This is a genomic window from Pseudomonas sp. X10 (assembly GCF_054889225.1).
Genome location: NZ_CM142677.1, coordinates 3865541 through 3922198, shown reverse-complemented (window position 1 = coordinate 3922198; position 56658 = coordinate 3865541). Strand labels below are relative to the sequence as shown.

At 62.8% G+C, this 56658-nt stretch carries 51 protein-coding genes and 1 other RNA gene (2 of these 52 only partly in view); 16 read left to right on the top strand and 36 right to left on the bottom strand.

The window, feature by feature from the left end; all coding sequences use genetic code 11:
• From ACYU03_RS17720 to gcl, 3 genes are all read right to left on the bottom strand, one after another.
• Positions 1-584 carry the 5' portion of a 2-hydroxy-3-oxopropionate reductase gene (locus tag ACYU03_RS17720; RefSeq protein ID WP_461885938.1) on the bottom strand. The gene continues 310 nt to the left of window position 1, outside the view, so 584 of the gene's 894 nt are visible here — the first part of the coding sequence; its start codon is at positions 582-584; the stop codon falls past the left edge of the window.
• 147 nt (positions 585-731) lie between these two features.
• A complete protein-coding gene (hyi, locus tag ACYU03_RS17715; protein ID WP_461885937.1) occupies positions 732-1514 on the bottom strand; it encodes a hydroxypyruvate isomerase in 783 nt (260 codons plus the stop codon).
• 58 nt (positions 1515-1572) lie between these two features.
• Entirely contained in the window at positions 1573-3348 is a 1776-nt protein-coding gene (gene gcl, locus ACYU03_RS17710) for a glyoxylate carboligase (protein WP_461885936.1), read from the bottom strand.
• A 257-nt stretch (positions 3349-3605) separates the two neighbouring features.
• Here gcl and ACYU03_RS17705 point away from each other — a divergent pair, with 257 nt between their 5' ends.
• On the top strand, positions 3606-4046 hold the full coding sequence (locus ACYU03_RS17705; RefSeq protein ID WP_461885935.1) for a GlcG/HbpS family heme-binding protein: 441 nt from the start codon (positions 3606-3608) through the stop codon (positions 4044-4046).
• Positions 4047-4098: 52 nt separating this feature from the next.
• Here ACYU03_RS17705 and ACYU03_RS17700 read toward each other — a convergent pair whose 3' ends face one another.
• From ACYU03_RS17700 to puuE, 8 genes are all read right to left on the bottom strand, one after another.
• Entirely contained in the window at positions 4099-4713 is a 615-nt protein-coding gene (locus ACYU03_RS17700) for a TetR/AcrR family transcriptional regulator (protein WP_461885934.1), read from the bottom strand.
• Between the two features lie 366 nt (positions 4714-5079).
• Positions 5080-5862, bottom strand: a complete 783-nt coding sequence (locus ACYU03_RS17695; protein WP_461885933.1) for an outer membrane protein OmpK — start codon at positions 5860-5862, stop codon at positions 5080-5082.
• A gap of 369 nt (positions 5863-6231) precedes the next feature.
• Positions 6232-7017, bottom strand: coding sequence for an outer membrane protein OmpK (locus ACYU03_RS17690; protein ID WP_461885932.1), 786 nt, complete (start codon positions 7015-7017; stop codon positions 6232-6234).
• Positions 7018-7149: 132 nt separating this feature from the next.
• Positions 7150-8505: a nucleobase:cation symporter-2 family protein gene (locus tag ACYU03_RS17685; RefSeq protein ID WP_461885931.1), complete on the bottom strand. Its 1356-nt coding sequence runs from the start codon at positions 8503-8505 to the stop codon at positions 7150-7152.
• A 146-nt stretch (positions 8506-8651) separates the two neighbouring features.
• A complete protein-coding gene (locus ACYU03_RS17680) occupies positions 8652-9968 on the bottom strand; it encodes a urate hydroxylase PuuD (protein WP_461885930.1) in 1317 nt (438 codons plus the stop codon).
• 48 nt (positions 9969-10016) lie between these two features.
• Positions 10017-10520 carry an ureidoglycolate lyase gene (locus tag ACYU03_RS17675; protein ID WP_461885929.1) on the bottom strand — a complete coding sequence of 168 codons (504 nt, stop codon included), beginning with the start codon at positions 10518-10520 and terminating at the stop codon, positions 10017-10019.
• A 100-nt stretch (positions 10521-10620) separates the two neighbouring features.
• Positions 10621-11136, bottom strand: a complete 516-nt coding sequence (gene uraD, locus ACYU03_RS17670) for a 2-oxo-4-hydroxy-4-carboxy-5-ureidoimidazoline decarboxylase (protein ID WP_461885928.1) — start codon at positions 11134-11136, stop codon at positions 10621-10623.
• On the bottom strand, positions 11136-12062 hold the full coding sequence (gene puuE / locus ACYU03_RS17665) for an allantoinase PuuE (protein ID WP_461885927.1): 927 nt from the start codon (positions 12060-12062) through the stop codon (positions 11136-11138). The genes uraD and puuE overlap by 1 nt, the downstream gene beginning before the upstream one ends.
• Positions 12063-12449: 387 nt before the next feature.
• Between puuE and uraH the strand changes: the two genes are divergently transcribed.
• Complete coding sequence (gene uraH, locus ACYU03_RS17660; RefSeq protein WP_461885926.1) at positions 12450-12803, top strand: hydroxyisourate hydrolase; 354 nt, start codon at positions 12450-12452, stop codon at positions 12801-12803.
• Between the two features lie 384 nt (positions 12804-13187).
• Here uraH and ACYU03_RS17655 read toward each other — a convergent pair whose 3' ends face one another.
• The gene (locus tag ACYU03_RS17655) at positions 13188-14537 is read right to left on the bottom strand and encodes an NCS2 family permease (protein WP_461885925.1); all 1350 of its coding nucleotides are present in this window, start codon (positions 14535-14537) and stop codon (positions 13188-13190) included.
• 350 nt (positions 14538-14887) lie between these two features.
• On the opposite strand from ACYU03_RS17655, the gene ACYU03_RS17650 reads away from it, so the two are divergent.
• Entirely contained in the window at positions 14888-15646 is a 759-nt protein-coding gene (locus ACYU03_RS17650; RefSeq protein WP_461885924.1) for a GntR family transcriptional regulator, read from the top strand.
• Positions 15647-15876: 230 nt separating this feature from the next.
• The gene (gene aqpZ, locus ACYU03_RS17645; RefSeq protein ID WP_461885923.1) at positions 15877-16578 is read left to right on the top strand and encodes an aquaporin Z; all 702 of its coding nucleotides are present in this window, start codon (positions 15877-15879) and stop codon (positions 16576-16578) included.
• On the opposite strand, the gene guaD is transcribed toward aqpZ, so the two are convergent.
• From guaD to xdhA, 4 genes are all read right to left on the bottom strand, one after another.
• Positions 16575-17885: a guanine deaminase gene (gene guaD / locus ACYU03_RS17640; protein WP_461885922.1), complete on the bottom strand. Its 1311-nt coding sequence runs from the start codon at positions 17883-17885 to the stop codon at positions 16575-16577. The genes aqpZ and guaD overlap by 4 nt on opposite strands.
• A gap of 10 nt (positions 17886-17895) precedes the next feature.
• Positions 17896-18741: a xanthine dehydrogenase accessory protein XdhC gene (gene xdhC / locus ACYU03_RS17635; protein WP_461885921.1), complete on the bottom strand. Its 846-nt coding sequence runs from the start codon at positions 18739-18741 to the stop codon at positions 17896-17898.
• A 61-nt stretch (positions 18742-18802) separates the two neighbouring features.
• Positions 18803-21202 (bottom strand): xanthine dehydrogenase molybdopterin binding subunit, encoded by a 2400-nt coding sequence (gene xdhB / locus ACYU03_RS17630; RefSeq protein WP_461885920.1) that lies wholly within the window; start codon positions 21200-21202, stop codon positions 18803-18805.
• Positions 21195-22649 carry a xanthine dehydrogenase small subunit gene (xdhA, locus tag ACYU03_RS17625; protein WP_461885919.1) on the bottom strand — a complete coding sequence of 485 codons (1455 nt, stop codon included), beginning with the start codon at positions 22647-22649 and terminating at the stop codon, positions 21195-21197. The genes xdhB and xdhA overlap by 8 nt, the downstream gene beginning before the upstream one ends.
• A 101-nt stretch (positions 22650-22750) precedes the next feature.
• Here xdhA and ACYU03_RS17620 point away from each other — a divergent pair, with 101 nt between their 5' ends.
• The 6 genes from ACYU03_RS17620 (at position 22751) to ffs (ending at position 30865) form a co-directional block, all read left to right on the top strand.
• Positions 22751-22930, top strand: a complete 180-nt coding sequence (locus tag ACYU03_RS17620) for a hypothetical protein (protein ID WP_461885918.1) — start codon at positions 22751-22753, stop codon at positions 22928-22930.
• Complete coding sequence (locus ACYU03_RS17615; protein ID WP_461885917.1) at positions 22927-23586, top strand: GntR family transcriptional regulator; 660 nt, start codon at positions 22927-22929, stop codon at positions 23584-23586. Before ACYU03_RS17620 ends, ACYU03_RS17615 begins: the two co-directional genes overlap by 4 nt.
• A gap of 2 nt (positions 23587-23588) precedes the next feature.
• Complete coding sequence (smc, locus tag ACYU03_RS17610; protein ID WP_461885916.1) at positions 23589-27077, top strand: chromosome segregation protein SMC; 3489 nt, start codon at positions 23589-23591, stop codon at positions 27075-27077.
• A 203-nt stretch (positions 27078-27280) separates the two neighbouring features.
• A complete protein-coding gene (gene zipA, locus ACYU03_RS17605) occupies positions 27281-28153 on the top strand; it encodes a cell division protein ZipA (protein WP_461885915.1) in 873 nt (290 codons plus the stop codon).
• Positions 28154-28299: 146 nt separating this feature from the next.
• Entirely contained in the window at positions 28300-30648 is a 2349-nt protein-coding gene (ligA, locus tag ACYU03_RS17600; RefSeq protein WP_461885914.1) for an NAD-dependent DNA ligase LigA, read from the top strand.
• A 120-nt stretch (positions 30649-30768) separates the two neighbouring features.
• Positions 30769-30865: signal recognition particle sRNA small type (ffs, locus tag ACYU03_RS17595), an RNA gene on the top strand.
• Between the two features lie 270 nt (positions 30866-31135).
• Here the strand turns inward: ffs and ACYU03_RS17590 are convergent.
• The gene (locus ACYU03_RS17590) at positions 31136-33262 is read right to left on the bottom strand and encodes a TonB-dependent siderophore receptor (RefSeq protein ID WP_461885913.1); all 2127 of its coding nucleotides are present in this window, start codon (positions 33260-33262) and stop codon (positions 31136-31138) included.
• A 470-nt stretch (positions 33263-33732) separates the two neighbouring features.
• Between ACYU03_RS17590 and dnaX the strand changes: the two genes are divergently transcribed.
• From dnaX to recR, 3 genes are all read left to right on the top strand, one after another.
• Entirely contained in the window at positions 33733-35814 is a 2082-nt protein-coding gene (gene dnaX / locus ACYU03_RS17585) for a DNA polymerase III subunit gamma/tau (protein WP_461885912.1), read from the top strand.
• 78 nt (positions 35815-35892) lie between these two features.
• Positions 35893-36219, top strand: coding sequence for a YbaB/EbfC family nucleoid-associated protein (locus ACYU03_RS17580; RefSeq protein ID WP_043212277.1), 327 nt, complete (start codon positions 35893-35895; stop codon positions 36217-36219).
• Positions 36220-36318: 99 nt separating this feature from the next.
• Positions 36319-36921, top strand: coding sequence for a recombination mediator RecR (gene recR, locus ACYU03_RS17575; RefSeq protein ID WP_461885911.1), 603 nt, complete (start codon positions 36319-36321; stop codon positions 36919-36921).
• Positions 36922-36982: 61 nt separating this feature from the next.
• Here the strand turns inward: recR and ACYU03_RS17570 are convergent, their stop codons facing one another.
• From ACYU03_RS17570 to ccoN (ACYU03_RS17495), 16 genes are all read right to left on the bottom strand, one after another.
• Positions 36983-37531, bottom strand: a complete 549-nt coding sequence (locus ACYU03_RS17570; protein ID WP_461885910.1) for an adenine phosphoribosyltransferase — start codon at positions 37529-37531, stop codon at positions 36983-36985.
• Positions 37532-37586: 55 nt separating this feature from the next.
• Positions 37587-38321 (bottom strand): Crp/Fnr family transcriptional regulator FnrA, encoded by a 735-nt coding sequence (gene fnrA / locus ACYU03_RS17565; protein WP_461885909.1) that lies wholly within the window; start codon positions 38319-38321, stop codon positions 37587-37589.
• 186 nt (positions 38322-38507) lie between these two features.
• Positions 38508-39890: an oxygen-independent coproporphyrinogen III oxidase gene (gene hemN, locus ACYU03_RS17560; protein ID WP_461885908.1), complete on the bottom strand. Its 1383-nt coding sequence runs from the start codon at positions 39888-39890 to the stop codon at positions 38508-38510.
• 83 nt (positions 39891-39973) lie between these two features.
• Positions 39974-40657: a sulfite exporter TauE/SafE family protein gene (locus ACYU03_RS17555; RefSeq protein ID WP_461885907.1), complete on the bottom strand. Its 684-nt coding sequence runs from the start codon at positions 40655-40657 to the stop codon at positions 39974-39976.
• Positions 40650-40862 carry a cbb3-type cytochrome oxidase assembly protein CcoS gene (gene ccoS / locus ACYU03_RS17550; RefSeq protein ID WP_461885906.1) on the bottom strand — a complete coding sequence of 71 codons (213 nt, stop codon included), beginning with the start codon at positions 40860-40862 and terminating at the stop codon, positions 40650-40652. Before ccoS ends, ACYU03_RS17555 begins: the two co-directional genes overlap by 8 nt.
• 14 nt (positions 40863-40876) lie before the next feature.
• Complete coding sequence (locus ACYU03_RS17545) at positions 40877-43321, bottom strand: heavy metal translocating P-type ATPase (protein ID WP_461885905.1); 2445 nt, start codon at positions 43319-43321, stop codon at positions 40877-40879.
• A gap of 86 nt (positions 43322-43407) precedes the next feature.
• Positions 43408-43938 carry a FixH family protein gene (locus tag ACYU03_RS17540; protein WP_461885904.1) on the bottom strand — a complete coding sequence of 177 codons (531 nt, stop codon included), beginning with the start codon at positions 43936-43938 and terminating at the stop codon, positions 43408-43410.
• Between the two features lie 11 nt (positions 43939-43949).
• Positions 43950-45365, bottom strand: a complete 1416-nt coding sequence (gene ccoG / locus ACYU03_RS17535) for a cytochrome c oxidase accessory protein CcoG (RefSeq protein ID WP_461885903.1) — start codon at positions 45363-45365, stop codon at positions 43950-43952.
• 313 nt (positions 45366-45678) lie between these two features.
• On the bottom strand, positions 45679-46647 hold the full coding sequence (gene ccoP / locus ACYU03_RS17530; protein ID WP_461885902.1) for a cytochrome-c oxidase, cbb3-type subunit III: 969 nt from the start codon (positions 46645-46647) through the stop codon (positions 45679-45681).
• Positions 46644-46841, bottom strand: a complete 198-nt coding sequence (locus tag ACYU03_RS17525; protein WP_461885901.1) for a cbb3-type cytochrome oxidase subunit 3 — start codon at positions 46839-46841, stop codon at positions 46644-46646. Before ACYU03_RS17525 ends, ccoP (ACYU03_RS17530) begins: the two co-directional genes overlap by 4 nt.
• Before the next feature lie 5 nt (positions 46842-46846).
• Positions 46847-47455 carry a cytochrome-c oxidase, cbb3-type subunit II gene (gene ccoO, locus ACYU03_RS17520; protein WP_461885900.1) on the bottom strand — a complete coding sequence of 203 codons (609 nt, stop codon included), beginning with the start codon at positions 47453-47455 and terminating at the stop codon, positions 46847-46849.
• Positions 47455-48897 carry a cytochrome-c oxidase, cbb3-type subunit I gene (gene ccoN, locus ACYU03_RS17515; RefSeq protein ID WP_461885899.1) on the bottom strand — a complete coding sequence of 481 codons (1443 nt, stop codon included), beginning with the start codon at positions 48895-48897 and terminating at the stop codon, positions 47455-47457. Before ccoN (ACYU03_RS17515) ends, ccoO (ACYU03_RS17520) begins: the two co-directional genes overlap by 1 nt.
• Before the next feature lie 476 nt (positions 48898-49373).
• Positions 49374-50321, bottom strand: coding sequence for a cytochrome-c oxidase, cbb3-type subunit III (gene ccoP, locus ACYU03_RS17510; RefSeq protein ID WP_461885898.1), 948 nt, complete (start codon positions 50319-50321; stop codon positions 49374-49376).
• Positions 50318-50515: a cbb3-type cytochrome oxidase subunit 3 gene (locus tag ACYU03_RS17505; protein ID WP_461885897.1), complete on the bottom strand. Its 198-nt coding sequence runs from the start codon at positions 50513-50515 to the stop codon at positions 50318-50320. The genes ccoP (ACYU03_RS17510) and ACYU03_RS17505 overlap by 4 nt, the downstream gene beginning before the upstream one ends.
• A 5-nt stretch (positions 50516-50520) precedes the next feature.
• Positions 50521-51129 carry a cytochrome-c oxidase, cbb3-type subunit II gene (gene ccoO, locus ACYU03_RS17500; RefSeq protein WP_461885896.1) on the bottom strand — a complete coding sequence of 203 codons (609 nt, stop codon included), beginning with the start codon at positions 51127-51129 and terminating at the stop codon, positions 50521-50523.
• Positions 51130-51143: 14 nt separating this feature from the next.
• The gene (gene ccoN, locus ACYU03_RS17495; protein WP_461885895.1) at positions 51144-52568 is read right to left on the bottom strand and encodes a cytochrome-c oxidase, cbb3-type subunit I; all 1425 of its coding nucleotides are present in this window, start codon (positions 52566-52568) and stop codon (positions 51144-51146) included.
• Between the two features lie 49 nt (positions 52569-52617).
• On the opposite strand from ccoN (ACYU03_RS17495), the gene ACYU03_RS17490 reads away from it, so the two are divergent.
• Positions 52618-53310, top strand: a complete 693-nt coding sequence (locus ACYU03_RS17490) for an alpha/beta family hydrolase (RefSeq protein ID WP_461885894.1) — start codon at positions 52618-52620, stop codon at positions 53308-53310.
• A gap of 108 nt (positions 53311-53418) precedes the next feature.
• Here the strand turns inward: ACYU03_RS17490 and ppnP are convergent, their stop codons facing one another.
• Both ppnP and ACYU03_RS17480 read right to left on the bottom strand, forming a co-directional pair.
• On the bottom strand, positions 53419-53703 hold the full coding sequence (gene ppnP / locus ACYU03_RS17485) for a pyrimidine/purine nucleoside phosphorylase (RefSeq protein WP_461885893.1): 285 nt from the start codon (positions 53701-53703) through the stop codon (positions 53419-53421).
• A 72-nt stretch (positions 53704-53775) separates the two neighbouring features.
• Positions 53776-54327, bottom strand: a complete 552-nt coding sequence (locus tag ACYU03_RS17480; protein WP_461885892.1) for a 3'-5' exonuclease — start codon at positions 54325-54327, stop codon at positions 53776-53778.
• Between the two features lie 153 nt (positions 54328-54480).
• On the opposite strand from ACYU03_RS17480, the gene ACYU03_RS17475 reads away from it, so the two are divergent.
• Together ACYU03_RS17475 and ACYU03_RS17470 are read left to right on the top strand one after the other, a co-directional pair.
• Complete coding sequence (locus tag ACYU03_RS17475) at positions 54481-55284, top strand: substrate-binding periplasmic protein (protein WP_461885891.1); 804 nt, start codon at positions 54481-54483, stop codon at positions 55282-55284.
• Positions 55285-55348: 64 nt separating this feature from the next.
• Positions 55349-56362, top strand: coding sequence for a GNAT family N-acetyltransferase (locus ACYU03_RS17470; RefSeq protein ID WP_461885890.1), 1014 nt, complete (start codon positions 55349-55351; stop codon positions 56360-56362).
• A gap of 181 nt (positions 56363-56543) precedes the next feature.
• On the opposite strand, the gene ACYU03_RS17465 is transcribed toward ACYU03_RS17470, so the two are convergent.
• On the bottom strand, positions 56544-56658 hold the 3' portion of the coding sequence (locus tag ACYU03_RS17465) for an RNA polymerase factor sigma-70 (protein ID WP_461885889.1). The gene runs 416 nt beyond the window's last position; only the last 115 of its 531 coding nucleotides appear in the window; the start codon falls outside the window, past its right edge; its stop codon occupies positions 56544-56546.

Sequence of the window (56658 nt, the reverse complement as noted above, 5' to 3'; positions counted from 1 at the left end):
TTCTTGGCGGCGAACAGCAGGGCTTCGCCAACGGCCTGGATGTTCAGGGCGACGATGATCTGGTTGGCCACCTTGGCGGTCTGGCCGTCGCCGCTGCCACCGACGTGGGTGATGTTCTTGCCCATGGCCTGGAACAGCGGCAGGGTGCGTTCGAACGCTTTCGGACAGCCGCCGACCATGATGCTCAGGGTCGCGGCTTTGGCGCCGACTTCACCGCCGGACACCGGGGCGTCCAGGTAGGCAGCGCCGGTGGCCTTGATCTTCTCGGCGAAGACCTTGGTGGCGGTTGGCGAGATCGAGCTCATGTCGATCACCACCTTGTTCGGGCCGATGCCCTCGGCCACGCCGTTGTCACCGAACAGGACACTTTCGACCTGCGGGGTGTCGGGAACCATGATGATGATGAACTCGGCTTCCTGGGCCACTTCCTTGGGATTGGCCAGGGCGACGGCGCCAGCAGCGACCAGGTCGGCCGGGGCAGCGCCGTAGTGAGTGGAGAGGAACAGGCTGTGACCTGCTTTCTGCAGGTTCTGCGCCATGGGTTTGCCCATGATGCCGGTGCCGATGAAACCGATTTTAGCCATGAGAATTTGCCTCTTTGTACTTGTTCAGTTCAGACGCCGCGGGCCCTGTAGCGGCGCTTCGACGCCCCGACCTGCCCGTGATAGCGGCGGTAGGGGGCGCCATCGCAATCGCGGGCAAGCCCGCTCCTACAGGGATGGCGTCAGGCTTTAGATTGCGTTGTGGGTCTTGAGCCAGCCGAGGCCTGCCTCGGTGGTGGTCAACGGCTTGTATTCACAGCCGACCCAGCCCTGGTAACCGAGGCGGTCCAGGTGCTCGAACAGGAAGCGGTAATTGATCTCGCCGGTGCCCGGTTCGTTGCGGCCGGGGTTGTCGGCCAGTTGGATGTGGTTGATCAGGCCCAGGTTGGTTTCCATGGTCCGCGCCAGGTCCCCTTCCATGATCTGCATGTGGTAGATGTCGTATTGCAGGAACAGGTTGGCGCTGCCCACTTCGGCCTGGATTTCCAGGGCCTGTTGGGTGGTGTTCAGGTAGAAGCCCGGGATGTCGCGGGTGTTGATCATTTCCATGACCAGCTTGATCCCGGCGGCCTGCAGCTTCTCGGCGGCGTACTTGAGGTTGTCGACGAAGGTCTTGCGCACGGTGGCGCAGTCCGGGCCCTGTGGGCGGATGCCGGCCAGGCAGTTGACCTGGGTGTTGCCCAGGACCTTGGCGTAGGCGACGGCCAACTCGACACCGGCGCGGAAGTCCTCGACGCGGTCAGGGTGACAGGCGATGCCACGCTCACCCTTGGCCCAGTCACCGGCCGGCAGGTTGAACAGCACCTGGGTCAGGCCGTGGGTATCGAGCTGCTGCTTGATTTCGGCCGAGCTGTAGTCGTAGGGGAAGAGGTATTCGACACCGCTGAAGCCGGCGTCGGCGGCCGCCTTGAAGCGGGCCAGGAAGTCCTGCTCGGTGAACAGCATGGACAGGTTGGCAGCGAAGCGAGGCATGGTTGTCTCCTTGCAGAAAAAGGGCCCCCGGCACGCTGGGCGCGGGGGCACTGGGCGGTCAGTCCAGCATCGAGATCGCGGTAGGTGCGTCGTTACCGACCAGGGCCAGGTCTTCGAACTCGTTGACAGCGTTGATCTCGGTGCCCATGGAAATATTGGTCACGCGCTCGAGAATCACCTCGACCACCACCGGCACCTTGAACTCTTCAGCCATCTTCTGGGCCTTGAGCAGGGCAGGGGCGATCTCGTCCGGTTCGAACACGCGGATGGCCTTGCAGCCGAGGCCTTCGACCACGGCCACGTGGTCGACACCATAGCCGTTGACTTCCGAGGCATTGATGTTCTCGAACGCCAGTTGTACACAGTAATCCATCTCGAAGCCACGCTGCGCCTGACGGATCAGCCCCAGGTAGGCGTTGTTCACCAGCACGTGGACGTAAGGCAGGTTGAACTGCGCGCCCACGGCCAGCTCTTCGATCATGAACTGGAAGTCGTAGTCGCCCGACAGCGCGACGACCTTGCGGCTCGGGTCGGCCTTGACCACGCCCAGGGCTGCCGGAATGGTCCAGCCCAGGGGGCCAGCCTGGCCGCAGTTGATCCAGTGGCGTGGCTTGTAGACGTGCAGGAACTGCGCGCCGGCGATCTGCGACAGGCCAATGGTGCTGACGTAGCAGGTGTCCTTGCCGAAGACCTGGTTCATCTCTTCGTACACACGCTGCGGCTTGACCGGCACGTTGTCGAAGTGGGTCTTGCGCTGCAGGCTGGACTTGCGCTGCTGGCAGTCTTCCAGCCAGGCGCCGCGGTCCTTGAGCTTGCCAGCGGCTTTCCACTCGCGGGCCACTTCCAGGAAGGCGTCCAGGGCGGCGCCTGCGTCGGAGACGATGCCCAGGTCCGGGGTGAAGACGCGGCCGATCTGGGTCGGTTCGATGTCCACATGGATGAAGCGGCGGCCTTCGGTGTACACCTCGACGGAACCGGTGTGGCGGTTGGCCCAGCGGTTGCCGATGCCGAACACCAGGTCGGACTTGAGCAGGGTGGCGTTGCCGTAGCGGTGCGACGTCTGCAGGCCGACCATGCCGACCATCAGCGGGTGGTCGTCGGGGATGGTGCCCCAGCCCATCAGGGTCGGGATCACCGGCACGCCGGTCAGTTCGGCGAACTCGACCAGCTTGTCACTGGCATCGGCGTTGATGATGCCGCCGCCGGCGACCAGCAGCGGACGCTCAGCTTCATTGAGCATGGCCAGGGCTTTTTCAGCCTGGACGCGGTTGGCGGCAGGCTTGTGCACCGGCAGCGGCTCGTAGGCGTCGATGTCGAACTCGATCTCGGCCATCTGTACGTCGAACGGCAGGTCGATCAGCACGGGGCCTGGGCGACCGGTGCGCATCTCGTAGAAGGCCTTCTGGAAGGCATAGGGCACCTGGCCCGGTTCCAGAACGGTGGTGGCCCACTTGGTGACCGGCTTGACGATGTTGGTGATATCGACGGCCTGGAAGTCTTCCTTGTGCAGGCGCGCGCGCGGGGCCTGGCCGGTGATGCAGAGGATCGGGATGGAGTCGGCCGAAGCGCTGTACAGGCCGGTGACCATGTCGGTGCCGGCAGGGCCGGAGGTGCCGATGCACACGCCGATGTTGCCTGGGTTGGCGCGGGTGTAGCCCTCGGCCATGTGCGAGGCGCCTTCGACGTGGCGAGCGAGGACGTGATCGATGCCACCGACTTTCTTCAGGGCCGAGTACAGCGGGTTGATGGCAGCCCCCGGAATGCCGAACGCGGTATCTACACCTTCACGGCGCATGACCAGAACGGCTGCATCGATTGCTCTCATTTTGCTCATGGTTTGTGCCTCATCGATTTTGTAATTGTATACAACTTGCTTTTCGCTAGAGTGTATTCACGCTGAGCAACCTAGGTCAATCCATTTTCATCCTGAAAAGGCGCTTTCGTCGGGAAGCCTATAAAAAAGGCTTTTGGCAAGATCGTGCACGATAGTATAAAAATATTGTATACAAAAACTGTTCTGGCTGTGTTCTATTTGTCCTATCGGTTTTTAACCTGCCTCCGGGCTTCTCACAACAAGAAGAGGACCTTTTCATGAACGCTTTGAACCTGAAAGTCGCTGTCAGCCTGGTCAACGCCGCGCTGGCCGCAGGCCGCAAGATCAACGCCGCACCGCTGACAGTGGCGGTGCTGGACAACGGTGGTCACTTGCTGGCCCTGCAACGGGAGGACGGCGCCAGCCTGCTGCGGCCGCAGGTGGCGATGGGCAAGGCATGGGGAGCCATTGCCTTGGGCAAGGGATCGCGCCTGTTGGCGCTCGACGCTCAGCAGCGCCCAGCGTTCTTCTCTGCGCTCAATGGTCTGGGCCAGAGTCCGGTTGTGCCGGCGCCGGGAGGCGTGCTGATCCGTGATCAGCAGGGGGTGGTGCTGGGAGCGATCGGTATCAGCGGCGATACCTCGGACATCGATGAGCAGTGCGCGATCAGTGCGATCGAAGAGGCGGGGTTGACGGCGGATGCAGGGGTGGCGGCGTAAGTAGCATCAGGCCTGTAGCGGGCAAGCCCCGCTACAGGCGTAAACGTTGCTTCTATTGTTGAGCCTCTGGCTCGCAGCCTTTGAGCACCAAGCGGATGATGGTCTGCGCCGCTGCCTCGTAGTCGCTGTCGTCGAGTTTGTGCTTGCCGGTGACGACAGAGATCTGCCAGTCGAAATCAGCGTAGGTCTGGGTCGCGGCCCAGATGCTGAACATCAGGTGGTGCGGGTCGACCGGGGCGATCTGCTTGCGTTCGATCCAGCGCTGGATGCACTCGATGTTGTGCCGGGCTTGTCCGTTGAGCTGCTCGACCTGGCTGGGGCTCAGGTGCGGCGCGCCATGCATGATCTCGCTGGCGAATACCTTCGAGGCGAACGGCAGGTCGCGGGAGATGCGGATCTTCGAACGGATGTAGGCGCTGAGCACTTCCTTGGGCTCACCCTCGGCGCTGAACGGCGTGGAGGCCTGCATGATCGGCTCGATGATGCTTTCCAGGACCTCGCGGTAGAGGTTTTCCTTGGACTTGAAGTAGTAGTAGACGTTCGGCTTGGGCAGCCCGGCCTTGGCGGCGATGTCGCTGGTCTTGGCCGCGGCGAAGCCCTTGTCGGCGAACTCTTCACTGGCCGCGCGCAGGATCAGTTCCTTGTTGCGCTCGCGAATGCTGCTCATGGTTGGCGCTGTTCCTTGAGTCTGGCCGCTGGCTTCAACGGCCCGGCAGGGTGGTCGGGCATGGTAGCACCGGCCTTGCAGGGCGCTCAAGGCAGCGTCTTTCGGTCAGGCCTCAGCTTTCGAGGCCACTGGCTATTGGCCCTCCAGATCACAGCACTGCTATAGGAGATCGCCCAGCCTCTTGGGCTGCGCTGTTGCGCGTAGGCGCGGGCTTGCCCGCGAATGCGTCGGTAAATTCACTGCCGCAATCGCGGGCAAGCCCGCTCCTACAGATTCATGCTAAATCAAAGAGTTATCTGTTGCTCTATGAGGGCCTGCGTCAGCTGGCGATGGGCCGCGTAGCGGCCCTGGTTGCAGGCCCTCAGCTCAGAAGTGCACCTTGAGCAACAGGCTCGCGGTGTTCTGGTCGGTATCGAAGGCATCGGTGTCCTTGATGCCATATTTGTTCTTCCAGTAGTCGTACTCGATACCTACGTACAACTGCTTCTCGCCCAGGTTCAACGCTTTGCCCAGGTCGTACTTGATCTGTGGGTTGAAGTGCAGGTTGGCCTGGTAGCTGCCACGGCGGTTCTCGTCGTTGTCCACCACCCAGTCCATGAAACCATCGATGAGGATGTCGGACTTGCCCACGGGAATGGTGTAGGACCAGACCGGGGTGATCTGCCAGACGTTGTCGCCCGGGCGGCTGCCATCGGTGGTGCGTTGGTAGAAGTTCAACTGGAAGTAGTCGAAGCCCGGGATGTCCAGGTCGAAGCCGGGGCCGATCAGGTAGGCCTCGGTGTCTCCTTCGCCGAACTCGTAGGTCATGGCCAGCAGCACGTCCTTGACCGGGCCGAACTCGAACTTGCGGTCGAAGATCTTGCCGAACGACAGGCGCGGGCTGATCTCGCCGTAGTAGGTGTTGGGGCCGTTGTTGGCGTCCTTCTTGCCGTTGTAGAAGATGCGGTCGAAGAAGATGAAGGTGTCACCGTACTTCCAGCCATTGGCGTGCTCGAAGGTGAAAGTCTGCTGGATTTCAGGGTTGACCGTGAAGTCCTTGCCGTAGAGGTAGGTGATGCTGTTGTTCTGCCATTGCAGCAGGTCGCCAGCGAGGCTGGCGCCGGATGCCAGCAGGCCGCTGGCAAGGATCAGGCTGTTGGTAATGCGCATCGCGTAGGTCGCTCCCTTGATTGGATCTGTTGTCAGCGCTCATTGGGTGGCACTGTTCTTTTTTGTCTAATACTTGTCTTTAAAGTCAGCTTTTTTCGATTGGCCACAGCTGTTTGGCAAGAGCTGCGCCAACTTTCCGGGTACGGCACAACCATCCTGCTCGACGTCGTTCTGAACGGATGAAAAGGGTGTTTCAGGCTGGCAACACGTTGGCCAACCGCCCGAATTCATTGACTGAGCGGTCAGTAAACGCGGGCAGGATCCGTCCTGCCCTGATCGAGGGGGCGCGCAGATTACTGGCTTGCGCGCCAGGCCTCAAGTGCTCCGTCCTGGAGCAGGTGGTGCAAAAATTGTGCGTTCGGTCAGCTTTTAGAAATGCACCTTGACCAGAGCACTGGTCACGCTCTGATTGCTGTCGACGTTGCCGCGGCTGTCGATGCCGTATTTGTCCTTCCAGTAGCTGTATTCGATGCCCACGTAGAGCTGTTTGGCGCCCAGGTTCAGGGCCTTGCCCAGGTCGTACTTGACCTGTGGGTTGAACTGCAGGTTGGCGTGGTAGGTGCCGCGGCGGTTCTGGTCGTTGTCCACCACCCAGTCCATGTAGCCGTCGATGAGGATGTCGGACTTGCCTACGGGAATGGTATAGGACCAGCTCGGGGTGATCTGCCATACGTTGTCGCCTGGGCGGCTACCCTCGGTGTTACGCAGGTAGAAGTTCAGGTTGAAGTAGTTGAAGCCGGGGATCGCCAGGCTGAAGCCGGGACCGATCAGGTAGGCTTCGTTGTCGCCTTCGCCGCGCTCGTAGGTCATGGCCAGCAGTACGTCCTTGACCGGGCCGAACTCGAACTTGCGATCGAAGATCTTGCCGAGCGACAGGCGTGGGCTGAATTCGCCGTAGTAGGTGGTGACCCCTTTGTTGGGGTCGGCCTGGCCGTTGTAGAAGATCTTGTCGATGAACAGGAAGTTGTCACCGTACTTCCAGCTGTCGGCGTGCTCGAAGGTTACCGTTTGCTGGATCCGCGGGTTGACCTTGAAGTCCTTGCCGTACAAGTACGTCAGGCTGTTGGTCTGCCACTGCAGCAGATCCCCTGCGATAGCCGGAAGGGTGGCCAGCAGGCTGCTGCCCAACAACAGGGACGAGGTGATGCGTTTCATGTCGTGATTCCCGGTTCTTGTTATTGTTTGCGGTTTTTTGGCGCGCAGCGCCCCGGACGACCCGCTCCTGTGGGTCGACGGTCCAGCGGTGACTGACGGGTGGAGCAGGGCGGCAAAGCGCCGCCCAATGACTCAATGCTGGTGGGCGGCGTTGTTGTGCGCAGCGCGTTCGGCACCACCGAGAATGTTGAACAGCAGGTTCAGGACCAAGGCGCTGACCGTGGCCATGGCGATGCCGCTGTGGGTGATAGGCTCCATCCACTGGGGCATCTGGGCGAAGAATTCCGGGCGTACTACCGGGATCAGGCCCAGGCCGACGCTCACGGCAACCAGCAACTGGTTGCGCCGGTCGGCGATGTCCGCTTCCTGGAGAATCTTGATGCCGGTGGCCGCGACCATACCGAACATGGCGATCGAGGCACCGCCGAGAACCGCCGGCGGGATCGAGGCGATCAGGAAGGCCGCCTTGGGCAGCAGGCTGAGCAGGATCAGAATGCCTCCGGCCATCACCGTGACGTAGCGGCAACGGACGCCAGTCATCTGCACCAGGCCGATGTTCTGGGCGAAGGAGGAGTGGGTGAAGGTGTTGAAGAAACCAGCGACGAACGAGGCACCCGCGTCGCACATCAGGCCCCGGCGCAACATGCCTGGGGTCACTTCACGCTCGGTGACCTTGCCCAAGGCCAGGAACATACCGGTGGATTCGACGAAGATGATCACCACCACCAGGCACATGGACAGGATCGGCGCTAGGCTGAAGGTCGGCATGCCAAAGTGCAACGGGGTGACCACTTGCAGCCATGGCGCTTCGTTCAGGCCGGTCAGGTCGACCATGCCGATGGAGCCTGCCAGTACGTAGCCCAGGCCCATGCCGATCAGCACCGAGACATTGACCCAGAAGCCACGCATGAATCGGTTGATCAGCAGGATGGTGGCAAGCACCAGGCCTGCCACCAGCAGGTAGATGGGGGAGCCGAAGGGTTCCGCCGTATGGCCGCCGCCCGCCCAGTTGACCGCGACAGGGAATAGCGACAGGCCGATCGAGGTGATCACGGTGCCGGTCACCAGGGGAGGGAAGAAGCGCACGACCTTGGACATGAACGGTGCGATCAGCATGCCGAAGAAACCGGCGGCGATGGTCGCGCCGAAAATCCCCTGCAGACCGACGCCTGGCATGCCGGCCATGGCCACCATGCTGCCGACGGCCGCGAAGCTGGCGCCCATCATGACGGGCATGCGGATACCGACAGCACCGATACCGAACGACTGGACGATGGTGGCGACACCAGCGACCAGCAGGTCGGCGTTGATCAGGAAAGCGACTTCTTCACGAGACAGTCCGGCGGCCTGACCGATGATCAGCGGCACGGCGATCGCACCTCCATACATCAGCAGTACATGTTGCAGACCCACCAGGATCAATTGGAACAGGGGCAAAGGCTGTCGCGGGGGCGCAACGGGAATGTACGCCTTGCGTGACTCGGACATGCAGCACCTCGAGTTTTGTTTTTATTCTCGGATCCAAGCGTCAGGCGCCAGGCGGTGGCTTTGTGAAAAAGCCTGCCGCCTTAAGCCTTAGCTCGATGCTTGCTACGTAATACTTGCAGCTTGCCGTTTGAAGCATGCGGTCGCTGTCAGTTGGTTGGCGCGCCCTTGGCGATCCATGCACCGACCAGTTCCCGCTCCTGCTGGGTCATCTGGGTGATGTTGCCCAGCGGCATGATCTGGCTGGCGACCGCTTGCGCCTGGATGCGCGCGGCCTGCTGCTGGATCTGCTGTGGGGTGTCGAAGACCACGCCGGCTGGCGCAGTGCTGAACAGCGGGCTGGTCGGCTTGGCCGAATGGCACACGGTGCAGCGTTCCTGGATGACGTTGTGGATCTTTTCGAAGCCAGCGTCGTCCAGCTTGGCAGTGGCCTGTTCCGGGGCTTCGGCGGGAGCGGCCGGTGCGGCAGCCTGTTCGGCGGCTTTTTCGGCAGCGGTCTTGCCACCTTGAGCGGTTTCCGGCAGCGGCTGGTATTCGATCTTCGCAGCAGCTTGCTCAGGTGCTGTCGACATCGGTTTTGGACCGGTCACGTAGGCCAGGCAGATCATCGCCAGAGCGCCGACAGGCAGAGCCCAGGCGTACCTGTGACTGTCGTGGCGGGTGTTGAAGTAGTGACGGATCAGTACTGCAGCCACGGCAATCCCGGCCAGGATCAACCAGTTGTACTGGCTGCCATAGGTGCTCGGGAAGTGGTTGCTGATCATGATGAACAGCACTGGCAGGGTGAAGTAGTTGTTGTGGCGCGAACGCAGCAGGCCTTTGGCCGGCAGCACCGGATCAGGGGTTTCGTTCTTCTCGATGGCGGCTACCAGTTGGCGCTGGGCCGGCATGATGATGCGGAACACGTTGCCGACCATGATGGTGCCGATGATCGCGCCGGTGTGCAGGTAAGCGCCACGGCCGCTGAACACCAGGCTGAAGCCCCAGCAGGCGGCGATGATCAGCACGAACAGCACGCCGCCGAGCAGGGCGGGGCGCTTGCCCAGGGGCGAGTCGCAGAGGAAGTCGTAGATGAACCAGCCGGCGATCAGCGAGCCGATACCGATGGCCACGCCCTCGGCACCGCTCAGGGTGCTGCCGGGTGCCAGCAGGTACAGGGTCGGGTTCCAGTAGAACACCAGGCAGAGCAGGGCGATACCCGACATCCAGGTGAAGTAGGCTTCCCATTTGAACCAGTGCAGGTTCTCCGGCATTTTCGGTGGGGCGAGTTTGTATTTCTCCAGGTGGTAGATGCCGCCACCGTGGATAGCCCAGAGGTCACCCGACAAGCCGTCGCGCGGGTTGGCCCGATTGAGGTTGTTCTCCAGCCAGACGAAGTAGAACGACGCGCCGATCCAGGCCACGCCAGTGATCATATGAACCCAACGCACGCTCAGGTTCAGCCATTCCAGCAAATGTGCTTCCACAGTCTTTACCTCCACTGGCGCCCTGTTGCCGGGCGCTCAGGTCTTCTCTTATTGGTGGGGGTTGAGGATCAATTGCTCATCCTCTTTGAAGAAATGTTCGTCGCAGTTGTTGCCAGAACCGCTGCGATCAACCACCAGGAAGTCATCCCGCTTTTCGATCGTCAGCACCGGGTGGTGCCAGACGCCGCGATGGTAATTAACGCCCTGCCTGCCATTACTGCGGAAGGCTCGGACCAAGCCTGATACAGGTGCATCGCCAACTGGCGCGACCACGATCAGAAAGGGGTTGCCGAGCAGCGGGATGAAAGCCTGGCTGCCCAGCGGATGGCGCTCCAGCATGCGGACGGTCAGTGGCATGTCCAGCGCGTCGGCGCGGAAGATGCTGATGATCGCCTTGTCTTCGGGCTCGGCGGTCTCGACCGTGGCGAGCTTGTGAAAGCGCATCGTCGAGCCGTTGTTGATCATGAAGTGGTCGCTGCCGTCGGTTTCGATCACGTCACCGAAGGGGGCGAAGGCTTCTTTGGTCAGGGGCTCAATCACTAATGTGCGCATGCGGGTATCTCTTTATTCTGTGTTATGGGGGACTGTTGCAAGAAGCAGGCCCAGGGTGCGTTTGCATCGCTCGCTCGGGCCAGGCCAGGTGCAACCGTCCTTAAAGTTGTTGCAGGCGGAACAGGGCGATCAGGTTGATCTGCGCCAGGGCTTCCTTGAATTCGGCATCGGCGTCGTTGTGGATGCGCTTTTCGAAGGAGGCGAGGATCTGGTGCCGGTTGCTGCCCTTGACCGCCATGATGAACGGGAACTTGAACTTGGCCTTGTAGGCATCGTTGAGTTCGGTGAAGCGCGCGAACTCCTCAGGGGTGCACTGATGGATGCCTGCGCCGGCCTGCTCGTTGGTGCTCGACTCGGTCAGTTCGCCCTGGACTGCCGCCTTGCCGGCCAAGTCCGGGTGAGCATTGATCAGCGCCAGTTGCTCGGTGTGGCTGGCGCTGAGCAGGATATCGCTCATGCGTTGGTGCAGCGCTTCGATTTCGTTCAGTTCGTCCAGCTGACCCAGGTCGTAGGCCTTCTCGGCGACCCACGGCGAGTGCTCGTAGATATCGGCGAAGGCCTTGACGAACGCGTCGCGGTCCAGGGTCGAAGGCTTGAGGGTCTTGAAAGCGGTCATCAGGCGTTCTCGGCTTTGTAAGGGTGGGTGGCGTGCCAGTGGCGGGCGATGTCGACACGACGGGCGAACCAGACCTGCTCATGGCTCTTGGCGTAGTCGATGAAGCGCTTGAGCGCAGCCAGGCGCGCTGGACGACCGACCAGGCGGCAGTGCAGGCCGATGGAAAGCATCTTCGGTGCCTCGGCACCTTCGGCGTAGAGCACGTCAAAGGCGTCCTTGAGGTACTGGAAGAACTGCTCGCCGCAGTTGAAGCCTTGAACCTGGGTGAAGCGCATGTCATTGGTGTCCAGGGTGTAGGGGATCACCAGGTGCGGTTTGCCGGTCGGGTTGTTCGGCTCCCAGTAGGGCAGGTCGTCGTCGTAGGTATCGCTGTCATAGAGGAAGCCACCTTCCTCCATCACCAGGCGACGGGTGTTCGGGCCGGTGCGGCCAGTGTACCAGCCCAGCGGGCGCTCCCCGGTCAGCTCGGTGAGGATGCGGATGGCCTCGAGCATATGCTCTCGCTCCTGAGCCTCGTCCATGTACTGGTAGTCGATCCAGCGGTAGCCATGGCTGCAGATTTCGTGGCCGGCTTCGACCATGGCGCGGATCACGTCAGGGTGGCGCTGGGCGGCCATGGCCACGGCGAAGATGGTCAAGGGTACGCCACTGTCCTTGAACAGCTTGAGCAGGCGCCACACACCGGCACGGCTGCCGTACTCGTACAGCGACTCCATGCTCATGTTACGCACGCCCTGCAGCGGCTGGGCAGCGACCATCTCGGACAGGAAAGCTTCGGACTCTTTGTCGCCATGCAGAATGTTGCGCTCGCCGCCTTCTTCGTAGTTAAGGACGAAAGACAGCGCGATGCGGGCGTTGCCCGGCCATTGCGGGTGAGGTGGGTTGTTGCCGTAACCGATCAGGTCGCGAGGGTAGTCAGCGCTCACTGCAGTCTTCCTTTTGTACGTTAGTGCGGGTGGTGAGCGGGCCGCGTCGGGATGTCGCACTCACCGGATGGGATTATTGTATACAACTTCTGAAACCTTTTGTAAGCCTGTTTTTCTGCATTTCTTCCCTGCGGTCCCATTGGAATGTACTGCAAGAAACCTGCCTGATTGGTCAGCTAATGACGCTGCCGTCGGCATAGGGCCTGTATTTGCGACTTATGGTGTATTTATAGGGGGCCTGGCAGGGTGTGCAGGGAAGGGGTGAAAAATTGTGTACAATTTATCTGAAAAGTGTCTTAATGGCGTTACTGCCGTACACCGCAACCCCTCGGCGCGGTGTTTCGCGTGTATTTTCTGCCCACGGATTCAACAAGAGGCGATAAGCAAATGGGACGTTTGACCACGCACGTACTGGATGCCGCTCATGGCTGCCCCGGCAGCTCGATCAAGGTCGAGCTCTACCGTGTCGAAGGCCAGCAGCTGGAACTGGTGAACACTGCCCTGACCAACAGCGATGGCCGCGTCGATGCGCCACTGCTGCAGGGTGACGATTACCGCACGGGTGTGTACCAACTGCAGTTCAGCGCCGGTGACTACTACCGTGCCCGCGGCGTGCAACTGCCGGAACAGGCGTTCCTCGATGTGGTCGTTCTGCGTTTTGGCATCGATGCCAACCAGGATCACTACCATGTGCCGCTGTTGATCTCGCCGTACAGTTACTCGACCTATCGTGGAAGCTAGTTGGTCGCTAGAAGAATCTTCGTAGGTCCTTGCCCGCTCTCACACTGGCGGGCTTTTTTATGGCTCGCGGAAGCATGCCTTGGATTGTTTGCTGTTCTTGAGATCCCGCTCCGCTCGCGACACAAGGCCGCTCCCACAGTACCTTGGTGCTAGGCGAAAGATTATGTAGGGGCTTGTTGCGCCCACCTCGATACCTCTAGCCATGGCACGTTGCAATCGATGTGGGAGCGGCCTTGTGTCGCGATGCGCCGCGCGGGCGGCGCGGGATCTTGAGGGCGCCAAAAGACTTAAGGTATGCCCCTGGTAACATCGGGCTGTAACCGGTAGTTAGGAGCAAGTGACCTGTCAAAAATGACAGGCCACTTGCAGCTCGGACTTACGGGCTTACAAGAACACGAACTTGGCAATGAAGATCACGCACAGTACCCACAGGCTGGCAGACACTTCGCGCCAGCGACCGGTACCTGCTTTCAGTGCTACATAGCTGATAAAGCCCAGGGCAATGCCATCCGCGACCGAGAAGGTCAGCGGCATCATGATCACGGTGACGATCGCCGGGATGCTGTCGGTGGCGTCGTCCCAGTGGATATGCGCCATGCTGCCCATCATCAGCATCGCCACGTAGATCAGTGCGCCTGCTGTGGCGTAGGCGGGGATCATGCCGGCCAGGGGGGCGAAGAACATGGCTGCGACGAACAGCAGCCCGACCACCACCGCAGTGAGGCCCGTGCGCCCACCCGCAGCGACCCCGGCAGCACTCTCCACATAGCTGGTCACTGGCGGCACACCTACCGCCGCACCAAACACGCTCGATGCACTGTCTGCCTTCAGCGCTCGCGACAGGTTCTCGATGCGTCCGTCCGGGGCCACCAGGTTGGCTCGCTGCGCCACGCCCATCAGGGTGCCGGCAGTGTCGAACATGTGTACGAAGAGAAAGGCCAGCACCACGCTGATCATGCTGACGTTGAACACCCCGGCCACGTCCATGGCCATCCAGGTCGGCGCCAGGCTCGGCGGCAGCGAGAACACGCCGCCATACTGCACCATGCCCAGACCCCAGCCGGCCAGGGTGACGGTGATGATGCTGATAAGGATGGCACCGAATACGCGGTGGTAGCTGAGTATGGCGATCATCAGGAAGCAGATGGCCGCGAGCAAGGGGCCGGGCTCATGCAGCGAGCCGAGCTTGATCAGGGTGGCCGGGCTGTCGACGACGATGCCCGCGGTTTTCAAGCCGATCAGTCCGAGAAACAATCCGACGCCGGCGCCCATCGCATGCCGCAGGCTCACGGGAATGCTGTTGAGCAGCCATTCGCGCACCCGCGAGAAGGTCAGGATCATGAACAGTACGCCTGAGACGAACACCGCGCCCAGCGCCGCCTCCCAGGTGTAGCCCATGGTGCCGACCACGGTGTAGGTGAAGAAGGCGTTGAGCCCCATGCCTGGTGCCAGGCCCACCGGCCAGTTGGCGTACAGGCCCATCAGCAGGCAGCCGAGGGCGGCGGCGAGGCAGGTGGCGACGAAGGCCGCACCGTGGTCGATGCCGGCGTCCGCCATAATGTTGGGGTTGACGAAGATGATGTAGGCCATGGTGATGAAGGTGGTCACCCCGGCGATCAGTTCGGTCCTGACGGTGCTGCCATGTCGCTTGAGTTTGAAAATCCGCTCCAGCCAACTCGTTTCGAGCGGTGGAGCGAGATCCAGCGTAGGGGCTTCGGATTTGCGGCTTTCCACAGCGAGTACTCCTCAAGTCTTTCTTGTTGTTCGGAGCCTGGTCCTGCGCCAAGGCACTTGGGGGCTCCGCGAGGGGGCAGACGACTAGACCGTTTGTTGACTTTAAGGTCAAGAAGTCGCTCGGTGGATTATGCGTTTGTGTACAAAGAATGCAAATAATGTTTTATCTTCTGTGCGCACAATCTGGCGCTCTGCCGCTATATGGGAAATCGCCACCTGCAGAAACCGGTAGGCCTGTGTACAATAGGCCGATACCTTAATCGTTTATTTTCTTACCAGGACTTGCCAGCGCCCCTCTGACTGGTATTACAGTCAAGGTCCGACTGGCCGATCCCCGTGCTCGAGTGCCCATGAACGAACAGCTGCAACCTCTGAAGAAACCTGCGCGTCCCGGCAAGGCTGGCCGCAGCGGAACCCAGGACGACATTGTCTATGCGCACATTTTCGAGGCGATCCTCGAGCAGCGCCTGGCGCCGGGGACCAAGTTGAGCGAGGAAGCGCTGGGCGAGATCTTCGGGGTCAGCCGCACCATCATCCGCCGCGCCCTGTCGCGCCTAGCCCATGAAAGCGTGGTGTTGCTGCGGCCCAACCGTGGTGCGGTAGTTGCCAGCCCGACGGTCGAGGAAGCGCGCCAGGTGTTCTTCTCCCGGCGTATGGTCGAGCGCGCCATCACTGAACTGGCAGTGCAGCACGCCACTGCCGAGCAGCTTAATGAACTGCGCCAGATGGTCCGTGAGGAGCGCGACAGTTTTTCACGTGGCGACCGTGGCGCCGGCATCCGCCTTTCTGGCGAATTCCACCTCAAGCTGGCCGAGGCGGCTGGCAACGCGCCCCTGGTCAGCTTCCAGCGCAGCCTGGTGTCGCAGACGTCGCTGATCATCGCCCAATACGAGAGCGGCAACCGTTCGCACTGCTCCTATGACGAGCACATGCAACTGATCGACGCCATCGAAGCGCGCGATGCGCAGCAGGCGGTGGACCTGATGATGCACCACATGGATCATATCGATACCAAACTCAACCTCGACGAGGACAGCGCTTCGGACGACCTGCATGCGGTGTTCTCGCATCTGTTGCAGAGCAAGAAGCGAGTGCCTGCCAAAAGTTGATCGTTTGCCCGGCGCTGTCCGGCAGCCCGCTGCAGCCCATTCCTCGCCCGGCCTGAGAACAGCCGGGTCCCTGTAGGCGCGGGCCTTGTGTCGATAACCTGGCAAATCGCGACTAATCCCCCTGGGGCTGCTGGCCATAGGCCAAAGCTCTGCTAGATTCACATCTGCAAACCTTCATCAAGCAGTTGGGCTTGCGCATCCATTGCGTTCAACTACTTGAGGACAGGTATATGACTATGCCCCTGGGGACGCGCATGGGCGCCGAGCTGATCGGCACCTTCTGGTTGGTCCTGGGCGGGTGCGGCAGCGCAGTACTGGCCGCCTCTTTTCCTACTGGCATTGGCGCCCTGGGTGTTGCCCTGGCGTTCGGCCTCACCGTCCTGACCATGGCATTCGCCATTGGCCATATCTCCGGATGTCACCTCAACCCCGCGGTATCCGTGGGGTTGGCGGTGGGCGGGCGATTTCCGGCCAAGGAGCTGGTGCCCTATATCATCGCCCAGGTGATCGGCGCCGTGCTGGCGGCGGCGGTGATCTATTTCATCGCCAGTGGCAAGGCCGGTTTCGAGGTGTCGTCGGGGCTCGCGTCCAATGGCTATGCCGAGCATTCACCGGGCGGTTACTCGCTGGCGGCGGGCTTTGCCAGCGAGGTGGTGATGACCGCAATGTTCATCCTGATCATCATGGGCGCCACCGACAAGCGTGCCCCAGCTGGCTTCGCGCCGATCGCCATCGGTCTGGCCTTGACCCTGATCCACCTGATCTCCATCCCAGTAACCAACACCTCGGTCAACCCGGCGCGCAGCACAGGGCCGGCGTTGTTCGTCGGCGGCTGGGCGTTGCAGCAGCTGTGGCTGTTCTGGGTGGCGCCGCTGATCGGGGCGGTGATCGGCGGCGCGCTGTACAAAGGCCTGCTGGGTCGCGAACCTTAGCGCTGGTGCACGCAGCGCCCGGCAGCGAAGGTCTGGCGCACGGTGCGGTCATCACCGAGGGTGGTGAGGACGAACAGGGTTTCCTCGATGCTGTTGGACTGCTGGATACGGTAGTCCAACAGTGGCGTGGCCTTGTAGTCGAGCACCACGAAGTCGGCGTCGTTGCCTGGGCGCAGGCTGCCGATACGGTCATCCAGACGCAGGGCGCGGGCGCCGCCGAGGGTCGCCAGATACAGGGACTTGTACGGGTGCAGGCGCGCGCCCTGCAGTTGCATGACCTTGTAGGCCTCGTTCAAGGTGGACAGCAGCGAGAAGCTGGTGCCGGCACCGACGTCGGTGCCCAGGCCGACCCGGACCTTGAAGCGCTCTGCCTGGGGCAGGTTGAACAGGCCGCTGCCGAGGAACAGGTTGGACGTCGGGCAGAAGGCCACGGCCGAACCAGTTTCGGCCAGGCGCTGGCACTCGTCGTCGCACAGGTGCACGCCATGAGCGAACACTGAGCGTTCGCCGAGCAGTTCGAAATGGTCGTAGACGTCCAGGTAACCCTTGCGCTCGGGGAACAGCTCCTTGACCCAGTCGATCTCCTTGAGGTTCTCGGAAAGATGGGTGTGCATGTACAGGCCCGGGTACTCCTTGAGCAGTTGCCCGGCCAGGGTCAGTTGCTCCGGCGTGCTGGTCGGGGCGAAGCGTGGCGTCACCGCATAGTGCAACCGGCCCTTGCCGTGCCAGCGCTCGATCAGTGCCTTGCTTTCGCTGTAGCCCGACTCGGCGGTGTCTGTCAGGTAGTCCGGGGCGTTGCGGTCCATCATCACCTTGCCGGCGATCATGCGCAGGTCCAGGCGCTCGGCGTGCTCGAACAAGGCATTGACCGACTCCGGGTGCACGCTGCCGAACACCAGGGCAGTCGTGGTGCCGTTGCGCAGCAGTTCCTCGATGAAGAGCTTGGCCACCTTGTCGGCATGGGTCTTGTCGGCGAACTGCTTTTCGCAGGGAAAGGTGTAGGTATTCAGCCAGTCCAGCAGTTGCTCGCCGTAGGAGCCGATCATGCCGGTCTGCGGGAAGTGGATGTGGGTGTCGATGAACCCCGGGGTGATCAGGGCGTCCTGGTAATGCACCACCTCGATGTCGGCGTCCAGGCCAGGCAACAAGTCACTGGCATGGCCGATGGCGCTGATGCGGCCGTTGTCGATGACCAGCAGGCCATCCTCGAAATACTCGAAGGACGCATCGACACCGACCTCGGCCGGGTCGGCGACGCTGTGCAGGAGGGCGGCACGGTAGGCTTTGCGTGTTTGGGTTGCGCTCATGAAACTCTCGTCAAATGGCTTGGCTGCGCCGGGAGGGCGGCAGCAACTGGGCAATGGGGCCGGCGTTGGCGGCAGTGTCGTGCTGGCCAAAGCAGGCGTTGTAGGTGGCAATGATTTCCGCGGCGATGGACACGGCGATCTCGATGGGCAGCTTGCCCTTGACCTCGGCCAGGCCCATCGGGCAGCGCATCCGCTGCAGCAGTGCGTCGCTGTAGCCGCGCTCGCGCAGGCGGTGCTCGAACTTGACCCGCTTGGTTTTCGAGCCGATCAGGCCGAACCAGGTGAAATCATTGCGCTTGAGGATCGCCGCGGTCAGTTCCAGGTCCAGTTGGTGGTTGTGGGTCATGACGATGCAATAGCTGCCAGCGGGCAGCTCGTCGACTTCATCGACCGGCTCCTCACTGACCACCTTGTTCACCCCGGCGGGGATGATCTCGGGGAATTCCTGCTCGCGCGAATCGATCCAGCGCACCCGGCAGGGCAGAGCGGCGAGCAAGGGTACCAGAGCGCGGCCGACATGGCCTGCGCCGAACACGGCGATCTGCGCCTGCACCGCGCCCATGGGTTCGAACAGCAGCACGGTGGCGCCACCACAGCATTGGCCGAGGCTGGCGCCCAGGCTGAAGCGCTCCAGATGAGGGGTGTCGCGCCGCTCGGCGAGCATCTGCCGGGCGATGTGCAGCGCCTTGTATTCAAGGTGCCCACCACCGATGGTGTCGAACAGCTGCGTAGCGCTGACCACCATCTTCGAGCCTGCGTTGCGTGGGGTCGAACCGCGCTCCTCGATGATGGTCACCAGGACGCAGGGTTCGCCACGTGCTTGTAGGTCGGAGAGGGCATTGATCCATTCGTGCATGATTCGAATCCTCTTGGGACGACACGGCCCTGTAGGAGCGGGCAAGTCCGCTCCTACAGGATCACGGCGCTACGGTCTCCACGTGTTGTTCGACCGCCTGGCTGGCCACCGCCACCTTGCGCATCTGTTCACAGCCCCAGAGCACACGCTCTGGCGTGGCAGGGGCATCGATCCGTGGCTGCATACGGTAGTCCGCCAGGCTGGCGACGGCGTCCTTGATCGCACACCAGGCGGCAATGCCGAGCATGAACGGCGGCTCGCCCACGGCCTTGGAGTGGAACACCGTGTCTTCCGGGTTCTTGCGGTTCTCCACCAGCTTCACGCGCAGGTCCAGTGGCATGTCGGCGACAGCAGGGATCTTGTAGCTGGCCGGGCCGTTGGTCATCAGCTTGCCCTTGGCGTTCCACACCAGCTCTTCGGTGGTCAGCCAGCCCATGCCCTGGATGAAGCCCCCCTCGACCTGGCCGGTGTCGATGGCCGGGTTCAGTGAGGCGCCGACGTCATGCAGGATGTCGGTACGCAGCATCTTGTACTCGCCGGTCAGGGTGTCGACGATCACCTCGGCGCAGGCGGCGCCGAAGGCGAAGTAGTAGAAGGGCCGGCCACGGGCTTGGCTGCGGTCGTAGTAGATCTTCGGCGTGCGGTAAAAGCCGGTGCTCGACAGCGACACCTGGGCGAAGTAGGCCTGCTGCACCAAGGCCTCGAAGCTGAGAATCTCGTCACGTACACGCACATGGCCATTGCGGAACTCCACGTCTTCCTCGCTGACCTTGTAGTGCCGGGCGGCAAACTCGATCAGGCGCTGCTTGAGGATCTCGGCGGCATTCTGCGCGGCCTTGCCGTTCAGGTCGGCGCCGCTGGAGGCGGCGGTCGGCGAGGTGTTGGGCACCTTGTCGGTGTTGGTAGCGGTGATCTGGATGCGCTGGAAGTCGACCTGGAACACTTCGGCCACCACCTGGGCAACCTTGGTGTTCAGGCCCTGGCCCATCTCGGTGCCACCGTGGTTCAGGTGGATGCTGCCATCGGTATAGATGTGGATCAGCGCGCCAGCCTGGTTGAGGAAGCTGGCGGTGAAGGAGATACCGAACTTGACCGGCGTCAGTGCCAGGCCCTTCTTGAGGATCGGGCTGTTGGCGTTGAAGCGGCGGATCGACTCACGGCGTTCAGCATAGTCGGCGCTGGCCTCGAGCTCGGCGGTGATCTCTTCGAGCATGTTGTGCTCGACGGTCTGGTAGTAGTGGGTGACGTTGCGTTCGGTTTTGCCGTAGTAGTTGGCCTTGCGTACCGCCAGCGGGTCGAGGGCCAGGTGACGGGCGATATGGTCCATCACTTCCTCGATGGCGACCATGCCCTGCGGCCCGCCGAAACCACGGTAGGCGGTGTTGGAGGCGGTGTTGGTCTTGCAGCGGTGGCCGTGCACCGTGGCATCGCCCAGGTAGTAGGCGTTGTCGGCGTGGAACATGGCGCGGTCGACGATGGACGCCGACAAGTCCGGCGAGCAGCCGCAGTTGCCGGCCAGGTCGAAGTTGATGCCGTGCAGGCGGCCGCTGTCATCGAAGCCGACGTCGTATTCGATGTAGAACGGGTGGCGCTTGCCGGTCATGAGCATGTCTTCGACCCGGGGCAGGCGCATCTTGGTCGGCTGCCCGGTCAGGCGCGCGATCACCGCGCACAGGCAGGCGGGGCTGGCGGCTTGAGTTTCCTTGCCACCAAAGCCACCGCCCATGCGGCGCATGTCGAGCACCACCTTGTTCATCGGCACGTCGAGGACTTCGGCGACCAGCTTCTGCACTTCGGTGGGGTTCTGGGTGGAGCAGTAGACGATCATCCCACCATCCTCGGTGGGCATCACCGAAGAGATCTGGGTTTCCAGGTAGAAGTGCTCCTGGCCGCCGATGTGCAGGCTGCCCTGCAGGCGGTGCGGTGCACTGGCCAGGGCGCTGGCCGAGTCGCCGCGTTGGTGGGTGTGGCTCTCCAGCACGAAATGCTTCTTGCGCAGGGCCTCGACTACATCCAGCACCGGCTCCAGGTCCTCGTACTCGACGATCGCCGCCATGGCTGCCTGGCGTGCGGTGTCCAGATCGCGAGCGGCGACGGCGAGCACCGGCTGGCCGACGAACTCGACCTTGTCGATAGCCAGCAGCGGATCGCCAGGCAGCAGGGGGCCGATGTCCTTGAGGCCGGGGATATCCTCATGGGTAATGGCAATGCGCACGCCCTCGAAGGCATAGCAGGGCGTGGTGTCGATACGCAGTACCTTGGCGTGGGCGCGGTCGGACAGGCGCGCATAAACGTGCAACTGGTTGGGGAATTCCAGACGGTCATCGATGTACACCGCTTCGCCCGAGACGTGCTTGTCGGCGCTGTCGTGCTTGAGGCTGCGGCCAACCCCGCTGGTCAGGTCCTGGCGGAACAGCTCGGCCATCTCGGCCTGGCTCTTGACAACGTGATGGTTAGACATAAGCGGTCACCCGGGTTTCGATGTGCGGCGTTTGCAGTTCGATGAAGTATTTGCGCAGCAGGTTCTGCGCGGCGAGCAGGCGGTACTCCCTGCTTGCGCGGAAGTCCGACAGCGGGGTGAAGTCTTCGCCCAAGGCCTGACAGGCGCGTTCCAGGGTGGCCTGGTTCCATGGTTTGCCGAGCAGGGCGGCCTCGCAGGCGTGGGCCCGTTTGGGAATGGCCGCCATGCCGCCGAAGGCGATCCGCGCACCTTCGACTACGCCGTTGTCGATGCGCAGGTTGAACGCCGCGCAGACGGCGGAGATGTCGTCGTCCAGGCGCTTGGACACCTTGTAGGCGCGGAAGGCCCATTCGGCACTGGCGAGCGGCACGATGATCTTCTCGATGAACTCGCTGTCTTGGCGCGCGGTGATGCGGTAGTCGATGAAGTAGTCTTCCAGGGCCAGGGTGCGCTGGCGCTCGCCCTGGCGCAGGACGACCTGCGCATCGAGGGCGATCAGCAGGGGCGGCGAGTCACCGATTGGTGAGGCGTTGCCGATGTTGCCGCCGAGGGTGCCCTGGTTACGGATCTGCAGCGAGGCGAAACGGTGCAGCAGCGCACCGAAGTCCGGGTACTGCTCGCTGAGTGCCGAATAGCAGTCGGTAAGGGGCGTGGCCGCGCCGATCTCCAGGTGCGTGGCGGTCTTCTCGATGCGTTTGAGCTCGGCGACATGGCCAACATAGATCATCACCGGCAAGGCCTTGTGCATCTGCGTGACTTCCAGCGCCAGGTCGGTACCGCCGGCCAGCAGACGCGCCTCGGGGTGCGAGCTGTAGAGGTCGGCCAGGTCGGCGACGGTCAGTGGCACCAGGCAGCGCTTGTCGCCGCTGTTCAGCTCGCCGGTTTCCTGTGGGGCGATGGCCTTCAGACGGGCGATGGTCTGGGCCTGCTGTTCGTCGAACTGGTCCTTGCATGGCTGGCGGCAGCTCTGCTCGGCAGCTGCCAGGATCGGCCGGTATCCGGTGCAACGGCAGAGATTGCCGGCCAGGGCTTCCTGGGCCTGGTGCAGATCGTGACCTGAGCTGTTCTTCTGCAGGGCGAACAGCGACATGACGAAACCGGGGGTGCAGAAACCGCATTGCGAGCCGTGGCAGTCAGCCATGGCCTGTTGCACGCCGTGCAGCTGGCCTTGATGCTTGAGGCCCTCGACGCTGATCAGTTGCTTGCCATGCAGTGACGAGACGAAGGTCAGGCAGGAGTTGAGGCTGCGGTAGCGCAGGCTGTCGCGGCCCTGTTCATCCTGGGTGAGTTCGCCCACCACCACGGTGCAGGCCCCGCAATCGCCGCTAGCGCAGCCTTCCTTGGTGCCGGGTTTGCCAAGGTGCTCGCGCAGATACTGCAGCACCGTCATGTTCGGATCCAGGGCATGCTCACGGTGCAGCTCCTGGTTGACAAGAAACTGGATCACGGGGAAGGCCTCACAATGGGTTTATTGTTGTTGAGTGGACTCTAAGCAAGGCTTGACCTTGTGGTCAATAATTTTCTGACTTAAGGGTCAGGAAATTTTGCATGATTGATCCTGCCCGCTCCACGCGCCTTTCCTTCAAGCATAGATCGCGCCGCTTGCGCGTGGCTTTTTTGCGCCCGGCGGGGCAATTAAAGGTGATGGGGCCTCTGCGCGACTGCCAGGCAAGTGCGCTACAATTCCGCCCTTGTGCACAGTTCAATGATTTTGAAGGAAAACCATGACGTTCAAGGCGCCGGACAGCCTCTCCGAGCAGATTGCCCACTATTTGGCCGAGCGGATCATTCGCGGCGAACTCCAGCCTGGTGAGCGAATCCAGGAGCAGAAGGTTACCCAGGCGTTGAATGTCAGCCGTGGGTCGGTGCGCGAAGCCTTGTTGATCCTCGAACGGCGCCACCTGGTGGCGATCCTGCCACGCCGGGGTGCCCACGTGACCGAGCTGGACGAGCACAACGTGCGCAGCTTGTGTGCTTTGATGGGTGAGCTGTACAGCCTGCTGGGCAACGCCGTTGCCCAAGGCTGGCGCAGCGAGGGCGACCTGCAACCGTTCCTGGCCATCCAGCAGCGCCTGCGCGAAGCGCATGGGCGCCAGGATATCAAGGCCTTCGTCGCCGACAGTTTCGCGGTGATGCGTGCGGCCTACCCGTTCGCCAACAACCCCTACCTGCAGGAGACCGTGGAAAACCTGCAGCCGGCCATGAGCCGCGCCTACTACCTGGCCCTGGACCAGCGCCAGGCCAACATGAACGATTTCCTCGTGTTGTTCGCCCAGCTGCTCGACGCAGTGGTCGCGCGTGACCAGGCGCGCATCCGCGAAGTCCTCAGCGCGTACTGCCTGCGCAGTTGCGAGCTGGTGCTGGCGGCGCTGGCACCGGCCTGACCATGCGCCTCAAGTGCATACGCCTGGCCGGGTTCAAGTCCTTCGTCGACCCGACCACGGTCAATTTCCCCAGCAACATGGCTGCGGTGGTCGGGCCCAATGGTTGCGGCAAGTCCAACATCATCGATGCGGTGCGCTGGGTGATGGGCGAAAGCTCGGCCAAGAACCTGCGCGGCGAGTCGATGACCGACGTCATCTTCAATGGCTCGACCAGCCGCAAGCCGGTCAGCCAGGCCAGCATCGAACTGGTGTTCGACAACAGTGACAACACCCTGGTTGGCGAGTACGCGGCCTACGCGGAGATTTCCATTCGCCGCAAAGTCACCCGCGACGCCCAGAACACGTATTACCTGAACGGCACCAAGTGTCGGCGCCGGGATATCACCGACATCTTCCTCGGCACCGGCCTGGGGCCGCGCAGCTACTCGATCATCGAGCAGGGCATGATCTCCAAGTTGATCGAAGCCAAGCCCGAGGAGTTGCGGAACTTCATCGAAGAAGCGGCGGGCATCTCCAAGTACAAGGAGCGCCGCCGCGAGACCGAAAGCCGCATCCGCCGCACCCAGGAGAACCTGGCACGCCTGACCGACCTGCGCGAAGAGCTCGAACGCCAGCTCGAACGCCTGCACCGCCAGGCCCAGGCCGCTGAGAAGTACAAGGAATACAAGGCCCAGGAGCGCCAACTCAAGGCCCGTCTGTCGGCCCTGCGTTGGAAAACCCTGGACTCCCAGGTCCATCAGCGCGAGGCAGTGATAGGCGACCAGGAGGTGGCCTTCGAGGCGCTGGTGGCCGAACAGCGCAATGCCGATGCCAGTATCGAGCGCCTGCGTGACGGGCACCATGAACTGTCGGAGCGCTTCAATCTGGTGCAGGGCCGCTTCTATTCGGTGGCCGGGGATATCGCCCGGGTCGAGCAGAGTATCCAGCATGGCCAGCAGCGTTTGCGCCAGTTGCAGGATGACCTCAAGGAAGCCGAGCGCACACGCCTGGAGACCGAATCGCACCTGGGGCATGACCGTACCTTGCTGGCCACGCTGAACGAAGAGCTGGAAATGCTCGAGCCGGAGCAAGACATTACCCTGGCTGCCGCCGAAGAGGCCTCCGCGACCCTGGAGGAGGCCGAGCTGGGCATGCATGGCTGGCAGGAGCAGTGGGACAGCTTCAATACCCGCTCGGCCGAACCGCGACGGCAGGCCGAAGTGCAGCAGTCGCGCTTGCAACAGTTGGAGTCGAGCCTGGAGCGCCTGGCCGAGCGCCAGCGCAAGCTGGGCGAGGAGCGCGACCAGCTCAGTGCCGACCCCGAAGACGCCGCCATGCTTGACCTGGGCGAGCAGGTGGCCAGTAGTGAACTGCTGCTCGAAGACCTGCAGTTGCAAGAGCTGCAAGTGGTCGAGCAGGTCGAGGCGGTGCGCGAGCAATTGCAGCAGGCGAGCCAGGCCCAACAGCAGTTGCAGGGTGAGTTGCAGCGCCTGGGCGGTCGCCTGGCGTCGCTGGAGGCCTTGCAGCAGGCTGCCTTGGAGCCAGGCAGTGGTACCGCCGAGTGGCTGCGCGGGCAAGGCCTGGAGCAGCGCCCACGCCTGGCCGAAGGGCTGCGGGTCGAGCCCGGCTGGGAACTGGCGGTGGAAACCGTGCTCGGCGCTGACCTGCAGGCGGTGCTGGTAGAGGATTTTGCCCAACTGGATTTCACTGCCCTTGAACAGGGCGACCTGCGCCTGCTGATGGCAGCCGGCGACGGTGCGCGGCTGCCGGGTAGCCTGTTGGACAAGGTCGAGGGCCGGGTTGACCTGGCGCCCTGGCTTGGTCAGATCAGGCCGGTGGAAGACCTGGAACAGGCCCTGGCCCTGCGTGTCGGGCTGGCCGATGGCCAGAGCCTGGTCAGTCGTGATGGCTATTGGGTCGGACGGCACTTCCTGCGGGTCAGCCGAGCCGGTGAGTCCCAGGGCGGCATGCTGGCGCGTGGCCAGGAAATCGAACGCCTGGGCCAGGAGCAACTGGAGCAGGAAGCCCTGCTCGAACAACTTGAGCAACAAGTCCAGGCCCTGCGCGACCAGCAACGCGAGCTTGAGGAGCAGCGCGAGCAATTGCGTCGACGCAGCCAGGAAGAAAACCGCCAGCAGGGCGAGCTCAAGGCCCGCTTGTCGGCGGGCCGGGCCCGCGCCGAGCAGGTGGAATTGCGCCGCCGCCGCCTACAGGAAGAACTGGCTGAGTTGCAGGAGCAGCGTGCTCTGGAATACGAGCAGCTCGGTGAGGCGCGCCTGTTGCTGCAAGAAGCGCTGGAGGTGATGGCCCAGGATACCGAGCAGCGCGAGCAGTTGCTGGCGCGTCGCGACAACCTGCGTGAACACCTCGATCGCATTCGCCAGGAAGCCCGGCAACACAAGGACCACGCCCATCAACTGGCGGTGCGCCTGGGCTCGCTGCGTGCCCAGCATGATTCCACCCGCCAGGCCTTGGAGCGTCTGGAACTGCAGGCTGCACGCCTTGGCGAGCGTCAGGAGCAACTGAGCCTGAACCTGGAAGAGGGCGAGGCTCCCCTGGAGGAGCTGCGCCTGAAGCTTGAGGAACTGCTCGAGCGGCGCATGAGTGTCGACGAAGAAATGCGTCAGGCGCGCCTGCACATGGACGAGGCCGACCGCGAATTGCGTGACGCCGAGAAGCGTCGGGGTCAGGCCGAACAGCAAGCCCAACTGCTGCGTGGCCAACTGGAACAATCGCGCTTGGAGTGCCAGGGCCTGGATGTGCGGCGCAAGACCCTGCAGGAACAACTGCTGGCCGACGGTTATGATCTTCAAGGCGTGCTTGCCACTCTCGATGGTGAGGCCAGCGAGGAGGGTACCGAGCACGAACTGGAACAGATCGAAGGGCGTATCCAGCGCCTGGGTGCGATCAACCTGGCGGCCATCGACGAGTACCAGCAGCAGTCCGAGCGCAAGCGTTACCTGGATGCCCAGGACGCCGATTTGGTCGAGGCCCTGGACACCCTCGAGAACGTCATTCGCAAGATCGACAAGGAAACCCGCAACCGCTTCAAGGATACCTTTGATCAGATAAATGCCGGTTTACAGGCACTTTTTCCAAAAGTTTTCGGTGGTGGCAGCGCTTATCTGGAACTGACGGGCGAAGATCTACTCGATACAGGGGTGACGATCATGGCGCGCCCGCCGGGCAAGAAGAACAGCACCATCCATTTGCTGTCCGGTGGCGAGAAGGCGTTGACCGCCCTCGCACTGGTGTTCGCCATTTTCAAATTGAACCCGGCACCGTTCTGCATGCTCGACGAGGTCGATGCACCGCTGGACGATGCCAACGTCGGGCGCTACGCCAGGTTGGTCAAGGAAATGAGTGAGAGTGTGCAGTTCATCTATATCACCCACAACAAGATTGCCATGGAGATGGCCGATCAGTTGATGGGCGTGACCATGCATGAGCCGGGCTGCTCACGTCTTGTTGCAGTTGATGTGGAGGAGGCGATGGCCATGGTCGACGCCTGATGAGCGAAGATAGTGCGTGATCGGTGGGCAAATGCGCCAGTCGGGTGTTACAGACGGTGTAAAGTTCTCTTTGGTCGTGCTAGCTTAATGTCATATGTCTTTTGCGTGGGTAAAACGCCTGTCAGAACATAGAGTTGGCGCCACGTTTTAAAGGGGTTTAAACCCTTTATTTTTCAGCATTTTTTACAGAGGCACGGGATTACATGGAAATCGGTCTGCGCGAGTGGCTGATCGTCATCGGCATCATTGTCATTGCCGGTATTCTTTTCGACGGCTGGCGCCGCATGCGTGGCGGCAAGGGCAAGTTGAAGTTCCGTCTGGATCGCAGTTTCTCCAACCTGCCGGAAGACGAAGGCGGTGCCGAGGTTCTCGGGCCTGCGCGGGTGCTTGAGCCCCACCAGAAGGAGCCGGAGCTGGATGAGCAGGATCTGCCGTCGGTCAGCGCCCCGGTGCGCGAGCGCGAAGGCAAGCCGGCCAAGGCCGCCAAACGTGGCAAGCGCAGCCTCGAACCCCAGCAGGGCGACCTGAACCTCTCGGCCGAGCCCCGTGAGCCCGACCTGTTCGCCAATGTCGATGACGATTACCCGGACGAAACCCGCAGCGGCGGTTTCGCCACCAGCAATGCCAGCAAAGAACTGCCACCAGTTGAGGAAGTGCTGGTGATCAGCGTCATCTCCCGCGATGAAGGCGGCTTCAAAGGCCCGGCCCTGCTGCAGAACATCCTCGAAAGCGGCCTGCGTTTCGGCGAGATGGACATTTTCCATCGTCATGAAAGCATGGCTGGCAATGGCGAAGTGCTGTTCTCCATGGCCAACGCGGTCAAGCCAGGCGTGTTCGACCTGGACGACATCGACCATTTCAGCACCCGTGCCGTGAGCTTTTTCCTTGGCTTGCCGGGCCCGCGTCATCCAAAGCAGGCTTTCGACGTGATGGTCGCCGCCGCCCGCAAACTGGCCCACGAGCTCAATGGCGAGCTCAAGGACGACCAGCGCAGCGTGATGACCGCGCAGACCATCGAGCACTATCGCCAGCGCATCGTCGAGTTCGAGCGCCGTGCGCTGACCCAGAAGCGTTGATAAGCTCGTCGCAAGCCCTACCAGTTTGCACAAGGCCCCATGTGCCTCGACTCATGCGGCCGACACGCAGCCTGCGATGACGGCAACACCGATTCAAGCGAGAGCAGCCCAGGCTGCTCTTTTGCTGTGCAAGAGAAGATGAAGAAATGACCGCCGAATCCCGAATCCTCGAACTGCGTGCCGAGCTCGACCAGCACAACTACCGTTACTACGTGCTCGACGAACCGAGCGTGCCCGACGCCGAGTACGACCGCCTGTTCAACGAGCTCAAGGCACTGGAGGCCGAGCACCCCGAGCTGGTCACGCCGGACTCGCCGACCCAGCGCGTCGGTGGCACGGCGTTGGCCGCGTTCAGCCAGATCCGCCATGAAGTGCCGATGCTCAGCCTCGGCAACGCCTTCGAGGAGACCGACCTGCGCGAGTTCGACCGTCGTGTGCTGGAAGGCCTGGACCTGCCAGACGGTGGCCTGTTCGCCGAGGCTGTCGACTACAGTTGCGAACCCAAGCTTGATGGCCTGGCCGTCAGCTTGCTGTATCGCGACGGCCAATTGGTGCAGGGCGCCACCCGTGGCGATGGCACCACCGGCGAAGACATCTCGGCCAACGTACGCACCGTGCGCAACATCCCCCTGAAGTTGCAAGGCAGTGGTTGGCCCTCGGTGCTTGAAGTGCGCGGCGAAGTGTTCATGAGCAAGGCCGGTTTCGAGCGTCTCAATGCCGCCCAGGCCGAGGCCGGCGGCAAGACCTTCGCCAACCCGCGTAACGCCGCCGCCGGCAGCTTGCGCCAGCTGGACTCGAAGATCACCGCCAGTCGTCCCCTGGAGTTTTGCTGCTATGGGCTGGGCCAGGTGTCCGCGGCGATCGCCGACACCCATATCGGTATTCTCGAACAGCTCAAGGCCTGGGGCCTGCCAATCAGCCGCGAGCTCAAGCATGCGGCCGGCATCGAGCAGTGCCTGGAGTACTACCGCGATATCGGTGCGCGCCGCAACGACCTGCCCTACGAGATCGACGGCGTGGTGTTCAAGGTCAACAGCCTGGCCTCCCAGCGTGAACTGGGCTTCCGCGCCCGCGAGCCGCGCTGGGCGATCGCCCACAAGTTCCCGGCCATGGAAGAGCTCACCGAAGTCCTCGATGTGGAGTTCCAGGTCGGCCGTACCGGCGCGGTGACGCCCGTGGCGCGTCTGAAGCCGGTCAAGGTGGCGGGGGTCACAGTGTCCAACGCGACTTTGCACAATATGGACGAGGTGGCGCGCCTGGGTCTGATGATCGGTGACACAGTGATCATCCGCCGTGCCGGTGACGTGATTCCGCAGGTCATGCAGGTCGTGACCGAGCGCCGTCCCGCCGATGCCCGGCCGGTGCACGTGCCCAGCGAGTGCCCGGTGTGCGGTTCGCAAGTCGAGCGCACCCAACTGGTCAAGCGCAGCAAGGGCAAGGAAACCGTCAGCGAGGGCGCGGTGTACCGCTGTGTCGGCCGTCTGGCCTGCGCGGCCCAGCTCAAGCAGGCGATCATCCACTACGTCTCGCGCCGCGCCATGGACATCGACGGCCTGGGTGAGAAGAGCGTCGAGCAGATGGTGGACGAAGGCCTGATCCGCTCCCCGGCTGACCTGTACCGCTTGACCTTCGAGCAAGTGGTCGAATTGGAAGGTTTCGCCGAAGTCTCCAGCAACAAGCTGCTGGCGGCTATCGAAGCCAGCAAGAAACCGAGCCTGGCACGTTTCATCTACGCCCTGGGCATCCCCGATGTCGGTGAAGAGACCGCCAAGGTGCTGGCCCGCTCCCTGGGCTCCCTAGCGCGCGTGCAGGTGGCATTGCCGCAAGTGCTGACCTATCTGCCGGACATCGGCCTGGAGGTGGCCTACGAGATCCACAACTTCTTCGAGGACGAGCACAACCGTGGCGTCATCCAGCAGTTGCTCGGCGGTGGCATACAGCTGCAGGACGAAGGCGAACTGAGCGCCGAGTTCGCCGCCAGTACCACCCTGGCGGGTTTGATCGCCAAGTTGGACATTCCTTCGGTGGGGCCGACAGGCGCCGAGAAACTGGTGGCCAAGCTGGACAGCCTGGACAAGATCTTCGCGGCGGATAGTATCGACCTGCGTCAGGCCCTGGCCACCAAGCAGGCCGACGCCGTGCGCGAGTTCTTCCGTGATGAAGCCAACCAGCGGCTGGCGCGCGCCATCGAAGCCCAATTGCAGGAGTTCGGCATGCACTGGGCCAGCGAGAAGAAAATCGCCGAAGGCCTACCCCTGGTTGGCCAGACCTGGGTGCTGACCGGTACCCTGGAGCGCATGAGTCGCGATATCGCCAAGGACAAGCTGGAAAGCCTTGGGGCGAAGGTCGCGGGTTCGGTGTCCGGCAAGACCCACTGCGTAGTGGCCGGGCCCGGTGCGGGCTCCAAGCTGGCTAAGGCCAGCGAGTTGGGGGTCAAGGTGCTGGACGAGGACGCTTTCGTCGCCTTTCTCGAGGTGCACGGGATTGCCGTCTGACCGGTGGTATGGCAAGTCATTGAGAAATGATGGTTTTTTCTCGACGCAAAGGTTGTAACTTCGCCCCAGACCGGTACAATGGCGCGGCTCGTCACCTGACGAGCCGCGTCGTGGTGGCCCCATCGGTCCCCCCGCAACGATCAGCCGTGAACCCGGTCAGGCCTGGAAGGGAGCAGCCGCAGCGGTGACATTGTGTGCCGGGGTGTGGCTGGTGGGGCCGCCTCCATTTCAGGGTTCGTATTTTCGACGAGCCTGCGCTCGAAGTTTCTCTTGATCCTTTCTTGTTATCGGCGGAATCCGCCGCACTGCCGCCTGTGCTGCATTTTTCGCTTGTCTGACTTGGTCAGCCCCGCTGTGGAGCATTTCTGCATGCAGGGAGGGCTGGACAGGCCATGGACTTGTGTGTGGCGCTGATTCTCTGAAATGACCAACACCAGCACGAAGGCTGGCGTTGGTCATTTTGGGTCTCAGTGGCAAGCGCCAGGTATCACAGCGTCCACTTCAGGCTGAACATCACGTTACGTGGGTCGCCATAGACGCCGCCGCCACCGCTGCTCGGAATGCCTTGCCAGTACTTCTTGTCGAACAGGTTGTTGAGGTTGACGCGGCCATCCCAATTTTCGTTGAAACGATATCCGGCCATCAGCCCGACCAGGGCATAGCCTGCTTGGTCGGAGGTGCCGGCGCCTACATGCTTGAAGGTGGCGCTCTGGGCATACAGATCAGCACCTACGCGCCACTGGTTGAGGTCGCCCGGCAGGGTATAGCTGGTGGCTGCCTTGAACAGGTGCTTGGGCTGCTCGGGGGCGAACAGCTTGCCTTCGTTCTTGGGGTCCTTCTGGAAGGTGCTGTAGACAAAGGTGTAGGACGCTGAGAACTGCCAATCAGGCGTCAGTGCGCCGCTCAGTTCGGTGTCGATACCACGGCTACGCACTTCGCCGGCGGTGTCGTAGCAGGTCTGGTTGCCGAAGCAGCGGTCGGGGAGGGCATAAGCACGCTTTTGTTGGGTCATGTCGAAGAGCGCCACCGAGCCATTGAGCGCGCCATCGAAGTATTCACCTTTCAGGCCGATCTCGTAATTCTCGCCGGTCATCGGTTCCAGCGAGCTGCGGGTGACGGTCTGGCCGGCTTGTGGCTTGAAGATCTGGGTGTAGCTGCCATAGACCGAGTAGGTGTCGTTGAGGTCGTAGACCACTCCCGCGTAAGGGGTGACCTTGCGGTTGACCTTGTAGTCGCCGTCAGCGGCACGGTTGTCGAAGTCGTACCACATGACACGGCTGCCGACGATGACATGCAGCGGATCGATCGGGTTGAAACGCGCCGCCGCGTAAACCGCTTTTTCGGTCGCGGTGTTGCGGTACTGCCAGAGGCTCATGTCGATCTCTGGTTTGGGCGCGTTGTGGCCGTAATGGCGTGGGTCGGTGATGACGGCGCCGTCGTTGGACCAGCCACCCCACTGATCGAAGACGTCACGGCGCCAACTGGTGCCGACTACCAGTTCGTGTTCGCGCCCCATCAGCTGGAATGGACCGGACAGCGACGCGTCGACATTGGTCTGGTCGTCGGTGTCGTCGTACTTGCCGGAGTACTCAGTGATGTTGGTGCCATCGTATGAGGGGTAGCTGGAGAAGGTCCAGGCCTTGGCCCAGGTCTTTTGCGCGGCAAGCTTGCCGGTCCAGCCGTTGTCGAAACGATGGGTCAGGTCGGTGAATAGGCTGATGTTGTCCTTGTCCCAGTAGGCCCAGTCGCTGCTGAGGAAGGTCGAGCGCGGCAGGTGGAGGTTCTCGCCGTTGACGCCGCTGGGCAGGCCGCCCCAGTCGGAGGTGTTGTCGTCGCGCTGCTTGGAGGCACCGATGGTCCAGGTGGTGGCGTCGCTCAGGTCGGTTTCGAGGATGCCGTAGAAGGTCTGGCGCTGGTTGTCGCGCTGATCGGTGAAGCTGTTCTGGTCCTGGTAGGCGGCTACCACGCGGCCCCGCACGCTGCCGGATTCGTTGAGTTTGTTCGAGGCGTCGAACTCGGTGCGGTAGCGGTCCCAACTGCCGGCGCTGGTGGTGATGCTGACCTGAGGGGTGGCGGTCGGCCGCTTGCGCACAAGATTCAGGGTAGCCGAAGGACTGCCGGCACCGGTCATCAGGCCCGTGGCGCCACGCACTACTTCGACGCGGTCGTAGATGGCCAGGTCGGCCGAGGACACCACGTCCTGGGTATAGGTGCTGATGCTGGTCGGCAGGCCATCGTACATGATGTTGTCGATCTGGAAGCCGCGCGCCAGGAACTGCTGGCGGTCCGAGCCGAATTTCTTCAGGGTCACGCCCGGCGCATTCTTGACCACGTCATTGAGGTCGTTCATGCCCTGGTCTTCGATACGTTGACGGGTGATGACACTGACCGACTGGGGCGTTTCGCGGATCGACAGTGGCAGCTTGGTCGCGGTGTTCATCGAGCCGGTGGTGTAGGAGCGGGTGCCTTCGGTGGTGGCCTGGCCGGCGAGGGTGTCGGCGTTCGCGGTGACCTGGCTGGCGCCGAGTTGGATGACGTCGTCGGCAAAGGCCTGGGGGCCGGCAGCGGCGAGGGAGACCAGCAGGGCCAGGGGGCGCAAGGAGAAGCGGTTCATTCTTGTAGAAATCCTCGGGCACAACTCTAGAGGACCCACGCCCGGAGGCGGAGTCGGATTCAGTGATGGGAACGTCCTTTTAGGCGGGTGACGCGCCGGATCTATGGCGCTGGTGGAAAGGCTATGGAATTGTGAAAAATATGTAAATAAAAATCTTTATCATTAGCATCAGTGTTTCTATCGAATGGAGGTTCTCAAATAATGTCTTGCTGTTGTATGCCCTTACGCCAGGCTGGGCTCAATGTGTTCCTGCGGCATGCTGCACTTCTCGGTAACCGAGACGTGCAACACTGGTTGGCTCAGCAGGCCATGGCTGCCCCACAGCAGCAGGATGAGCAAGCTACATCCTCCCTGATGGCAGAGAATCCGCTGGCCCGTTCCATGGCGTGGGCGTGATCGGCAGGGTGCAATTTTGCCCCCGCTCCGCTAGCATTAGCGGTCTTCTGCTTATTCGGCTGCGATGGTTTTCCATGAGTTATCAGGTTCTTGCACGTAAATGGCGTCCGCGCTCGTTCCGCGAAATGGTCGGCCAGGCCCATGTGCTCAAGGCCTTGATCAACGCGCTGGACAACCAGCGCCTGCACCATGCCTACCTGTTCACCGGGACCCGCGGCGTGGGCAAGACGACCATCGCGCGGATAATTGCCAAGTGCCTGAACTGCGAAACCGGCATCACCTCCACACCCTGCGGCACCTGTTCGGTATGCCGGGAGATCGATGAGGGGCGCTTCGTCGACCTGATCGAGATCGACGCCGCCAGCCGCACCAAGGTCGAGGACACCCGCGAGCTGCTCGACAACGTGCAGTACGCGCCGAGCCGCGGGCGCTTCAAGGTCTACCTGATCGACGAAGTGCACATGCTCTCCAGCCACTCGTTCAACGCCTTGCTCAAGACGCTGGAAGAGCCGCCGCCCTACGTCAAGTTCATCCTTGCCACCACCGACCCGCAGAAGCTGCCGGCAACCATCCTGTCGCGCTGCCTGCAGTTCTCCCTGAAGAACATGAGCCCGGAGCGAGTGGTCGAGCACCTGAGCCATGTGCTCAGTGCCGAGAACGTGCCGTTCGAGCAGGATGCCTTGTGGCTGCTCGGGCGCGCCGCCGATGGCTCCATGCGCGATGCCATGAGCCTGACCGACCAGGCCATTGCTTTCGGTGAAGGCAAGGTCTTGGCCGCCGATGTGCGGGCCATGCTCGGCACGCTCGACCATGGCCAGGTCTATGGGGTTCTGCAGGCGCTGCTCGACGGCGATGCCCGCGCCCTGCTCGAAGCGGTGCGCAACCTGGCCGAGCAAGGGCCGGACTGGAATGGGGTGCTGGCCGAGATGCTCAATGTCCTGCACCGCGTGGCCATCGCTCAGGCGCTGCCGGAGGCGGTGGACAATGGCCAGGGCGACCGTGACCGGGTGTTGGCCCTGGCGTCGGCCCTGCCAGCCGAAGATGTGCAGTTCTATTACCAGATGGGCCTGATCGGCCGTCGCGACCTGCCACTGGCGCCGGACCCGCGAGGCGGGTTCGAGATGGTCCTGTTGCGCATGCTGGCGTTCCGGCCGGCCGACACCGACGATGCGCCGAAGCCGGTCCTAAAGCCGGTGGGGATCAGCCAGGCCACAGCTGATTCTGCAAGTCCGGTGGCAGCCGTGGCGCCCGTTGTTGCCACCGTTGTTGCGCCAGCGCCCGTCGAGGCGGTTGCACCGGTGGAGGCGCCGTCTCCAGCGCCCGAGCCTGAGCCTGTGGTCGAAGCCGCCGCGCCTTCTGCGCCGCAAGCGGTCGCGGCCAGTGAACCCAATCCTGAGCCCGAGCCGCAATCCGAGCAGGTCGAGGAGGAAGTGGACCTGCCGTGGAACGACCCGGTTGAGCCATCCACTCCCGTTTCCCCGGTGGCTGAGTCAGCGCCTGCCGAGCCTGAGCCTGCGCCGGCCGTAGAGCCGATCGCCAGTCAGGTGGCAGATGACGAGCCACCATTCGACGCTAGCGCCTACAGCCCTGCTGGCATGGACCGGGACGACGAACCGCCACTGGACGAGGACTACTACGCCCCCGAAGTCGACCCGGTCGGTTTCAGCTACCTCGACGAACTGGCCGAGCACATCCACGAGCCTGAGCCGGTCAGCGCGCCGGAGCCCCTGCCAGCCGCGCAGCCGGCCACTGGCCTGGCCTTGCAATGGTTGGAATTGTTCCCACAGTTGCCGATCTCGGGCATGACCGGCAATATCGCCGCCAACTGTACCCTGATCGCCGTCGAAGGTGACGACTGGCTGTTGCACCTGGACCCGGCCCAAGGCGCGCTGTTCAACGCGACGCAGCAACGGCGCCTGAACGACGCGCTGAACCAGCACCTGGGGCGTCCGGTGAAGTTGTCGATCGAACTGATCCGCCCCGAGCAGGAAACGCCGGCCCAGGCCGCCGCACGCAAGCGTGCTGAGCGCCAGCGCGAGGCCGAGGTGGCGATCGAGGGCGACCCACTCATCCAGCAGATGATTCGCCAGTTTGGCGCGACGGTGCGGCAGGATAGTATTGAACCAGTAGAGGTCTTGGTCAGTCAGGGCCAGTAACTGGATAGACCATACCGGATAAACCGTGCGGTCGGCGGTCGCCGACCGTAATCACGTAACTCAATCGAGGTGTTCCCCATGATGAAAGGTGGCATGGCCGGCCTGATGAAGCAGGCCCAGCAGATGCAGGAAAAGATGGCCAAGATGCAGGAAGAACTGGCCAACGCCGAAGTGACCGGCCAATCCGGCGCCGGCCTGGTCAGCGTGGTGATGACCGGTCGCCATGACGTCAAGCGCATCAGCATCGATGACAGCCTGATGCAGGAAGACAAGGAAGTGCTGGAAGACCTGATTGCCGCTGCCGTCAACGACGCCGTGCGCAAGGTCGAGCAGAACAGCCAGGAGAAGATGGGCAGCATGACCGCCGGCATGCAACTGCCGCCGGGCTTCAAGATGCCGTTCTAACGCAGGCCAGGCGTCACCCCGCATGGGAGCAACGGCTGCACGGCCGTTGCTCCCATTGTTGTTTTATCTCCCATCCGAAGAACTGGCAGGCCTACAACCATGAGCTTCAGTCCCCTGATCCGCCAACTGATCGACGCCCTGCGCACTTTGCCCGGCGTGGGTCAGAAAACCGCCCAGCGCATGGCCTTGCAGCTGCTGGAGCGTGATCGCAGTGGCGGCACGCGCCTGGCACAGGCCCTGAGCCAAGCCATGGAAGGCGTCGGCCACTGCCGGCAGTGCCGCACCCTGACCGAACAGGAGTTGTGCCCGCAATGCGCTGACCCTCGCCGCGACGATACCTTGCTGTGCGTGGTGGAGGGGCCGATGGATGTGTATGCGGTGGAGCAGACGGGGTATCGCGGGCGTTACTTCGTGCTCAAGGGCCACCTGTCGCCGTTGGATGGCCTGGGCCCGGAGGCCATCGGCATTCCTCAGTTGATGGCGCGCATCGAGGAGCAGGGCACCTTCACGGAAGTGATCCTGGCCACCAACCCGACTGTGGAAGGGGAGGCAACCGCGCACTATATCGCCCAACTGCTGGCCGACAAGGGCCTGACCGCTTCGCGCATTGCCCATGGCGTGCCACTGGGGGGCGAGCTGGAACTGGTGGATGGCGGGACCCTGGCGCACTCCTTTGCAGGGCGCAAACCGATTTCGCTCTGACAGGGCGAGTTTGCAGGAGCGGGCAAGCCGGAGCGCCGCTCCTACGAAGGCTGCGTGATGATCAGTACTCGGCCAGCGAGAACTCGGTCAGGCAGAAGGTCGGTACACCGGCAGCTTGCAGGCGGCGGGAGCCTTCCAGTTCCGGCAGGTCGATGATCGCGGCGGCTTCGAACACCTGGGCACCGGTGCGGCGGACCAGATTGGTGGCGGCCAGCAGGGTGCCGCCGGTGGCGATCAGGTCATCGAAGATCAGTACCGAGTCACCTTCGCACAGGCTGTCGGCATGCACTTCCAGGAAGGCTTCGCCATATTCGGTCTGGTAGGGTTCGGCGAGCACGTCGGCCGGCAGCTTGCCCTGCTTACGGAACAGAATCAGCGGCTTGTTCAGTTGGTGGGCGATGATCGAGCCGATCAGGAAACCGCGCGCGTCCATGGCGCCAATGTGGCTGAATTCAGCTTCGACATAGCGCTCGATGAACTGGTCGGCGACATAGCGCAGGCCCCGGGGCGACTGGAACAGCGGGGTGATGTCGCGGAAGATCACGCCCGGCTTGGGGAAGTCCGGTACCGGGCGGATCAGGGCTTTGAGGTCGAAGGTGTCGCTGTGCATGGGGCGGGTATCCTGAAAAACGAACGCTCGTCAGTATACCCTGTATGAGTCGGCCTCAGGCTTCCAGCGAGCCACCGGCCAGCGCGCACAACTGGATCGGGTCGAGGATGTGCACTTCCTTGCCCTCGGCACTGATCAGGCCGTTCTGCTGGAAGCGGGTGAACACCCGCGACACGGTTTCTACCGCCAGGCCCAGGTAGTTGCCGATCTCGTTGCGCGACATGCTCAGGCGGAACTGGTTGGCCGAGTAGCCACGGGCGCGGAAGCGCGCCGAGAGGTTGACCAGGAAGGTGGCGATGCGCTCGTCGGCGGTCTTCTTCGACAGCAGCAGCATCATCTGCTGGTCATCGCGGATCTCCCGGCTCATCACCCGCATCAGTTGGCGGCGCAACTGCGGCAGTTGCACCGACAGTTCATCCAGACGTTCGAAGGGGATCTCGCAGACCGAGGTGGTTTCCTGTGCCTGTGCCGATACCGGGTAGGTATCGGTGTCCATGCCCGAGAGCCCGACCAATTCGCTGGGTAGGTGGAAGCCGGTGATCTGTTCCTCGCCGCTGTCGCTCAGGCTGAATGTTTTCAGGGCGCCGGAACGCACCGCATAGACCGAGCCAAAATTGTCACCCTGGCGGAACAGGAACTCACCCTTCTTCAGTGGGCGGCCGCGCTTGACGATTTCATCCAGTGCATCCATGTCCTCGAGGTTGAGGGACAAGGGCAGGCACAGGGGCGCCAGGCTGCAATCCTTGCAATGGGCCTGGCTGTGGGGGCGCAGTTTGACTGGCTCGGACATTTCTTTCGATCCTTGTGGGAAAGCACACATAAGTCGTAAGGGTAACTCACGACACAGGGTGTAGGCCAGCACGCGCTGTCGTGTAGCGGGCTGGCCCGGTTCCGGCGGATGGGCGCCGGTTCGGTTCCTTGTCCATAGTGTGCTTTGCAAGGAAACATGTCCATGCGCTCGATCGCCTCACCAACCTTAGATCACCCGTGAAAAACGCTGGTGGCTGTGCGATGCCAGGTAGGCATCGAACAGCATGCAGACCGAGCGCACCAGCAGGCGACCGGCGGGCAGTACCTTGATGCCTTGGGTATCCAGGCTGATCAGGCCGTCCTTGTGCATGGCCTGCAATTGCGGCCATAGCGCCTTGAAGTAGCCCTGGAAGTCGATGGTATAGGTCTGTTCGATGCGCTCGAAATCCAGCTCGAAATGGCAGATCAACTGCTGGATGATCGCCCGCCGCAAACGATCGTCCTGGTTGCATAGCAGACCGCGCTGGGTGGCCAATTGTGCGCTGGACAGGGTGTCCTGGTAGGTGTTCAGGTCGCTGCTGTTCTGGCAGTAGAGGTCGCCGATCTGGCTGATCGCCGAGACGCCGAGGCCGATCAGGTCGCAATGCCCGTGGGTGGTGTAGCCCTGGAAGTTGCGCTGCAGGGTGCCTTCTTCCTGGGCGATGGCCAGTTCGTCGTCGGGCAGGGCGAAATGGTCCATGCCGATGTAGCGGTAGCCGGCGGCGGTCAGTTGTTCGATGGTGTTATGCAGCATCTCCAGCTTGACCGTTGGGGCAGGTAGTTCGTTGCTGTCGATGCGTCGCTGCGGCATGAAGCGCTCGGGCAGGTGCGCGTAGTTGAACACCGAGAGGCGGTCCGGTTGCAGCTTGATCACCTCGTCGACAGTGCGGGCGAAGCCTTCCGGGGTCTGCCGGGGCAGGCCATAGATCAGGTCCAGGTTGACCGAGCGGAACTGCAGGGTACGCGCGGCTTCGATCAGGGTGCGGGTTTGCTCCAGGCTCTGCAGGCGGTTGACGGCGCGCTGCACCAGCGGGTCAAGGTCCTGCAGGCCCAGGCTGACGCGGTTGAAGCCCAGTTCGCGAAGCAGGCCCATGGTCGACCAGTCGGCTTCGCGCGGGTCGATCTCGATGCCGTAGTCGCCGGTATCGTCATCCAGCAGGTTGAAATGCTGGCGTAGATGGGCCATCAGCCGGCGCAACTCCACATGGCTGAGGAACGTCGGGGTGCCGCCGCCGAAATGCAATTGCTCGACGGCCTGCTTCGGGTCCAAGTGGCAGGCGATCAGCTGGATTTCCTGCTCCAGGCGCTGCAGGTAGGGTAGGGCGCGGCCGCGGTCCTTGGTGATGACCTTGTTGCAGGCGCAGTAGTAGCAGATGTTGGCGCAGAACGGCACGTGTACGTACAGCGACAGTGGGCGCACGGCGCGGCGGCTCTCGCGCAGGGCATGGAGCAGGTCGAAGGAGCCTACTTCGCTGTGCAACTGCACGGCGGTTGGGTAGGAGGTGTAGCGTGGCCCGGCCAGGTCGTAGCGGCGAATCAGGTCGGTATCCCAGCGTAGGGCGTCGAACATGTGGGCAGTCCCCGGAAGAAGCAGCAGTGTCCGGAGTCTAGGTTTGGCTGTAGGAATTGGTGTTGATTTGTATCAACGGCGCTTCAGTGGCCCATCAGCCAGTGCTGGTGCGGGCCAGGCAAGGTCCACAGGCCGAACAGCATCACCAGCAGGCCGCCGGCTATCCGCACGCTGCGTTGGCGTAACAGAGTGTTTATCCGTTCGGCGGCAAGGCCGGTGGCCAGCAGCACCGGCCAGGTGCCGAGACCGAACGCCAGCATCAAGGCCGCGCTGTCGATGGCGTTGCCCTGGCTGGCGGCCCATAGCAGGGTACTGTAGACCAGGCCGCAGGGCAGCCAGCCCCAGAGCGCGCCGAGCAGCAGGGCACGGGGCAGGCTGGACACCGGCAACAGGCGCGTAGCCACAGGTTGGATGTGTTTCCATAGGCCGCGTCCAAGTCCTTCGATACGTGTGAGCCCGCTCCACCATCCGGCCAGATACAGGCCCATGCTGATCAGCAGCAATCCTGCCAGTACGCGCATGGCCAGCGCTGCTGGGCTGTTGGCCAGGGCCCAGCCAGCCAGGCCGAGGAGCAGCCCGGCGCTGGCATAGCTGAGGATGCGCCCAAGGTTGTAGGCCAGCAGCAGGCGCAAGCGCCGGCTGCGTTGTTCGGGCGGGATGGCCAGGGTCAGGGCGCCCATCAGCCCGCCGCACATACCCAGGCAGTGGCCGCCTCCGAGCAGGCCGAGGACCAGTGCCGAACCGAGCAGGGGGAACAATTCAATCACGAGGGGCGGGGCCCTCATCGCCAGGCTTGTGCTCGGTCTTGGGCACGGCGGCCTGATGCTTGGGGTCCTGGTCATCGAACAGGATGCTGTGGGCCGGCCCTTCGAGGTCGTCGTACTGGCCGCTGTCCACTGCCCAGAAGAAGATGTACACGGCGACGCCGACGATCAGCAGGGCTGCCGGAATCATGACATAGAGGGCGGGCATGCTAGGGCTCCTGCTCAGGCCGTGGCGGGTTGCGGGGCGTCGGCGGTGGCCTTGGGGCCCGGCAACCGGGTCAGGCGCAGGGCATTGAGAACCACGATCAGCGAACTGACCGACATGCCGATGGCCGCCCATACCGGCGTGATCCAGCCAAGGGCGGCGAACGGCAACATGAGGCCATTATACAGGGTTGCCCAGAGCAGGTTCTCGACGATGATCCGGCGGGTGCGGCGGGCCAGGGCAAAGGCCTGTACCAGCGCCTGCAGGCGGTTGGACAGCAGCACGGCATCGGCGCTGGTCTTGGCCAGGTCAGTGGCAGAGCCCATGGCGATGCTGATGTCGGCCGCGGCCAGCACTGGCACGTCATTGACCCCGTCTCCCAGCATCAGCACCTTGTGCCCATGCTCCTGCAAGGTCTTGAGCCGTGCCAGCTTGTCGTCCGGACGCAGGCCGCCGACGGCTTCGTCGATCTGCAACTGTGTAGCCACTTCCCGGACCATCGGCGAGCTGTCGCCGGACAGCAGCAGGGTGCGCCAACCACGTGCCTTGCAGGCGTCCAGCAATTGGGCGGCATCGCTGCGCAGGCGGTCGTCGAGGACGAACCATGCCAGCGGGCCCTGACGGTCGCCCAGCAGCAGCCATTGGCCGCTGTGCGCGGGTGAAGCTGGGACTGGAGCACCGCTCAGGGCGCAGACGAAGGCGGCCTGGCCGATGCGCAGGCGCCGCTCGCCAACCTGGCCCTCCAGGCCCAGCCCGGCTACCGAATGAACGTCCTCAGCGGCGGTGCTGGCGCGGCCAAAGGCCCGGGCGATGGGGTGCTCCGAGCGGTTCTCGAGGGCGGCCGCCAGTTCCAGGCACTGGTCCATGTTCAGGCTGGCCAAGGGGCGGATGCTGCGCAGGGCCAGGCGGCCCTCGGTCAGGGTGCCGGTCTTGTCGAAGATCACCGTATCGATCTGGTTCAGGCCCTCCAGTACATGGCCGCGGGTCAGCAGTAGGCCGAGCTTGTGCAGGGTGCCAGTGGCAGCGGTGAGCGCGGTCGGGGTGGCCAGGGATAGGGCGCAAGGGCAGGTGGCGACCAGCATCGCCAGGACGATCCAGAAGGCTCTCGTCGAATCCAGTTGCCACCAGAGCAGGCCGATGCTCGCGGCGGCGACCAGGGTGAAGAGCAGGAACCATTGCGAGGCGCGGTCGGCGATTTCCGCCAGGCGCGGCTTCTCTGACTGGGCCCGCTCGAGCAAGCGGACGATGGCCGAGAGACGGGTGTCCTGGCCCAGGGCCTGGACCTCGATGGTCAGGGCGCTTTCCACGTTCAGGGTGCCGGCGGTGACTGCGTCGCCATGGTGTCGTGCCTGAGGCAGGTATTCACCGGTGAGCAATGACTCGTCGATGCTCGAACGGCCCTCGACGATGCGCCCGTCGGCGGGAATCACTCCGCCCGGCTGCACCAGCACCCGGTCGCCATGGCGCAGTTCGCCGAGCAGGATGCGCTGGCTCTGGCCGTCAGCCCCGAGGCGCAGGCAGGAGGCCGGCAGCAGGTTGACCAATTGCGCCGTGGCCGCGGCGGTGCGTTCGCGGGCGCGGCGCTCCAGGTATCGGCCGGTGAGCAGGAACAGGGCGAACATGCCCACCGTGTCGAAGTACAACTCGCCGCTGCCGGTGATGGCTGTCCAGATCCCGGCGCTGTAGGCCAGGCTGATGGCCAGTGATACCGAGACGTCCATGGTCAGGTGGCGGGTACGCAGGTCACGGGCCGCGCCCTTGAAGAACGGCGCGCAACTGTAGAACACGATTGGCGTGGTGAGGAACAGCGCGACCCAGCGCAGGATAGTGTGTAGCTCAGGGCTCAGGTCGATGTTGAATTCCGGCCAGGTGGCCATGGTCGCCATCATCGCCTGGAACCACAGCAGGCCGGCCACGCCGAGGCGGCGCAGGGCGGTGCGGTTTTCCCGGGCCAGTTGCTCGGTGGCCTGGTCGGCCTGGTAGGGGTGGGCGGCGTAGCCAATCTGGCGCAACTCCGCCAGCAGGCGCGAAAGGGAGAGTTGGCTGTCTGCCCAATTCACCAGCAGGCGATGGTTCGACAGGTTCAGTCGTGCTTCAGCCACGCCTGGCAGGTTGCGCAGGTGTTTTTCGATCAACCAGCCACAGGCAGCGCAACTGATGCCTTCGACCAGCAGGGTGGTTTCGGCCAGGTCGCCGTCATGGCGGACGAAGGGTTGCTGGACGTCTTCACGGTCATAGAGGGCCAGTTCGTCCTGCAGTTGCCTTGGCAGGGCCTCCGGGTTGGCGCTGGCTTCGCTGCGATGCTGGTAGTAGCTCTCCAGGTTGCCCGCGACGATGGCCTGCGCCACCGCCTGGCAGCCAGGGCAGCAGAATAAGCGCTGTTCGCCCAGGACCACGGCGGTGAAGTGGGTGCCGCCAGGGACGGGCAGGGCGCAGTGGTAGCAGGGGATGGGGTTGGTCATGGGGGATTGCGCCTTACACCAATCTTCTGGTTTGCCGCAGCCTTTGTAGGAGCGCCGAACCGCCGCTCCTACAGGTGTGCGCTAGGTCATTCCAGGTGCTCGGCCCCTTGCAAGGCCTCGTCGCCCAGCTGCAGGGTAACCCCGTGCTCGACCTTCTCTTCCTCGAACAGCCGCCAGACATGCTCATCCTGGCTGCCCAGCAGTTCGACGAAGCGCCGGCCTTCGACGCGGTCGTCGAGCTGGCCGATGTAGCGGCCGGGCTCGCTGCGGGTCAGGGTGATCTTGCGGTCCTTGTCTGGCTGGGTCGGCGAGATCAGGTTCAACTCTAGGGTCTGCGGTTGGCTGTTGCCGGTCAGGCGCAGGTCGACTTCGCCAGTCAGTTCGTCCAGGTGCACGCTGGCCTTGAGGTTGAGGGTCTGGGCCAGCAGTTCGCGGTCCAGGGAGCGGTTGATGCCTTTGCCGGCCTCGTAGTAGTTGTCGTTGACCAGGTTGTCCGGGTTGCGCACGGCGATGCTGACCATGGTCAGGCTCAGGCACACCGAAGTGGTCAGGATGCCAATGATGATCCAAGGCCAGAGGTGCTTGTACCAGGGGCTGGTGGCAGTAGCAGAAGGCATGGCGGGTTCTCTTAACGGATTTGCGGGCCGATGAAGCGGCTCTTGGCTTCAACCTGGGTGCCGCTGTCATCGGCGTCCTTGAGGATGAAGGTGATTTCGTTGGTAGTCGAGGGTAGGCGCTCCGGCGCCACCGACAGCTGCACTGGCAGGCTGACGATATCACCCGCGGCGACACGGATCTCGCGGTTGCCTTCGAGCTTCAGGCCCGGCAGGCCGGCTGCATCGAGCACATAGACGTGGTCGTGCTGGTCCTTGTTCATGACTTTGAGGCTGTAGACGTTCTCGATCCAACCCTGGGCGTTCTCGCGGTACAGCACTCTGTCCTTGCTGACGTCGAAGCCGACCAGCGAGCGGGTGGCGAAAGCCGTGGCGAGCAGACCGACCATCACCAGCAACACCATGGCATAGCCGATCAGCCGTGGGCGCAGCATGTGGGTCTTCTGGCCCGAAAGGTTGTGTTCGGTGGTGTAGCTGATCAAGCCCTTGGGGTAGTTCATCTTGTCCATGATGCTGTCGCAAGCGTCGATGCAGGCGGCGCAGCCGATGCACTCGATCTGCAGACCGTCGCGGATGTCGATGCCGGTGGGGCAGACCTGCACGCACATCGTGCAGTCGATGCAGTCGCCCAGACCTTTGGCCTTGTAGTCCATGTCCTTCTTGCGTGGGCCGCGGGTTTCGCCTCGGCGTGGATCGTAGGAAACGATCAGGGTGTCCTTGTCGAACATCACGCTCTGGAAGCGGGCATAGGGGCACATGTACACGCACACCTGCTCGCGCAGCCAGCCGGCGTTGCCATAGGTGGCCAGGGTGAAGAAACCGACCCAGAAATAGGCCCAGCCGTCGGCCTGGCCTGTGAAGAATTCGAGCACCAGTTCGCGGATCGGCGAGAAGTAGCCGACGAAGGTCATGCCAGTGACGAAGCCGATCAGCAGCCAGAGGCTGTGCTTGGCCGCCTTGCGCAGGAACTTGTTGGCGCTCAGCGGCGCTTTGTCCAGCTTCATGCGCTGGTTGCGATCGCCCTCGGTGACCTTCTCGCACCACATGAAGATCCAGGTCCAGACGCTCTGCGGGCAGGTGTAGCCGCACCAGACGCGTCCGGCGAACACGGTGATGAAGAACAGGCCGAACGCTGCGACGATCAGCAGCCCGGACAGGAGGATGAAGTCCTGCGGCCAGATGGTGGCGCCGAAGATGTAGAACTTGCGCTCGGGCAGGTTCCACCAGACCGCCTGGTGATCTCCCCAGTTCAGCCACACCGTGCCGAAATACAGCAGGAACAGTACGGCGCCACCGACGATACGCAGCCTGCGGAACAGGCCGGTGAAGGCGCGGGTGTAGATCTTTTCCCGGGAGGCATAGAGGTCGACGCTGTCTTTCCCCTTGCTGGCAGGCGGGGTGACGTCATGTACCGGAATTTGCTTGCTCATCATCGAGTCCCACGGCAGTGGAGAAGTGCCGCGGCCAGTGCGTGCCGGCCGCAGTCGGAAGCTACTATCGCTTCGGGGCCATGATACGCCTGTGCTGGCGCCATCGGGTCGTGCTGCGACCTTTAGTCGCGTTGGGTTTTATGGGTGAATCGTGTAGTGGCGGCTGTCAATTGATCCAGGTCATGCATATGTCGTTTAGCCATGTGCAGGAGCGCTGGTGCGATGTCCGGGCTTGCCCGCGATAGCGTCAACCGGGTGTCGATGTCGCACCTGCGGACGCATCGCGGGCAAGCCCGCTCTTACAGAAGCATGCCTACTCGGTCTGGGCCGTTTCTTGCTGGTCCTGGTGCGACAGGCTGTAGACGTAGGCTGCCAGCAGGTGGACCTTGTCGTTGCCTTGCAGCTCCGCCTGGGCCGGCATCTGGCCCTGGCGGCCGTAACGGATGGTCTGCTGCAGTTGGGCGAAACTCGAACCGTAGATGAACGCTTGCGGGTGGGTCAGGTCCGGCGCGCCCATGGCCGGGGTGCCCTTGCCTTCAGGGCCGTGGCAGGCGACGCAGTTGGCGGCGAAGATCTTCTGGCCGTTGGCGGCGTCGGCCTTGATGCCTTCTGGCAGGCTGCGGCCATCGAGGTTGGTCAGGACGAAGGCGGCGACATCGGCCACGCCCTGTTCACCGATGACCTCGGCCCAGGCCGGCATCACGCCATGGCGGCCGTTCATGATCGAAGCCTTGATGGTTTCCGGCTCGCCGCCCCAGCGCCAGTCGTTGTCGGTCAGGTTGGGGAAGCCGTAGGCGCCCCGAGCGTCGGAGCCGTGGCACACCGAGCAGTTGGAGGCGAACAGGCGTGCGCCCATCTTCAGGGCTTGTGGGTCCTTCGCGACGTCTTCGATGGGCATGGCAGCGAACTTGGCGAAGATCGGCCCGAAGCGTGCGTCGGCCTTGGCCATTTCCTTTTCCCACTCGTGCACGCCGGTCCAGCCGGCCTGGCCGTTGGCGAACTCGGTCGGCTCCTGGTAGCCCGGCAGGATGCCCTTCCAGTTGCCCAGGCCCGGGTACAGCACCAGGTAGCCAAGGGCGAAGATAATGGTGCCGACGAACAGCCAGAACCACCATTTCGGCAGCGGGTTGTCGTACTCCTCGATGCCGTCGAAGGCATGTCCTACGGTTTCGTCGGTGGCTTCGCTGCGCTGGCCCTTGCGGGTCGACAGCAGCAGCCAGGTCAGGGCAAAGATGGTGCCCAGGGTCAGGACGGTGACGTACAGACTCCAGAAGGTAGTCATTCGTTGTTACTCCTAGAAGCTCTCGCTTGCGCTTGCTCGACGTGCTTGATGGCTTCGGGATCATCCGCGAAGGGCAGCAAGGTCGCCTCGTCGAACTCTTTCTTGCGCCGAGAACTGAACACCCACAACGCCAGGCCTATAAAGGCCACCATCACCACGACGGTGCCCAGGCCGCGAATCATCCCGATATCCATCAATGTCACCGTTTGCTCTTGATGAGGGTGCCCAGGCCTTGCAGATAGGCCACCAGGGCGTCCATTTCGGTCTTGCCCTTGACCGCGTCGGCGGCACCGGCGATGTCTTCGTCGGTGTACGGCACGCCCAGGGTGCGCAGGACCTCCATCTTCTTCGCGGTGTCCTTGCCGTCGAGCTTGTTCTCCACCAGCCAGGGGTAAGACGGCATCTTCGACTCAGGAACGACGTTGCGCGGGTTGTACAGGTGGGCGCGGTGCCAGTCATCGGAGTAACGGCCGCCGACGCGGGCCAGGTCCGGGCCGGTGCGCTTGGAGCCCCACAGGAACGGATGGTCCCAGACGCTTTCGCCAGCTACCGAGTAGTGGCCATAGCGCTCGGTCTCGGCGCGGAACGGACGGATCATCTGCGAGTGGCAGCCGACGCAGCCTTCGCGGATGTAGATGTCGCGGCCTTCGAGCTCCATCGCGGTGCGCGGCTTCATGCCTTCGACTGGCTTGTTGGTGACGTCCTGGAAGAACAGCGGGACGATCTGGGTCAGGCCGCCGATGCTCACGGCGATGACCATGAAGAAGGCCAGCAGGCCGATATTCTTCTCGACTACTTCATGCTTCATCAGTGAGCTCCCACGACGACGATCTTGGCGGCGGCTTCAGCTTCCGCCGGCTTCGAGGCGCGCACGGTGCGGTAGACGTTGTAGGCCATCAGCAGCATGCCGGAGGCGAAGAACGCGCCGCCCAGGGCACGGACGATGTAGCCCGGGTGGCTGGCCTGCAGGGCTTCGACGAAGGAGTAGGTGAGGGTGCCGTCGTCGTTGATCGCGCGCCACATCAGGCCCTGGGTGATGCCGTTGACCCACATCGAGGCGATGTACAGCACGGTGCCGATGGTCGCCAGCCAGAAGTGCGCGTTGATCAGGCCGACGCTGTGCATCTGCTCGCGGCCGTAAACCTTGGGAATCAGGTGGTAGAGCGAGCCGATGGAGATCATCGCCACCCAGCCCAAGGCGCCGGCGTGGACGTGGCCGATGGTCCAGTCGGTGTAGTGCGACAGGGAGTTGACGGTCTTGATCGCCATCATCGGCCCTTCGAAGGTCGACATGCCGTAGAAGGCCAGCGACACCACGAGGAAGCGCAGGATGGGGTCGGTGCGCAGTTTGTGCCATGCCCCGGAGAGGGTCATCATGCCGTTGATCATGCCGCCCCAGCTCGGTGCCAGGAGGATGATCGACATCACCATGCCCAGCGACTGGGCCCAGTCGGGCAGGGCGGTGTAGTGCAGGTGGTGGGGGCCGGCCCAGATGTACAGGGTGATCAGCGCCCAGAAGTGGACGATCGACAGGCGATAGGAGTAGATCGGCCGCTCGGCTTGCTTGGGCACGAAGTAGTACATCATGCCGAGGAAGCCGGTGGTGAGGAAGAAGCCCACGGCATTGTGGCCGTACCACCACTGGATCATCGCGTCGGTGGCGCCGGAGTAGGCCGAGTAGGACTTGAACCAACTGACCGGTAGCGACATGTGGTTGACGATGTGCAGCATCGCAGTGACCACGATGAAGGCACCGTAGAACCAGTTACCCACGTAGATGTGCTTGGTCTTGCGTTTGACGATGGTGCCGAAGAACACCAAGCCGTAGGTAACCCAGACAATGGCCAGCAAAATGGCAATCGGCCATTCCAGCTCCGCGTATTCCTTGGTCGTGGTGTAGCCCATCGGCAAGGTGATGAGCGCACCGACGATCACCGCTTGCCAACCCCAGAAGGTGAAGGCCGCGAGGCTGTCGGAGATCAGTCGCGTCTGGCAGGTGCGCTGCACGACGTAGTAGGAAGTGGCGAAGAGTGCACAGCCACCGAAGGCGAAGATCACCAGGTTGGTGTGCAGCGGGCGCAGGCGTCCGAAACTCGTCCAGGGCAGGTCCAGGTTGAGCTGGGGCCATACCAGTTGCGAGGCGATGTAGACACCAAGCCCCATGCCAAGGATCCCCCAGACCACCGTCATGATGGCGAACTGGCGGACGACCTTATAGTTATAAGCAGTCGGACTGATTGCTGTGCTCATTCTAAGGTTCCACGGTTTGGGTATTTTTGTTGGTTAAAAAATCGGCGCAAGTATCTATAAACAGTGTGGTTATTGCAACGCGATGGCCCTCGCGCCGACCCGTGTCCAGGCCCTGTCAGCCGCCGTTTCTCGGCTTATGGGCTGAACGATTGTACACAAATAAACATTTGTAATGTGTACCATTTTTCGCCTTTTTCTGTCCGATCGGTCAAGCTTTTTCTTGCGCCAATTGTTCCGGTTGGTCAGGCCGGCAGGGGCAAGCGCCGATGTCCACAGTCTTTGCGCGGAATTGCCAGGACGCCGCACCAGTCAGCCGCTCTGCGGGAGCGGCTACTGTGGCAACAAGCTTAGTTCTGATCGGAGGGGCTGCAAGGCAGCGAACTGGAGCGGTGCGACACTAAGTCGCAAGAGAGGAGAGGCCGCCGCGCCGATGTCAGGCGCGGCGGCTGGGGGCAAGGCTCAGTCAGTGAACATTGTTACTGTGCAGACAGGGTCTGCCCTTCGGCCGGTGCATCCTGGGACAGGCTGTAGACATAGGCCGCCAGCAGGTGGACTTTGTCGTTGCCCTGGATATCCTGCTGGGCCGGCATCTGGCCTTGGCGGCCGTAACGGATGGTCTGCTGCAGTTGGGCGAAGCTCGAGCCGTAGATGAACGCCTGCGGGTGGGTCAGGTCCGGTGCGCCCATGGCTGGGGTGCCCTTGCCCTCAGGGCCGTGGCAGGCGACGCAGTTGGCGGCGAAGATCTTCTGGCCGTTAGCAACGTCGGCCTTGATGCCTTCGGGCAGGCTGCGACCATCGAGGTTGGCCAGGACGAAGGCGGAGACATCGGCCACCCCCTGTTCACCGATGACCTCGGCCCAGGCTGGCATCACGCCGTGACGGCCGTTCATGATCGAAGCCTTGATGGTTTCCGGCTCGCCGCCCCAGCGCCAGTCGTTGTCGGTGAGGTTGGGGAAACCATAGGCGCCTTTGGCGTCGGAACCATGGCACACCGAGCAGTTGGAGGCGAACAGGCGGCTGCCCATCTTCAGCGCTTGCGGGTCCTTGGCGACTTCCTCCACCGGCATGGCGGCGTACTTGGCGAAGATCGGGCCGAACTTGGCATCAGCCTTGTCCATTTCCTTTTGCCACTCGTTGGCTCCGGTCCAGCCGTTCTCGTAGCCGGGCAGGATGCCTTTCCAGTTACCCAGGCCGGGGTAGAGGACCAGGTAGCCCACCGCGAACACCAGAGTGCCGACGAACAGCCAGAACCACCACTTGGGCAGCGGATTGTCGTACTCCTCGATGCCGTCGAAGCTGTGGCCCATGGTCTGGTCGGTGGTGCTTTTGCTCTCGCCCTTGCGGGTGCTGAGCAACAGCCAGGTCAGGCCGATCAGGCTGCCGATGGTCAGTACGCTGATGTACGTACTCCAGAAGGTGGTCATTGCCGGGTACTCCTCAAGGCAGGTTCCTGCCCGGCAGGGGGCAGGCGGTCATCGACGAAGGGCAGCAGGCGCGCTTCGGCGAAATCACGGTCGCGGCGACGGTTGAACACCCACAGGCTCAGGCCAATGAAGGCGATCACCACCACCAGGGTTCCCAGGCCACGGATCAGGCCGATGTCCAGTGAGAAATCCATCGCGCTTACCTCTTGTTCTTGATCGCGGTGCCCAGCACCTGCAGGTAGGCGACCAGGGCGTCCATCTCGGTCTTGCCCTTGACCGCGTCGCGGGCACCGGCGATGTCCTCGTCGGTGTACGGCACGCCGAGGGTGCGCAGGGTGCGCATCTTGGTGTCGGTGTGGGCGTTGTCCACCTGTTGCGCCACCAGCCAGGGGTAGGCCGGCATCTTCGACTCCGGCACGACGTTGCGCGGGTTGTACAGGTGAGCGCGGTGCCAGTCGTCCGAGTAGCGGCCGCCGACGCGGGCCAGGTCCGGACCGGTGCGCTTGGAGCCCCACAGGAACGGGTGGTCCCAGACGCTTTCACCCGCTACCGAGTAGTGGCCATAGCGCTCGGTCTCGGCGCGGAACGGACGGATCATCTGCGAGTGGCAGCCGACGCAGCCTTCGCGGATGTAGATGTCGCGGCCTTCCAGTTGCAGGGCGGTGTAGGGTTTCATGCCTTCGACCGGCTTGTTGGTGACGTCCTGGAAGAACAGCGGGACGATCTGGGTCAGGCCGCCGATGCTCACGGCGAACACCATCAGCAGGGCGAGCAAGCCGACGTTTTTCTCGATGACTTCGTGTTTCATCAGGCTTTATCTCCTCAGGCCAACTGGGCAGTCGCAGGTGCGCTGGCGGTGGCCGGGGCGCGCACGGTGCGCCAGGTGTTCCAGGCCATCAGCAGCATGCCGGTGAGGAAGATCGCCCCGCCGACGAAGCGCACGATGAAGCCTGGGTGGCTGGCCACCAGGGTTTCGACGAAGGAGTAGGTCAGGGTGCCGTCGCTGTTGACCGCACGCCACATCAGGCCTTGGGCGATGCCGTTGACCCACATCGAGGCGATGTACAGCACGGTGCCGATGGTCGCCAGCCAGAAGTGCGCGTTGATCAGGCCGATGCTGTACATCTGCTCGCGGCCGAAAACTTTCGGGATGGTGTGGTACAGCGCACCGATGGAAATCATCGCCACCCAGCCGAGGGCGCCGGCATGGACGTGGCCAATGGTCCAGTCGGTGTAGTGCGACAGGGCGTTGACGGTCTTGATCGCCATCATCGGTCCTTCGAAGGTCGACATGCCGTAGAAGGCCAGTGACACCACGAGGAAGCGCAGGATCGGGTCGCTACGCAGTTTGTGCCAGGCGCCGGAGAGGGTCATCATGCCGTTGATCATACCGCCCCAGCTTGGCGCCAGGAGGATCAGCGACATCACCATGCCCAGCGACTGGGCCCAGTCGGGCAGAGCGGTGTAGTGCAGGTGGTGGGGGCCGGCCCAGATGTACAGGGTGATCAACGCCCAGAAGTGGACGATCGACAGGCGATAGGAGTAGACCGGGCGCTCGGCCTGCTTGGGCACGTAGTAGTACATCATGCCGAGGAAGCCTGCGGTGAGGAAGAACCCTACCGCGTTGTGGCCGTACCACCACTGCACCATGGCGTCAGTGGCGCCGGCATACAGGGAGTAGGACTTGGTCAGGCTGACCGGCAGCTCCAGGTTGTTGATGATATGCAGCATCGCCACCGTGAGGATGAACGCGCCGAAGAACCAGTTGCCCACGTAGATGTGCTTGGTGGTGCGCTTCATGAGGGTGCCGAAGAACACCACGGCATAGGCGACCCAGACGATAGTGATCAGGATGTCGATCGGCCATTCCAGCTCGGCGTACTCCTTGGAGCTGGTGTAGCCCAATGGCAGGCTGATCGCTGCCAGCAGGATCACCAGTTGCCAGCCCCAGAAGGTGAACGCGGCCAAGCGTGGCGAGAACAGGGTGGTCTGGCAGGTGCGCTGCACCGAATAGTAGGAGGTGGCGAACAACGCGCAACCACCGAAGGCGAAGATCACTGCGTTGGTGTGCAGCGGGCGCAGGCGGCCGAAGCTGGTCCAGGGCAGGTCGAAGTTCAGGGAAGGCCAGACGAGCTGTGCGGCGATGAAAACGCCGAGCCCCATCCCGACGATTCCCCACACCACCGTCATAATGGCGAATTGGCGGACCACCTTGTAGTTATAGGCGGTACTGCTGGTTGTGTTCATGTATGGGTTCCCATCCACGGTTATAGGCAGACTAAACAGCGAGGCAAGCATGAGTAATGGGCAATTGGCCGGTATTGACGGGGATCAATGGGCGCGGCTGGCGCAGACCCCTGGCTGGCGCTGCAATGCCCCGCAAAATCAGGGGGATGGCGTGTATCCGGGGTGCCTGATCCTGGCCCATGGCGCGGGCGCGCCAATGGACAGTCCATTCATGGACGACATGGCGCAAAGGCTGGCGGGGCAAGGGGTTGGCGTGGTGCGTTTCGAGTTCCCCTATATGGCGCAGCGGCGCTTGGATGGCGGCAAGCGGCCGCCCAATCCGCAGAAGGTATTGCTCGAATCCTGGCGTGAGGTGTACCAGCAGGTGCGACTATTGGTCGCTGGAACCATCGCTATCGGTGGCAAGTCCATGGGCGGCCGCATGGCCAGTTTGCTGGCCGATGAGCTCCAGGCCGATGCGCTGGTGTGCCTGGGTTATCCGTTCTATGCCGTGGGCAAGCCTGAGAAACCACGGGTCGAGCACCTGGCCGGGCTGCGCACGCGGACCTTGATCGTCCAAGGCGAACGCGATGCCTTGGGCAACCGCCAGGCCGTGGAAGGGTATGTGCTCTCGCCGGCCATCGAGCTGTGCTGGTTGCAGGCAGGGGACCATGACCTCAAGCCGTTGAAGGCCTCGGGATTTACCCACGAAGGGCATCTGCAGGTGGCGGCGCAGCGGGTGGCGGGGTTCTTGCGGGGGTGACAGAACGATGCAGGAGCCAGCGTTGGCTGGAGAGGGTGCGCATGGCAAGGCTTTGCCTTGCATCGCCAGCTAGCGCTGGCTCCTACAGGGGCAGTGGCGTCGCCTACCTTAGTCGCGGTACTCGCACAGGTAAGCGGTATCCACCGCCACCTTCAACTGGAACTTGCTGTCGGCCGGCACATTGAATTGGTCGCCGGCAGTGAAGGTTTCCCAGTTGTCGCTGCCCGGCAGCTTGACGGTCAGGGCGCCGGACACCACGTGCATGATCTCGCGCTTGGCCGTGCCGAACTCGTATTCGCCCGGGGCCATGACGCCGACGGTCGCCGGACCTTCCGCGCCGGTGAAGGCGATCGACTTGACCGTGCCATCAAAGTACTCGTTGACTTTAAACATGGGCGACTCCTGAACAATCGGATGAAAAAGGCTGGCCAGTATGCCCAAGGCATCGGGTGCCGTCATCCGCTTTCAGGTACCGTTGGCCGGCAGGCTCAGGGGCAGCAGCCGCGCGGTGTTGCGCGCATCCTCGAGGGCGCGGTGCTGTTGCCCGGAAAACTGCAGCCCGGCTAGTTGCAAGGCCCCGTTGAGCCCCGCCGGGCGCCGCAGTTGGCGGGTTTTGGCGAAGCGCTGCTTGAGGTTGATATGGGGGAGGTCGGCCAGCAGGCTGCGGACTTGGTGTTGCTGCCATTCCAGGAGCAACTGTTGACGGTCGTAGTCCCCCCAACTGACCCAGGCCTGCAGATGCGCCTGGTGGTGTCCCAGCCAACGCTCGAACTGGGCCCAGACTTCAGGAAAGGACGAAGCAGCGTCGACATTCGCCTGGCTGATATGCGTCAGCTCACGGCAGAACGGCGTCAGTTGCGGGCGCCGCCGCGGGCGCACGAAGCGCTGGAAATGGTCGACCTCGCGACCGTCGCGGGTGACCAGGCTTGCGCCGATTTCAATGACTTCCATTTCCGTGACCGGCCAGCCACCGTCGTCGGTGGTGGCCTCCAGGTCGATCACCAGCCAATGGCCCATACAAGGCTCCCATGCAAATCCCTGCTAGAGCGTAGCTAATGGTGGCGGTTGGCGACAGATCCTGGCACTTTGGCATATCCGACAGTTGTGCCCCTGGGGGAAAACGCCTAGCTTTAGCGCATTCTGGTCCGAACCCTCGATGAGTGTGTTGCTTTGACTCCTGTGCCCAGCCTCAAGGCCTTGTCTTCCCTGTTCATGCTCGCTGCGCTTTGGCTGGCCGCTCCAGCCCGGGCGTTCGAGGATGTCGAGGTCAAGATCGGTGCAGCGCATTTCCCGCCTTACGCTGTGCGCCCGGAGCAGGGCGCCGACAGTGGCTTGCTGCCGCAACTGGTGCAGGCGTTGAACCAGATGCAGCACCAGTACCGTTTCGTCCTGGTACCCACATCGATTCCTCGGCGTTTCGGCGATTTCCAGCAGGGACGCACCGATGTGGCGATCTTCGAGAATCCAGCCTGGGGCTGGCAGCGGATTCCCCACGTGGCTGTCGACATGGGCTTGGAGGATGCGGAAATTTTCGTGGCACGCCTGCAGACTGGACGTGACCAGCGTTATTTCGATGACCTGCGAGGCAAGCGCCTGGCGCTGTTCAACGGTTACCACTACGCCTTCGCCGGTTTCAATCCCGACCCGCGCCATCTGAGCGATACCTTCAAGGCAACCTTGACCTATTCCCACGACAGCAACCTGTTCATGGTCCAGCGTGGTCGTGCCGATATCGCTTTAGTGACGCGTTCCTTCTTCAGGGACTTTCTCGTGCGCAACCCGGCCAGCGTCGGCCAGTTGATGGCCTCGGAACGGGTCGATCAGGTCTACCACCATTACGCGTTGCTGCGCCCAGGTGCGCCCATCAGTGGCGAAGCCTTCGCTGCACTGTTGCAACGACTGCACGACAACGGCGAACTGTTGCGTATCTTCCAGCCCTACCAAATCACGGTCGAGTCGCCACAGGGTGACTAAATTCACCAGGCTTGGTCACGTCATCCAGAGTGAGCCCATCATTCAATCTTCGTGAGCCATGATCATGCCGTTCGATGCTGCTTCGCCGTCCCTGTCCTTACCGCGTTGGCACAGCCTCAGCGCCGATGAGCGCGAGCGCCAGTTGAGTCTGACCCTCGAGGGGCGCCCCTTGATCCAGGTGCGCCTGGTCCCTGGCGACGTTCTGCAGGTGCATCTGGAAAGCTGCAGCCCGGAGCGGCCGCACCAAGCCTTGTGGGCTGCCTGCTATTGGCTGTTCGCCCGTGACCCTGCCTGCCAGCGTCTGGCCTGGCAGCTGGCGCAACCGCCACGAGAGGCGCTGGTCAGTGGTTTGCTGGTGGCTGGCGAGAAGCCCGGCCAGTACCACTGCGAACGCACCCTGTTCTGGCAGTTGCCGCAACCCTGGCTTGGCCAGTCGGCGGATGGCATCTACCCGCAGCAGATGCGGATCAGCGACGGCAAGCGCCATCCGCGCCGGCCACCCAAGCCGCGTGGTGAGGTCTACCGGCGCTTCGATGCCCGGCTCGGTGCCTGGGTCTCCTTGCGCACCTTGGAGATCGACCAGGACCTGGAGCGTTTCAACCGCTGGCAGAACAACCCACGGGTTCTGCAGTTCTGGCAGGAGGGCGGCAGCCTGGAGCAGCACCGGGAATACCTGGACAAGCTGGAAGCCGACCCGCACGCATTGACCCTGATCGGCTGCTTCGACGACGAGCCTTTTGCCTACTTCGAAGCCTACTGGGCCAAGGAAGACCGGATTGCGCCGTTCTATCCGGCCGATGACTATGATCGCGGTATCCACATGCTGGTCGGTGAAGACAAGCACCGAGGTCCGCACAAGGTGGCCAGTTGGCTGTCAGCCCTGGTGCACTACCTGTTCCTCGACGACCCACGCACCCAGCGGGTGGTGGCCGAGCCTCGGGCGGACAACGGCAAGATGATCGGTTACATGCAGGACCAGTGCTTCCACTGCGAGAAGGAGTTCGATTTTCCGCACAAGCGGGCGGCGCTGATGATCCTCGGGCGGGAGCGGTTCTTCGACCGTTGCACGCTCGTCTGACGGTGTGCACCGCAGGGCCTCTGTAGGAGCGGGCTTGCCCGCGAATACGGCAGTGAGTCTATCGACGCATTCGCGGGCAAGCCGGGGCGCTGAACCGCCGCTACAGGCGCAGTGTGTTCTGCAGAAATTGAGTCATGTGGGGCTGGTCCGCCTTGCCAGCGATTGAGCGGGCACAGGCCGCTCAAGCCTTGCGGGCGGAGACCTTGCGGCAGTGCACCATGGCGTCGCGGATCATGAAGTTGACCAGTGTCGGCGATACCCCCAGTTCCTTGGCGATGTCTTTCTGCGGCACGCCG

Coding starts and splice junctions, on each gene's coding strand:
- hyi (WP_461885937.1), bottom strand. CDS start 1,514: ATGCCTCGCTTCGCTGCCAACCTGTCCATGCTGTTCACCGAGCAGGAC.
- gcl (WP_461885936.1), bottom strand. CDS start 3,348: ATGAGCAAAATGAGAGCAATCGATGCAGCCGTTCTGGTCATGCGCCGT.
- ACYU03_RS17705 (WP_461885935.1), top strand. CDS start 3,606: ATGAACGCTTTGAACCTGAAAGTCGCTGTCAGCCTGGTCAACGCCGCG.
- ACYU03_RS17700 (WP_461885934.1), bottom strand. CDS start 4,713: ATGAGCAGCATTCGCGAGCGCAACAAGGAACTGATCCTGCGCGCGGCC.
- ACYU03_RS17695 (WP_461885933.1), bottom strand. CDS start 5,862: ATGCGCATTACCAACAGCCTGATCCTTGCCAGCGGCCTGCTGGCATCC.
- ACYU03_RS17690 (WP_461885932.1), bottom strand. CDS start 7,017: ATGAAACGCATCACCTCGTCCCTGTTGTTGGGCAGCAGCCTGCTGGCC.
- ACYU03_RS17685 (WP_461885931.1), bottom strand. CDS start 8,505: ATGTCCGAGTCACGCAAGGCGTACATTCCCGTTGCGCCCCCGCGACAG.
- ACYU03_RS17675 (WP_461885929.1), bottom strand. CDS start 10,520: ATGCGCACATTAGTGATTGAGCCCCTGACCAAAGAAGCCTTCGCCCCC.
- uraD (WP_461885928.1), bottom strand. CDS start 11,136: ATGACCGCTTTCAAGACCCTCAAGCCTTCGACCCTGGACCGCGACGCG.
- uraH (WP_461885926.1), top strand. CDS start 12,450: ATGGGACGTTTGACCACGCACGTACTGGATGCCGCTCATGGCTGCCCC.
- ACYU03_RS17650 (WP_461885924.1), top strand. CDS start 14,888: ATGAACGAACAGCTGCAACCTCTGAAGAAACCTGCGCGTCCCGGCAAG.
- aqpZ (WP_461885923.1), top strand. CDS start 15,877: ATGACTATGCCCCTGGGGACGCGCATGGGCGCCGAGCTGATCGGCACC.
- guaD (WP_461885922.1), bottom strand. CDS start 17,885: ATGAGCGCAACCCAAACACGCAAAGCCTACCGTGCCGCCCTCCTGCAC.
- xdhC (WP_461885921.1), bottom strand. CDS start 18,741: ATGCACGAATGGATCAATGCCCTCTCCGACCTACAAGCACGTGGCGAA.
- xdhB (WP_461885920.1), bottom strand. CDS start 21,202: ATGTCTAACCATCACGTTGTCAAGAGCCAGGCCGAGATGGCCGAGCTG.
- ACYU03_RS17620 (WP_461885918.1), top strand. CDS start 22,751: ATGATTGATCCTGCCCGCTCCACGCGCCTTTCCTTCAAGCATAGATCG.
- ACYU03_RS17615 (WP_461885917.1), top strand. CDS start 22,927: ATGACGTTCAAGGCGCCGGACAGCCTCTCCGAGCAGATTGCCCACTAT.
- smc (WP_461885916.1), top strand. CDS start 23,589: ATGCGCCTCAAGTGCATACGCCTGGCCGGGTTCAAGTCCTTCGTCGAC.
- zipA (WP_461885915.1), top strand. CDS start 27,281: ATGGAAATCGGTCTGCGCGAGTGGCTGATCGTCATCGGCATCATTGTC.
- ligA (WP_461885914.1), top strand. CDS start 28,300: ATGACCGCCGAATCCCGAATCCTCGAACTGCGTGCCGAGCTCGACCAG.
- ACYU03_RS17590 (WP_461885913.1), bottom strand. CDS start 33,262: ATGAACCGCTTCTCCTTGCGCCCCCTGGCCCTGCTGGTCTCCCTCGCC.
- dnaX (WP_461885912.1), top strand. CDS start 33,733: ATGAGTTATCAGGTTCTTGCACGTAAATGGCGTCCGCGCTCGTTCCGC.
- ACYU03_RS17580 (WP_043212277.1), top strand. CDS start 35,893: ATGATGAAAGGTGGCATGGCCGGCCTGATGAAGCAGGCCCAGCAGATG.
- recR (WP_461885911.1), top strand. CDS start 36,319: ATGAGCTTCAGTCCCCTGATCCGCCAACTGATCGACGCCCTGCGCACT.
- ACYU03_RS17570 (WP_461885910.1), bottom strand. CDS start 37,531: ATGCACAGCGACACCTTCGACCTCAAAGCCCTGATCCGCCCGGTACCG.
- fnrA (WP_461885909.1), bottom strand. CDS start 38,321: ATGTCCGAGCCAGTCAAACTGCGCCCCCACAGCCAGGCCCATTGCAAG.
- hemN (WP_461885908.1), bottom strand. CDS start 39,890: ATGTTCGACGCCCTACGCTGGGATACCGACCTGATTCGCCGCTACGAC.
- ccoS (WP_461885906.1), bottom strand. CDS start 40,862: ATGCCCGCCCTCTATGTCATGATTCCGGCAGCCCTGCTGATCGTCGGC.
- ACYU03_RS17545 (WP_461885905.1), bottom strand. CDS start 43,321: ATGACCAACCCCATCCCCTGCTACCACTGCGCCCTGCCCGTCCCTGGC.
- ACYU03_RS17540 (WP_461885904.1), bottom strand. CDS start 43,938: ATGCCTTCTGCTACTGCCACCAGCCCCTGGTACAAGCACCTCTGGCCT.
- ccoG (WP_461885903.1), bottom strand. CDS start 45,365: ATGAGCAAGCAAATTCCGGTACATGACGTCACCCCGCCTGCCAGCAAG.
- ccoP (WP_461885902.1), bottom strand. CDS start 46,647: ATGACTACCTTCTGGAGTCTGTACGTCACCGTCCTGACCCTGGGCACC.
- ACYU03_RS17525 (WP_461885901.1), bottom strand. CDS start 46,841: ATGGATATCGGGATGATTCGCGGCCTGGGCACCGTCGTGGTGATGGTG.
- ccoO (WP_461885900.1), bottom strand. CDS start 47,455: ATGAAGCATGAAGTAGTCGAGAAGAATATCGGCCTGCTGGCCTTCTTC.
- ccoN (WP_461885899.1), bottom strand. CDS start 48,897: ATGAGCACAGCAATCAGTCCGACTGCTTATAACTATAAGGTCGTCCGC.
- ccoP (WP_461885898.1), bottom strand. CDS start 50,321: ATGACCACCTTCTGGAGTACGTACATCAGCGTACTGACCATCGGCAGC.
- ACYU03_RS17505 (WP_461885897.1), bottom strand. CDS start 50,515: ATGGATTTCTCACTGGACATCGGCCTGATCCGTGGCCTGGGAACCCTG.
- ccoO (WP_461885896.1), bottom strand. CDS start 51,129: ATGAAACACGAAGTCATCGAGAAAAACGTCGGCTTGCTCGCCCTGCTG.
- ccoN (WP_461885895.1), bottom strand. CDS start 52,568: ATGAACACAACCAGCAGTACCGCCTATAACTACAAGGTGGTCCGCCAA.
- ACYU03_RS17490 (WP_461885894.1), top strand. CDS start 52,618: ATGAGTAATGGGCAATTGGCCGGTATTGACGGGGATCAATGGGCGCGG.
- ppnP (WP_461885893.1), bottom strand. CDS start 53,703: ATGTTTAAAGTCAACGAGTACTTTGATGGCACGGTCAAGTCGATCGCC.
- ACYU03_RS17480 (WP_461885892.1), bottom strand. CDS start 54,327: ATGGGCCATTGGCTGGTGATCGACCTGGAGGCCACCACCGACGACGGT.
- ACYU03_RS17470 (WP_461885890.1), top strand. CDS start 55,349: ATGCCGTTCGATGCTGCTTCGCCGTCCCTGTCCTTACCGCGTTGGCAC.